The sequence below is a fragment of the Streptomyces sp. NPDC086077 genome, assembly GCF_040686175.1.
Lineage (GTDB): Bacteria > Actinomycetota > Actinomycetes > Streptomycetales > Streptomycetaceae > Streptomyces.
In genome coordinates this window covers 1-49,205 of record NZ_JBFBJT010000046.1, presented here as the reverse complement: position 1 = coordinate 49,205, position 49,205 = coordinate 1, and the positions used below count along the sequence as shown (strand labels likewise).

The 49,205-nt window shown below is 73.3% G+C and carries 50 protein-coding genes and 3 pseudogenes; 26 read left to right on the top strand and 27 right to left on the bottom strand.

What is annotated here, in order from left to right:
- Positions 1-97: 97 nt before the first annotated feature.
- The 3 genes and pseudogenes from AB0O67_RS16090 to AB0O67_RS16080 all read left to right on the top strand — a co-directional run.
- Positions 98-226: pseudogene (locus AB0O67_RS16090) on the top strand (asparaginase); the annotation flags it as partial.
- A 275-nt stretch (positions 227-501) separates the two neighbouring features.
- Positions 502-1,896, top strand: a complete 1,395-nt coding sequence (mptB, locus tag AB0O67_RS16085; protein WP_365450362.1) for a polyprenol phosphomannose-dependent alpha 1,6 mannosyltransferase MptB — start codon at positions 502-504, stop codon at positions 1,894-1,896.
- Positions 1,893-3,248, top strand: a complete 1,356-nt coding sequence (locus AB0O67_RS16080) for a glycosyltransferase 87 family protein (RefSeq protein ID WP_365450360.1) — start codon at positions 1,893-1,895, stop codon at positions 3,246-3,248. The genes mptB and AB0O67_RS16080 overlap by 4 nt, the downstream gene beginning before the upstream one ends.
- A 35-nt stretch (positions 3,249-3,283) precedes the next feature.
- Here the strand turns inward: AB0O67_RS16080 and AB0O67_RS16075 are convergent.
- Positions 3,284-4,162, bottom strand: a pseudogene (locus AB0O67_RS16075) (serine hydrolase); the annotation flags it as partial.
- Positions 4,163-4,288: 126 nt separating this feature from the next.
- Positions 4,289-5,434 (bottom strand): transcription termination factor Rho, encoded by a 1,146-nt coding sequence (gene rho, locus AB0O67_RS16070; protein WP_365450358.1) that lies wholly within the window; start codon positions 5,432-5,434, stop codon positions 4,289-4,291.
- 379 nt (positions 5,435-5,813) lie between these two features.
- On the opposite strand from rho, the gene AB0O67_RS16065 reads away from it, so the two are divergent.
- Positions 5,814-6,605: a class I SAM-dependent methyltransferase gene (locus tag AB0O67_RS16065; protein WP_365450356.1), complete on the top strand. Its 792-nt coding sequence runs from the start codon at positions 5,814-5,816 to the stop codon at positions 6,603-6,605.
- Here AB0O67_RS16065 and AB0O67_RS16060 read toward each other — a convergent pair.
- The 8 genes from AB0O67_RS16060 to AB0O67_RS16025 all read right to left on the bottom strand — a co-directional run bounded on the left by AB0O67_RS16060 (position 6,583) and on the right by AB0O67_RS16025 (position 12,899).
- Entirely contained in the window at positions 6,583-7,329 is a 747-nt protein-coding gene (locus AB0O67_RS16060; RefSeq protein ID WP_365450355.1) for a GntR family transcriptional regulator, read from the bottom strand. The genes AB0O67_RS16065 and AB0O67_RS16060 overlap by 23 nt on opposite strands.
- A 152-nt stretch (positions 7,330-7,481) precedes the next feature.
- A complete protein-coding gene (locus tag AB0O67_RS16055; RefSeq protein ID WP_365450353.1) occupies positions 7,482-8,648 on the bottom strand; it encodes a serine hydrolase domain-containing protein in 1,167 nt (388 codons plus the stop codon).
- A gap of 115 nt (positions 8,649-8,763) precedes the next feature.
- Entirely contained in the window at positions 8,764-9,168 is a 405-nt protein-coding gene (locus AB0O67_RS16050; RefSeq protein WP_365450351.1) for a nuclear transport factor 2 family protein, read from the bottom strand.
- Positions 9,169-9,187: 19 nt separating this feature from the next.
- Positions 9,188-10,156 carry an acetylxylan esterase gene (locus tag AB0O67_RS16045; protein WP_365450349.1) on the bottom strand — a complete coding sequence of 323 codons (969 nt, stop codon included), beginning with the start codon at positions 10,154-10,156 and terminating at the stop codon, positions 9,188-9,190.
- Between the two features lie 175 nt (positions 10,157-10,331).
- The gene (locus AB0O67_RS16040) at positions 10,332-10,916 is read right to left on the bottom strand and encodes a hypothetical protein (RefSeq protein WP_365450367.1); all 585 of its coding nucleotides are present in this window, start codon (positions 10,914-10,916) and stop codon (positions 10,332-10,334) included.
- 141 nt (positions 10,917-11,057) lie between these two features.
- Positions 11,058-11,813 carry a ferredoxin reductase gene (locus AB0O67_RS16035; RefSeq protein ID WP_365450347.1) on the bottom strand — a complete coding sequence of 252 codons (756 nt, stop codon included), beginning with the start codon at positions 11,811-11,813 and terminating at the stop codon, positions 11,058-11,060.
- A complete protein-coding gene (locus AB0O67_RS16030; RefSeq protein WP_365450344.1) occupies positions 11,806-12,411 on the bottom strand; it encodes a sulfite oxidase-like oxidoreductase in 606 nt (201 codons plus the stop codon). Before AB0O67_RS16030 ends, AB0O67_RS16035 begins: the two co-directional genes overlap by 8 nt.
- 98 nt (positions 12,412-12,509) lie before the next feature.
- On the bottom strand, positions 12,510-12,899 hold the full coding sequence (locus AB0O67_RS16025; RefSeq protein WP_365450365.1) for a MarR family winged helix-turn-helix transcriptional regulator: 390 nt from the start codon (positions 12,897-12,899) through the stop codon (positions 12,510-12,512).
- A gap of 291 nt (positions 12,900-13,190) precedes the next feature.
- On the opposite strand from AB0O67_RS16025, the gene AB0O67_RS16020 reads away from it, so the two are divergent.
- Positions 13,191-13,973, top strand: a complete 783-nt coding sequence (locus tag AB0O67_RS16020; protein ID WP_365450342.1) for a putative protein N(5)-glutamine methyltransferase — start codon at positions 13,191-13,193, stop codon at positions 13,971-13,973.
- 516 nt (positions 13,974-14,489) lie between these two features.
- Here AB0O67_RS16020 and AB0O67_RS16015 read toward each other — a convergent pair.
- Positions 14,490-16,568, bottom strand: a complete 2,079-nt coding sequence (locus tag AB0O67_RS16015; protein WP_365450340.1) for a SpoIIE family protein phosphatase — start codon at positions 16,566-16,568, stop codon at positions 14,490-14,492.
- 296 nt (positions 16,569-16,864) lie between these two features.
- Between AB0O67_RS16015 and AB0O67_RS16010 the strand changes: the two genes are divergently transcribed.
- The 3 genes from AB0O67_RS16010 to AB0O67_RS16000 all read left to right on the top strand — a co-directional run bounded on the left by AB0O67_RS16010 (position 16,865) and on the right by AB0O67_RS16000 (position 19,936).
- Positions 16,865-17,239: a hypothetical protein gene (locus AB0O67_RS16010; RefSeq protein WP_365450338.1), complete on the top strand. Its 375-nt coding sequence runs from the start codon at positions 16,865-16,867 to the stop codon at positions 17,237-17,239.
- Between the two features lie 100 nt (positions 17,240-17,339).
- Entirely contained in the window at positions 17,340-19,355 is a 2,016-nt protein-coding gene (locus AB0O67_RS16005; protein ID WP_365450336.1) for an NADPH-dependent 2,4-dienoyl-CoA reductase, read from the top strand.
- Between the two features lie 29 nt (positions 19,356-19,384).
- The gene (locus AB0O67_RS16000) at positions 19,385-19,936 is read left to right on the top strand and encodes a PadR family transcriptional regulator (RefSeq protein ID WP_365450334.1); all 552 of its coding nucleotides are present in this window, start codon (positions 19,385-19,387) and stop codon (positions 19,934-19,936) included.
- A gap of 7 nt (positions 19,937-19,943) precedes the next feature.
- Here the strand turns inward: AB0O67_RS16000 and AB0O67_RS15995 are convergent, their stop codons facing one another.
- Both AB0O67_RS15995 and AB0O67_RS15990 read right to left on the bottom strand, forming a co-directional pair.
- Entirely contained in the window at positions 19,944-20,489 is a 546-nt protein-coding gene (locus AB0O67_RS15995) for a hypothetical protein (RefSeq protein ID WP_365450332.1), read from the bottom strand.
- A 168-nt stretch (positions 20,490-20,657) separates the two neighbouring features.
- Positions 20,658-21,638 (bottom strand): fibronectin type III domain-containing protein, encoded by a 981-nt coding sequence (locus AB0O67_RS15990; protein WP_365450329.1) that lies wholly within the window; start codon positions 21,636-21,638, stop codon positions 20,658-20,660.
- Positions 21,639-22,004: 366 nt separating this feature from the next.
- Here AB0O67_RS15990 and AB0O67_RS15985 point away from each other — a divergent pair, with 366 nt between their 5' ends.
- Positions 22,005-22,718 carry a glycoside hydrolase family 75 protein gene (locus AB0O67_RS15985; protein ID WP_365450326.1) on the top strand — a complete coding sequence of 238 codons (714 nt, stop codon included), beginning with the start codon at positions 22,005-22,007 and terminating at the stop codon, positions 22,716-22,718.
- 67 nt (positions 22,719-22,785) lie between these two features.
- On the opposite strand, the gene AB0O67_RS15980 is transcribed toward AB0O67_RS15985, so the two are convergent.
- The 11 genes from AB0O67_RS15980 to AB0O67_RS15930 form a co-directional block, all read right to left on the bottom strand.
- Positions 22,786-23,196: a PTS fructose transporter subunit IIA gene (locus AB0O67_RS15980; protein ID WP_365450324.1), complete on the bottom strand. Its 411-nt coding sequence runs from the start codon at positions 23,194-23,196 to the stop codon at positions 22,786-22,788.
- On the bottom strand, positions 23,189-23,788 hold the full coding sequence (dhaL, locus tag AB0O67_RS15975) for a dihydroxyacetone kinase subunit DhaL (RefSeq protein ID WP_365450321.1): 600 nt from the start codon (positions 23,786-23,788) through the stop codon (positions 23,189-23,191). Before dhaL ends, AB0O67_RS15980 begins: the two co-directional genes overlap by 8 nt.
- 39 nt (positions 23,789-23,827) lie before the next feature.
- Positions 23,828-24,820 (bottom strand): dihydroxyacetone kinase subunit DhaK, encoded by a 993-nt coding sequence (gene dhaK, locus AB0O67_RS15970; RefSeq protein WP_365450319.1) that lies wholly within the window; start codon positions 24,818-24,820, stop codon positions 23,828-23,830.
- Between the two features lie 68 nt (positions 24,821-24,888).
- Positions 24,889-25,539 carry a hypothetical protein gene (locus AB0O67_RS15965; RefSeq protein ID WP_365450316.1) on the bottom strand — a complete coding sequence of 217 codons (651 nt, stop codon included), beginning with the start codon at positions 25,537-25,539 and terminating at the stop codon, positions 24,889-24,891.
- A gap of 100 nt (positions 25,540-25,639) precedes the next feature.
- Positions 25,640-27,238: a polyamine aminopropyltransferase gene (locus tag AB0O67_RS15960; RefSeq protein ID WP_365450314.1), complete on the bottom strand. Its 1,599-nt coding sequence runs from the start codon at positions 27,236-27,238 to the stop codon at positions 25,640-25,642.
- Between the two features lie 10 nt (positions 27,239-27,248).
- Complete coding sequence (locus AB0O67_RS15955) at positions 27,249-27,686, bottom strand: DUF350 domain-containing protein (RefSeq protein WP_365450312.1); 438 nt, start codon at positions 27,684-27,686, stop codon at positions 27,249-27,251.
- Between the two features lie 79 nt (positions 27,687-27,765).
- Positions 27,766-28,167: a DUF4247 domain-containing protein gene (locus tag AB0O67_RS15950; RefSeq protein WP_365450311.1), complete on the bottom strand. Its 402-nt coding sequence runs from the start codon at positions 28,165-28,167 to the stop codon at positions 27,766-27,768.
- The gene (locus tag AB0O67_RS15945; protein WP_365450309.1) at positions 28,164-28,658 is read right to left on the bottom strand and encodes a DUF2617 family protein; all 495 of its coding nucleotides are present in this window, start codon (positions 28,656-28,658) and stop codon (positions 28,164-28,166) included. Before AB0O67_RS15945 ends, AB0O67_RS15950 begins: the two co-directional genes overlap by 4 nt.
- 824 nt (positions 28,659-29,482) lie before the next feature.
- Complete coding sequence (locus AB0O67_RS15940; RefSeq protein ID WP_365450307.1) at positions 29,483-30,088, bottom strand: hypothetical protein; 606 nt, start codon at positions 30,086-30,088, stop codon at positions 29,483-29,485.
- Between the two features lie 139 nt (positions 30,089-30,227).
- The gene (locus AB0O67_RS15935) at positions 30,228-30,692 is read right to left on the bottom strand and encodes an SRPBCC family protein (RefSeq protein WP_365450305.1); all 465 of its coding nucleotides are present in this window, start codon (positions 30,690-30,692) and stop codon (positions 30,228-30,230) included.
- Positions 30,693-30,825: 133 nt separating this feature from the next.
- A complete protein-coding gene (locus AB0O67_RS15930) occupies positions 30,826-31,068 on the bottom strand; it encodes a DUF6411 family protein (RefSeq protein ID WP_365450303.1) in 243 nt (80 codons plus the stop codon).
- 224 nt (positions 31,069-31,292) lie between these two features.
- Between AB0O67_RS15930 and AB0O67_RS15925 the strand changes: the two genes are divergently transcribed.
- Positions 31,293-31,583: a zinc-ribbon domain-containing protein gene (locus AB0O67_RS15925; RefSeq protein WP_365450301.1), complete on the top strand. Its 291-nt coding sequence runs from the start codon at positions 31,293-31,295 to the stop codon at positions 31,581-31,583.
- 14 nt (positions 31,584-31,597) lie between these two features.
- Here the strand turns inward: AB0O67_RS15925 and AB0O67_RS15920 are convergent, their stop codons facing one another.
- Entirely contained in the window at positions 31,598-31,990 is a 393-nt protein-coding gene (locus AB0O67_RS15920) for a nuclear transport factor 2 family protein (protein ID WP_365450299.1), read from the bottom strand.
- A 145-nt stretch (positions 31,991-32,135) separates the two neighbouring features.
- Between AB0O67_RS15920 and AB0O67_RS15915 the strand changes: the two genes are divergently transcribed.
- The 6 genes and pseudogenes from AB0O67_RS15915 (at position 32,136) to AB0O67_RS15890 (ending at position 37,640) form a co-directional block, all read left to right on the top strand.
- Positions 32,136-32,699, top strand: a complete 564-nt coding sequence (locus AB0O67_RS15915; protein ID WP_365450296.1) for a PadR family transcriptional regulator — start codon at positions 32,136-32,138, stop codon at positions 32,697-32,699.
- Between the two features lie 374 nt (positions 32,700-33,073).
- Positions 33,074-33,529 (top strand): hypothetical protein, encoded by a 456-nt coding sequence (locus AB0O67_RS15910; RefSeq protein WP_365450293.1) that lies wholly within the window; start codon positions 33,074-33,076, stop codon positions 33,527-33,529.
- 18 nt (positions 33,530-33,547) lie between these two features.
- Positions 33,548-33,814, top strand: a complete 267-nt coding sequence (locus AB0O67_RS15905; protein ID WP_365450291.1) for a hypothetical protein — start codon at positions 33,548-33,550, stop codon at positions 33,812-33,814.
- A 127-nt stretch (positions 33,815-33,941) separates the two neighbouring features.
- Positions 33,942-36,612: pseudogene (locus AB0O67_RS15900) on the top strand (LuxR C-terminal-related transcriptional regulator).
- A gap of 192 nt (positions 36,613-36,804) precedes the next feature.
- Positions 36,805-37,326, top strand: coding sequence for a hypothetical protein (locus AB0O67_RS15895; RefSeq protein WP_365450289.1), 522 nt, complete (start codon positions 36,805-36,807; stop codon positions 37,324-37,326).
- A 116-nt stretch (positions 37,327-37,442) separates the two neighbouring features.
- Complete coding sequence (locus AB0O67_RS15890; RefSeq protein WP_365450287.1) at positions 37,443-37,640, top strand: hypothetical protein; 198 nt, start codon at positions 37,443-37,445, stop codon at positions 37,638-37,640.
- A 3-nt stretch (positions 37,641-37,643) separates the two neighbouring features.
- Here AB0O67_RS15890 and AB0O67_RS15885 read toward each other — a convergent pair whose 3' ends face one another.
- Together AB0O67_RS15885 and AB0O67_RS15880 are read right to left on the bottom strand one after the other, a co-directional pair.
- A complete protein-coding gene (locus tag AB0O67_RS15885; RefSeq protein WP_365450285.1) occupies positions 37,644-39,053 on the bottom strand; it encodes a DUF2252 domain-containing protein in 1,410 nt (469 codons plus the stop codon).
- Positions 39,050-39,598, bottom strand: a complete 549-nt coding sequence (locus tag AB0O67_RS15880) for a potassium channel family protein (protein ID WP_365450283.1) — start codon at positions 39,596-39,598, stop codon at positions 39,050-39,052. Before AB0O67_RS15880 ends, AB0O67_RS15885 begins: the two co-directional genes overlap by 4 nt.
- Before the next feature lie 202 nt (positions 39,599-39,800).
- Between AB0O67_RS15880 and AB0O67_RS15875 the strand changes: the two genes are divergently transcribed.
- The 10 genes from AB0O67_RS15875 (at position 39,801) to AB0O67_RS15830 (ending at position 49,169) form a co-directional block, all read left to right on the top strand.
- On the top strand, positions 39,801-40,460 hold the full coding sequence (locus AB0O67_RS15875; RefSeq protein ID WP_365450281.1) for a DUF308 domain-containing protein: 660 nt from the start codon (positions 39,801-39,803) through the stop codon (positions 40,458-40,460).
- A 12-nt stretch (positions 40,461-40,472) separates the two neighbouring features.
- Entirely contained in the window at positions 40,473-41,807 is a 1,335-nt protein-coding gene (locus AB0O67_RS15870; RefSeq protein ID WP_365450279.1) for a hypothetical protein, read from the top strand.
- A 109-nt stretch (positions 41,808-41,916) separates the two neighbouring features.
- Complete coding sequence (locus AB0O67_RS15865) at positions 41,917-42,381, top strand: SHOCT domain-containing protein (RefSeq protein WP_365450276.1); 465 nt, start codon at positions 41,917-41,919, stop codon at positions 42,379-42,381.
- A 46-nt stretch (positions 42,382-42,427) separates the two neighbouring features.
- Positions 42,428-42,892, top strand: coding sequence for a hypothetical protein (locus tag AB0O67_RS15860; RefSeq protein ID WP_365450274.1), 465 nt, complete (start codon positions 42,428-42,430; stop codon positions 42,890-42,892).
- 322 nt (positions 42,893-43,214) lie between these two features.
- Positions 43,215-44,183, top strand: coding sequence for an alpha-L-glutamate ligase (locus tag AB0O67_RS15855; protein WP_365450272.1), 969 nt, complete (start codon positions 43,215-43,217; stop codon positions 44,181-44,183).
- Between the two features lie 70 nt (positions 44,184-44,253).
- The gene (locus AB0O67_RS15850) at positions 44,254-44,658 is read left to right on the top strand and encodes a luciferase family protein (protein ID WP_365450270.1); all 405 of its coding nucleotides are present in this window, start codon (positions 44,254-44,256) and stop codon (positions 44,656-44,658) included.
- A gap of 146 nt (positions 44,659-44,804) precedes the next feature.
- The gene (locus AB0O67_RS15845) at positions 44,805-47,174 is read left to right on the top strand and encodes a glycosyl hydrolase family 65 protein (RefSeq protein WP_365450268.1); all 2,370 of its coding nucleotides are present in this window, start codon (positions 44,805-44,807) and stop codon (positions 47,172-47,174) included.
- 141 nt (positions 47,175-47,315) lie between these two features.
- Positions 47,316-48,206 (top strand): NAD(P)-dependent oxidoreductase, encoded by an 891-nt coding sequence (locus AB0O67_RS15840; RefSeq protein WP_365450265.1) that lies wholly within the window; start codon positions 47,316-47,318, stop codon positions 48,204-48,206.
- Between the two features lie 73 nt (positions 48,207-48,279).
- On the top strand, positions 48,280-48,687 hold the full coding sequence (locus AB0O67_RS15835; protein ID WP_365450263.1) for a PPOX class F420-dependent oxidoreductase: 408 nt from the start codon (positions 48,280-48,282) through the stop codon (positions 48,685-48,687).
- Between the two features lie 26 nt (positions 48,688-48,713).
- Entirely contained in the window at positions 48,714-49,169 is a 456-nt protein-coding gene (locus tag AB0O67_RS15830) for an RpiB/LacA/LacB family sugar-phosphate isomerase (protein ID WP_365450261.1), read from the top strand.
- Positions 49,170-49,205: the final 36 nt, after the last annotated feature.

The following is a 49,205-nucleotide window of genomic DNA, read 5'->3' as shown; positions in this document are numbered from 1 at the left end:
CGGTAGATGACCTCGACCTCGACGCCGTCGATCACGGGAAGTTCGGGCGGCAGGAGGCTGCGCTGGAGGGACTGGCTGATGGCCGTGCGCTCGGACTCGCGCCGGGGTGGACCCGGGCCTGCTCACCGAGTTCGCGGGCGAGCCGTTGCTGGGCGGCGGGAAGCCGGTGGGGGCGGTGCGTGCGGTGCCGGCGCTGGACCCACTGGTGCTTTCGGCTTCCGCCTGACAGTCGGCAGCCCGGGGCCGCCCCCGGCCGCCTGCCGTTGGTGCAGACCTGGTTGACGACCTCGGGGATCGCCGGGTCGACCTTGCCCGGCATGATGCTGGAGAAGGGCCGTGGTGCCGGGCCGCTGCACGTTGTGCGTGTGGAGCCCGGGGCTCACGACGCTCACCTAACTGTCGGTCTTCTGATCACACGGAGGTCACGCGCAGGTTGACCCCCCGAGGGCGGCGCGTCGTTTTCCGGCCACCCGGCGTTGACACGCTGACCGAGTGTTGGCCATGGCTTCCTCCGTCGATCTCCGCCGCTGCCAGATGCTCGGTCTGGCCGGTGCCGCCTTCCTCGCGCTGGGCGGTGAGACGGCCGGAGCCCTCCCGGTCCGCGAACTGCTGTCGCCCTCCTCGGCCGGCGCCGCCCTCGGCCTGGTCGGCGTCTACTTCGGCGTCGTCCTGCTGATAGCGGCCTGGGCCCTGCTCGGCAGGCTGCTGCGCGGCCCCGAACCACCCACGCCCCGCTCCCTGCTGCTCGTCCTCGCCCTCTGGGCGGCCCCGCTGCTGCTGGCGCCACCGCTGTTCAGCCGGGACGTCTACAGCTACCTCGCCCAGGGCGCCATGGTCGACGCGCAGATCGACGTGTACACGCACGGCCCCTCCCAGCTCGGCGGCCCGCTGGCCGACGAGGTGTCCCCGGTGTGGCAGCACACCGCCGCCCCCTACGGCCCGGTGTTCCTCGCCGCCGCCTCCGCGCTGTCCGGCCTGACCCGCGGTGAGATCCCCGCCGGCCTCATGGGCATGCGGCTGCTGGCGCTGCTGGGCGTGGCCCTGATGGCCGCCGCGCTGCCCCGCCTCGCCCGGCACAGCGGCGCCGACCCGGCCGCCGCGCTGTGGCTCGGCGCCCTCAACCCGCTGGTCCTGCTGCACCTGGTGGCCGGCGCGCACAACGACGCCATGATGCTCGGCCTGCTCGGCATGGGCCTGGTCGCGGCGCAGGGCCGCCGGCCGGTCCTGGGCGCCGTCCTCATCACCCTCGCCGCGCTCGTCAAGGCGCCCGCCGCGCTCGGGCTCGCCGCGATCGTCGTCCTCCAGATGCGCGCGGGCCGCAGCGCCGGGCGGGCCGTGGTGACGACCGCCGCCGCGTCGGCCGCGACGACGGTCGCCGCGACCGCCGTCGCCGGTACGGGATACGGGTGGATCGCCGCTCTGAACACCCCCGTGTCACCGCACAACTGGGCCCTGACCAGCCTGCTCGGCCGCGCGACCGGCGCCCTGCTGGAGCGGCTCGGCAGCGACCTCGCACCGCTCGCCGTGCCCGTCTGGCACACGATCGGCCTGCTGGTCACGGCGGCCGTGCTGCTCGTCATATGGGTGCGGCTGCGCCCGCGTCCGGTGTACGCCCTCGGCCTCAGCCTGGCGGCGGTGGCCGCCTTCGGCCCGGCGATCCGGCCCTGGTACGCGCTGTGGGGGTTGTTCCTCATCGCCGCCGCGGCGCCCAACGCCTCGGTACGGCACCGGGTCGCGGCGGTCACCTGTGTGCTCGCGCTGTTCGTCCTCCCCAGCGGCGGCCCGGCCGACCTGGGGCAGCTGATGCTCGCCGTCTCCGGCGGCGTACTCGCCGTGGTCGTGCTGTGGCAGGCCCACCAGGCCGTGCAGGCCCCGGTCGTGGGGCGTACCGCATGAGAACTCCCCGCACCGACCGCGGACGGCTGCTGCTCGTACTGGTCCTCGCCGCCGCCCTGACCGTCTTCACCGCGACCGTGCCGCTCCTGCGCGACTGGTTCGACCTACGCGTCTACCACGGCGCCATCCACCACTGGATCCACGACGGCGGCCGGCTCTACGACTACCGGGTGCCGGACACGGTGTACGGCTTCACCTACCCGCCGTTCGCCGCCGTCGCGATGCTGCCGATGGCCCTGGTCGGACTGCGGACCGCGATCGTCATCGCGCTGTTGCTCAACCTGGCGGCGCTGGCCGTGTCCATGCGGGTGCTGACCGGCCGCGCCTGGCGCCGCCACGGCTGGTACGGCTGCGCCCTGGCCGCCTGCGCCCTCGCGCTGTACGAACCGCTGCGCGACACGTTCAGCTTCGGGCAGGTCAACGTCCTGCTGCTGGCCCTGGTCCTGGTCGACGCCTGGCTGCTCTCCACCGGTCGGGGCCGCTGGGCCGGTATCGGCATCGGCCTCGCGGCGGCCATCAAGCTCACGCCCGCCCTCTTCATCGGCCTGCTGCTGCTCGCCGGACGCCGGCGCGCCGCCGCCGGCGCCACGGGCGTGGCCGCCGGCGCGACGGGGCTCGCGGCCCTGGTGACACCCGAGGGGTCGCGCTTCTACTGGACGGACGCCATGTGGGACACCACCCGGGTGGGCCGGCTGGACTACGTCTCCAACCAGTCCCTGCAGGGCATCCTGGCCCGGCTGGACGTCGAGAGCCGCGCGGTCTGGGCGGTCACGGTGCTGCTGGTGCTCGGCGTGTGGGTGTGGCGCTCCCGTAGGGCGGTTGCGGCGGGCGACTGGTACGCAGCCTTCGCTCTCACCGGCCTGACGGCGTGTCTGGTCAGCCCGATCACCTGGGTGCACCACCTCGTGTGGCTGCTGCCGGCGTTCGTGCTGCTGGTCCGCGCCGGGCAGCCACGGGTGGCGGCCGTGTTGTACGCGGTGATGTGCACCAGCGTGGTGTGGCTGTGGTTCGACGACGCGTCCGGGATCGACGGGTTCCTCGGCAGCAACACCTACGCCTGGATCACCCTCGGGCTGCTGCTGGGGATGCCGGTCGGTCAGTCCTCGATCTGGAAGACCTTCAGCCGCAGGACCAGTGCGGCCGCCGCCGCGCCCAGACAGGCGGCTGCCGCGATGGCCGCCGTCTCGGGCCAGCCGGGGGCGGGATCCGGCGTGACCCCGGCGGCCACCGGGGCGGGCGCGGCCTCGGGACCGGGTCGTGGCTTGCTGCGCAGGGCGTCCAGCGAGCCGACCGGGTCCACCCGGCCGGCGGCGCCGAAGCCCCAGTCGAGCAGCGACCGGGCTTCCTCGTAGACGTCGAAGGGGACGCCTGACTGAGGGTTCATCACCGTCACGACGAGGGTGCGTCCGCCGCGCCGGGCCGCGGCCACGAGGGTGTTCCCGGCCCCGCTGGTGTAGCCGTTCTTGATGCCGATCAGGCCCGGGTAGCGGCGCACGCCGTCGTCGCCGGTCAGCAGCCGGTTGGTGTTGCGGATGTCGTACGGCCAGCCGTCCTCTCCGGGGAACTTGGCCTCGAGGGTGCCGCAGTACCGGGCGAACTCAGCGTTGCGCAGTCCCTCCCGGCCGAAGACGGCCAGGTCGTACGCCGAGGACACCTGACCGTCCGCGTCGTATCCGTCGGGCGACAGGACCCGGGTGTCGCGGGCGCCGAGGGCCCGGGCCTTGGCCTCCATCTGCCGTGAGGTGACGTCCCAGCCGCCGTTGAGTCCGGCCAGCACGTGCACGGCGTCGTTGCCCGAGCTGAGGAACACCCCGCGCCACAGGTCCGAGATGCGGTACGAGTGCCCCTCGCTGACGCCGACGAGGCTGCTGCCCTCGCCGACCTCCGCCAGCTCGCCGTAGGTGACCCGGTGCTGGATGCCGCCGGGCAGCACGGGCAGCACGGTGAGGGCGAACAGGGTCTTGAGGGTGCTGGCGGGCGGCAGCTTGCGGTGCGCGTTCCGCGCGGCGAGCACCTCGCCGGTGCGGGCGTCGGCCACCAGCCACGACAGGGCGGAGACGTCCGGGACCTCCGGCGCGCCGGAGCGTGGCCGCACCTGTGTGCCGGGGCGGTACAGCACGGCCGGAACCGGTGCCGTGCCGCGCGGCGCGCCCGGCGCTCCGGGGTCGGCCCCGGCCGGGGCGGCGGCGGCGACAGGCGCGAAGGTCAGGGCGCCGGCCAGGCAGAGACCGCAGGTCGACACGGCCACCCGAGAAGAGAATCCCATCGTCATATGATCAACCTAGGAACGGACCGGCCTCGATCGGTGCTGGCCGGGCCGAGCGGTGCCGGCGTGCACCCGGATGCCGCACGTGGGCCCGGCGTGGCGCGTCGCCCGGGAGGCGGCGGTCGCCTAGCCGGCCGGCAGCGTCGGCTGGATCCGGCGCAGGAAGGCCGCGTTGTCCGGGGTCTGTCGCATCCGCTCCAGCAGCGTCTCCGGACCGGCCTCGCCGTCACGGCTCCGCAGCGCCCTCCGCAGGCCGTGCGCGGCGGCCAACTCGGCCGGGGGCAGCAGCAGTTCCTCGCGGCGGGTGCCGGAGCCGGTGATGTCGACGGCGGGGAAGACGCGGCGCGAGGCGAGTTCGCGGCTCAGCCGGAGTTCCATGTTGCCGGTGCCCTTGAGCTCCTCGAAGAAGAAGTCGTCGGCCCGGGAGCCGGTCTCGACCAGGGCGGTGGCCAGGATGGTCAGGGAACCGCCCTCCTCGGCCAGCCGCGCGGCACCGAAGAGCCGCTTGGGCCCCTGCAGCGCGGCGGCGTCCACACCGCCGGAGAGGGTACGGCCGCCGGAGGCCGCCGCGTTGTTGTGCGCCCGGCACAGCCGGGTCAGCGAGTCGAGCAGGATCACGACGTCCTCACCGGCCTCGACGAGCCGCTTGGCCCGTTCGATCACCAGCTCGGCGAGCGCGATGTGCTGCTTGGGTGTCCGGTCGAAGGTCGAGGCGTACACCTCGCCGCGCACCGAGCGCCGCATGTCGGTGACCTCCTCGGGGCGCTCGTCGAGGAGCACGACCATCAGCCGGCACTCGGGGTGGTTGCCGGCGACGGCGGCGGCGACCTGCTGGAGCAGTACGGTCTTGCCGGTCTTGGGTGGGGCCACGATCAGCCCGCGCTGCCCCTTGCCGACGGGGGAGAGCAGGTCGGCGACGCGTCCGGTGAGGCCGGCCGCCGGGTGTTCGAGGCGGAGCCGCTCGCGGGGGTGCAGAGGTGTGAGGTCGTGGAAGTGGCGGCGGTCCCGGAGTTGTCCGGGTGCCTCGCCGCCCACGCGCTCGACCTCGGCCACGGCGCGCTGGGAGCCGCGTACGGCTTCGACGAAGTCGCCCTTGCGCAGCCCGTACCTGCGGATCAGGGCGGCGGGGAGCTGTGGATCGGCCGGCGTGGGCAGGCAGTCGTGCCCGCGCAGGTGCCCCTTGCCGCCCGCGTCGATGTCGAGAACGCCGGTGACGGCCTGGGCGGCCGGGGCCTGTCGCTGGCGGGGAGGGTGTTCGAGTGTGGTGGTCATGGGGGTCGGTCCTCTCACGGACTCGGAGGCCTGCGTCGCAGGCGGGCATGAGCGAAGGGAAGGAGGGGGCCGCGGACGAGGCGTGTGGAGAGGCCTCCGGGCGGCGGGAACAGCACCTCAGCCGCGGGCCTGGAGGTCCGCGAGGGTGGAGTGACGGAAAGCCGCTGCACCGGCCGGGAACGGCGGTGTTGCGCGGGCTGAGAGGAAGGAATGGCACCGGCGCCACAAGAGGGCGTACACAAGTGCTGCCCGCAGTCTACCATCCGGCAGGGTGCGGTGCTGTGACGCACGCCACAGTGGATCGGGGTGGCTCCGGCCCCGAGCGGTCTGTCCCGCCGATGCCCACCGTTGCCGGCCGGGCGGGGCTAAGCTGAGGCCGATGTTCAGCCCCCAAGGCCCCAGCCTGCGTGAACTCGCCGTCCAGGCGCTGTCGTCGGTCGAGCGCGGCTACGACCTGCTCGCGCCCAAGTTCGACCACACGCCCTTCCGGACGCCGGACTCGGTGCTGGACGCCGTCGCCGCGGCGCTGCGGCGGATCGGGCCGTTCGAAGACGGGCTCGACGTGTGCTGCGGGACCGGGGCGGGCGCCGACGCGCTGCGGGACGTGTGCGAGCGGAGTGTCACGGGGGTCGACTTCAGTGCGGGCATGCTGGCGGTCGCGCGGGAGCGGGTCCCGTCCGGCGTGCCCCGGGTGTCCTGGGTGCGGGCGGACGCCCGGGCGCTGCCGTTCCGCCCTCGCTTCGACCTCGCGGTGAGCTTCGGGGCGTTCGGGCACTTCCTGCCGCGGGACCTGCCGGGGCTGTTCGCGCAGGTCCATTCCGTACTGCGGCCGGGCGGGTGCTTCGCCTTCCCGGTCGTGGGCCCGCCCCGGACGGTCTCCCTCGTGAACGGCATGCTGCTGGGCTTCGACCTCGTGATGCGGGTTCGCAACGCCGTGTGGCGGCCCCCGTTCGTCATGTACTACCGGGCCGTGCGGTTCGGGCATCTGCTGCGGGAGCTGGAAGGCGCCGGGTTCCGGGTGGACCTGCACCCGCTGCCCGATTTCGGGCGGCGGCGGGACGGAGGTCCGCGGGTGCGGATGGTCGTGGCCCGGCGCCTTGGACAGCCGCTCGGGCCCGGCGGAGAGTCCCCTGGACGGCTGCCGGGGGTCAGACCGCTGCCGGCAGGGTGAACTCGTAGACCAGCGCGTCCCGTTGGGCGTCCACGACGAGCTCGGTGAACTCCAGAGGCCGCTCGTGCTGGTCGTGCACCAGGCGGGTCACCCGGACCGATGAGCTGTCGGGGAGACGGGTGATGGCGTCGCGGTGGTGCAGGGTCAGCCCCGCGGTCCGCATCCAGTCGTAGGCGCGGCGCAGCTGGGCCGCCGAGGTGCCGTCGGCGCGGTCGCGGTAGCGGCCCAGTTCCTCCACCTCGGCCAGGGCCACGTCCGAGAAGGAGGTGACGGCGCTGCGCAGGCCGCGGCCGTCGGCGGAGGCGGACTCGTAACGGTGCATCAGGGTCGCCCGGAGCGGGGCGAGCCGGAGCGCCGCCGCGTGCGCGGGTGGGGGTGTCTCCCAGGTGACGGTCGCCCGGTCGACGGCGCGTTCGTCGGCGCCGCGCCGGACGCCGATCGGGAAGGCCAGTGAGGTCGGGTGCTCGACCGGCGGGCCGGGCAGGGTGGCGTGGCTGCCGCGCCGGTCGGTGGCGACCAGGCCGTCCCGGCGCAGCACCTCCAGCGCCTGCCGTACGGTCTCTCTGCTGACCCCGAAGTGCTCGGCCAACTGCCGTTCGCCCGGCAGCCGTTCGCCGGGCGGGATCGTGCCGTCGCGTAGTTCGCCGAGCAGCTCCGTCGCGACCCGCCAGTACAGGGGCTGTTCGCCGGTGTGCGGGCGGTCGTGCGGGGTGGTGCGGGCCATGCCGCGCCCTCCTGTTGGTGACGTGCCGTAGCCGTGCGGGCTCATTGCGCCACCAGAATTAGCATTGGTCTAAACCACCAGGGAAGACCGACCCGGCGGTTCGGCCGAAACAGGCTGGGCGGGAAGTGGCCGCGGGAGGGTGCGCGGCCCGGTCAGAGGGCGCCGTACAGGGCGTTCACCAGCGCCATCTTGCGGGGGTCGTCGGCGACGTGCGGTCCCATGCGGTTCATCACATAACCGAGCGACACGCCCGCCTCGGGGTCCGCGAGCCCGGCGGAACCGCCGAATCCGTCGTGCCCGACGGCGCGCGGGTTGGGCCCGTACGAGCCGTTCGGTCCGCTGAGCCACAGGCCGAGGCCGATCTCGGTCTCCTTCTCGAACCCGGCGCCCAGCACCAGGTCGCGGCAGCTTCCCTGCCCCTCGCGCACCCGCTCGGCCGCCTCGGGGGACAGGACGCGGCGACCGTCGTGCGTGCCCCGGCCCGCGAATATCCCGTACAGGGCGGCCACCGCCCGCGCGGTGCCGTGGCCGCCCGCGGCCGGGATCTCGGCGGCCCGCCACGCGGGCGTGTTGGCCTCGGCGGCGCCGACCGCGGGGTTGGTCAGCGCGGCGAGCGCGGCGGGCGACAACTGGCTGAAGATCGCCGCCTGTTCGGTGCTCCGGGCGGCCCGGCGATGCGTCAGCTCCGCCGCCCTCCCGGCCTCCCGCTCCGGCAGTCCGATGCCGAAGTCGATGCCCAGCGGCCCGGTCACCTCCCGCGCCAGGAACGCGCCGGGCCGCAGCCCCGAGACCCGCCGGACGACCTCCCCGACCAGATGGCCGAACGTCAGCGCGTGGTACCCCGAGCGCGTCCCCGGCTCCCACCAGGGCTCCATCGCGGCGAGCCGGCGGGTGGTCAGCTCCCAGTCGCAGAGCTCGGCGAACGAGTGCGGTTCGCGTGGGCCGGACAGGCCGGCGCGGTGGGAGAGCAGATGACGTACGAGCACCTTCTCCTTGCCCGCCGCGGCGAACTCCGGCCAGTAGGTGGCCACCGGGGCGTCCAGGTCCAGCAGCCCCCGGTCGGCGAGGATGTGCGCGCACAGCGCCACCGGGCCCTTGGAGGTCGACCACACGTTGACCAGCGTGTCGCGCTCCCAGGGCCGCGTGCGGGCCGGGTCCGCCCAGCCGCCCCACAGATCGACCACGGTCACGCCGTCGGCGACGACGGTGACGGCCGCGCCCAGTTCCTCCCGCTCCCGGAAGTTTTCCTCGAACGCCGAACGCACCGCCGTGAAGCGGGCGTCGCAGTGGCCGTGGATCTGTGGCTCGCGCTCGGACATGCAGCCTCCGTCGTCCGTGGGAAGCCCGGTCCACGACCCTGCGGACCGGGGCTCCCCGAACGTACCGACTGGTCGGACGGCGCGGAAGGGAGGGCCGCCCGGCAAGGGGGCGAGGTCAGGTGAAGAACAGCGGGCCCGTCGGCTCCTGGAGGCCGTCGGCGGTGTGCCAGTAGTCCCGGGTCTCGACCGCCAGCCCGTCGGCGCGGAACCCGACGAAGACACAGCCGGCGAGAGTGGCGTGACGCCCGCCCTCCTCGCCGAGCACCCGGAACTCCGCCACCGCCACCCCGTCCTGGCCCACGACCGGCGGCGCGAACCGCACGTCGGTCACCCGCTCCTGAGCGAACGACCAGCGCATATACGCACCCAGCTCGGCGCGCCCGCGGTGTGGCTCACGGAACGGCATGGAGCGGTGGACGCACTCCTCGGCGTACAGCGCGAGCAGCGCGTCCACGTCGTGCTCGGCCCAGCCCCGCTCCCACACGCGGACGAACCGCTCCGCGGCCTCCTGCGTCCCCATCGTCCTCACCCCGGGCCTCTCAGGCGTACGACCGCAGCCAGCGCATCCTGGCGGCGGCCTGGAACGGGCCGCCGCCCTCGTGGTCGTTGAAGTCGTACACCTCGATCGCCTTGTCCTCGTGCGCCCAGGCGTTGAACGCCGCGAACACCGTGGACGGCGGGCACGTCTGGTCCTCCAGCGCCGCGGAGAACAGCGCGGGAGCCCGGCCGCGCGCGGCGAAGTGCACCCCGTCGAAGTAGGACAGCGTGCGCAGGGCGTCCTCGGCGCGGCCGCGGTGGGTCTTGAGGTAGAGGCCGATCTCGCGGTAGGGGTGACGGTCCGTCAAGGTCGTGGCGCGCGGGTAGTCGCACAGGAACGGCACGTCCGGCGCGACCGCCACCAGGTCCGGGACCAGACCGCCGACGGCGATGCTGATGCCGCCGCCCTGGCTGGCACCGAGCGCGACGGTCCTGGCCGGGTCGGTGAGCGGATGCGAGCGGGCCGCCTCGACGGCGCGCACCGCGTCCGTGAACACCCGGCGGTAGTAGTAGTTCTCGGGCGCGTCGATGCCTCGGGTCATGAAACCTGGGTACGCCGGAGCGCCGCCGACCGGGTCCGGGGTGCCGCCACCGCCGCCCCAGGCGCTGCCCTGGCCGCGGGTGTCCATCACGAAGTGCGCGCGGCCCGTGGACGCCCACAGCAGGTGCTCGTGCGGCAGGCCGCGCCCGCCCCCGTACCCGACGAACTCGACCACCAGCGGCAGCGGCCGCGTCGCGGCGGCGGGCAGCAGCAGCCAGCCCTTCACCGGGTGGCCGCCGAACCCGGCGAAGGTCACGTCGAACACCTGCACGGTGGCCAGGCCCGACTCGACGGGCTCGAACCGGGCGTCCAGGTCGTGCTCGCGCGCCTCGTGGAGGGTCTTGGACCAGAAGGCGTCGAAGTCCTCGGGTTCGGCGGCGGAACCGCGGTACTCACGGAGCTCGTCGAGGGGGAGGTCGAACAGTGCCATGCAGGACCACCTTGGGTGCGGACGGCGTGATGATCACACCGTACGCGCGCTGTTCCTGGGGAGGTGACGTTTCGGCGTCCGCGCGCGTGGACCGTTCACACGCTGGAACCGCCGCCGACGACCCCACAGGGGCATTACCGACACGTTCCGACGGGTTGCCGCCAGGGGCCGCGCATCAGGCCCGCCGGCGGGTCCACTCCGGTTCCGTGCGCGCCCAGGCACGCTCCCATTCGGCCATCCGGTGCCGGTTCGCCGCCCGTCGTACGGCCGCGTTGCCGAGCAGCACCACCCCGGCCGAGCCGGCCGTGGCGCAGACGCCCAGGGTCAGGGCGTGCTGCCAGACCGTCGTGCCGCTCGTGGGCGGTGGCACGCTGCGGCCCGCCCCGTCGAACCACACGTCGACCGTCTCCCCGGGCCGCGTCCCCGCCGGGACCCTGGCCGCGCCCGTCCGGGAACCTTCACCGGGCTCGGTCCAACGCACGGTCGCGCGGTACGTGTACTCCCGGCCGGCCTGCACCGCGGGCAGCGTGTCGGGCGTTCTGCCGACGACCTCCGCCCGGACGTGCCGCCGGTCCTCCGACTGGGCCACCGCGGTGCGCCGTGCCTCGCCGTGCGCCCACCAGCCCGTCAGCGCTCCGGCCAGCGGCGCGCCCAGGAACAGCAGGACGGCGAGGACCACCACCGTCCACGCCTCGACCACGTCCGACCTGCGCCGCAGCGAATTGCGCCGCCAGCGCCAGCCGCGCACCCGGGTTCGCATCTCCGCCTCCTCGCCCTCACCGGAGCCGGGGAGCGCGGCCGCCGCCCTCGGGCCCGTGTATGCGTGCGAGTCCCACATGAATGTCGTACCCCGTCACACGGACTTCCTGCACGGGAACGGGGCTGCGAGAAGGCGGAATCCTCAGCCGAAGCGTTCGATCCGGATCCGGTCCACCGGCTGGCCGGCCGCGACGAGCAGGCGTGACGCGTGCTCGGCGAAGGCGTTGGACCCGCACACATAGGCCTCCCACCCGCCGGGAGGCGCGGCGTCCAGGAGCGGCGCCACGTGTGCCGCGGCGATCCGGCCCACCGGTACGCCCGGCGGGGCCGAACGGGTGAAGACGGGCGTCGTCTCGGCCCCGTACTCCCGCGCGTAGATCAGGTCCCCGGGCCCGCGCGCGGACACCAGCAGCCGCAGCGCCACGGACAGGCCGCGCGCCCGGTGGTGCCGCACCATCGACATCAGCGGTACGACCCCGGACCCGGCGCCGATCAGCAGCGCGGCGCGGTCGCCCGGCCAGGCGAAGAAGCCGCTCAGCGGGCCGCGCACCTCGATGCGGTCACCGGGCCGGGCCTCGTTGTGGAACCAGCCGGAGACCTCCCCGCCCTCGACGTGGTCCAGGGTCAGCTCGATGTGTCCGGAGTCGTCCGGCGCCGACGCGATCGAGTAGTGGCGCTGCGCGACGTAACCGTCCGCGGCGGTCAGCCGGAGCATCAGGTGCTGGCCGGGCAGATGCCCCGCCCAGGCGGGCACCGCGAACCGGAAGGTGGCGGCGCGCGGTGTCTCACGGCGGATCCCGGTCAGCGTGGCGGTCTGCCACCGGCCGGCCGTGCCCTCGCCCACGGCGATCCGGCCGGGCACGGCGAACCGCGTCGCGGGAGTGAAGGTGTCAGTCACCGGAGTACCGCTGCTCCTCCCACGGGTTGCCCCGCGCGTGGTAGCCGTTCTGCTCCCAGAAGCCGGGCTCGTCGTGGCCGAGCAGACGGATGCCGGCGATCCACTTGGCGCTTTTCCAGAAGTACAGATGCGGCACGAGCAAACGCGCCGGGCCACCGTGCTCGGGCGCGAGCGGCCGGCCGTCGTACTCCCACGCGATCCAGGCCCGGCCGCCGGTGAGGTCGGCGAGCGGGAGGTTCGCGGTGTACCCGGTGTGCGTGTAGGCGACGGCGTGGGTGGCGGCCGGCAGCGGGCGCACCCGCTCCAGGAAGGCGTCCAGCGAGACGCCCGCGAAACCGACCCCGAACTTCGACCAGCCCGTCACGCAGTGGATGTCGCCCTCGTACGCCGAGGCGGGCAGCGCGTGCGCCTGTGCCCAGTCCCAGGTGCGGGGCTCCGCCACCAGGCCGTCGATGCGGAAGGTCCAGTCGGCGGGCGCGAGGTCGGGGGTGACCTCGGCGGACAGGACGGGCCAGTCGTCGCCCGCGTCGTACTGCCCGGGCGGCAGCCCCGGATTGTCGACGCGCGGGCGCCCGGTGAAGCCTCGGGTGACGTTCATGCGGGTGGTGCCTCCAGACCGCCGGCGCGGCGGCCCCGCGGATAGAGCCTGCTCAGTGCGTACGCGTACCACCGTACGGGGTACGCGGTCCCGCCCCCTCAGCAGCCGGCGGCCCGGGCGTTGTACCGCTCCAGATAACCGGCGAACCGCCGCAGGTCCTCCTCCGACCAGTCCGCAAGCCGCTCCTGGACGGCCGCCCGGCGGCTCACCGTCACCTGGGCGAGGATGCGCCGGCCCGCGTCGGTCAGGTCCAGCACCTGCACGCGGTGGTCCTCCGGGTCCTGGCGGCGCTCGATCGGCCCGGCCCGCTCCAGAGCGGCCACCTGCCGGCTGACGGCCGACTTGTCCAGGGTATGGTGCGCCGCGAGATCGGAGGCCCGGCAGCCGCCACGCTCCTCCAGGTGCCCCAGCAGCGTGTACGACACCAGCGACAGCTGGGGGTGCATCCGCCCGGCGGACGCCCGCGCGCGACGGGCGAAGGCCGTCATCTCCCGCTGGATGGTCTCCACGGCGGTCTCCGCTGCCGCAGCACCCCTTCCCGATTCTGGTTGCGCGATACAACTATAGGTCGGGGAGGGAGTCCGGAGGCGGGACGGTGCCTGTCCGGCCGGTGGGGTAGGGTGGCCCTCCGGCTGAGGGCGGTCCCAGCCGTGCGTGACCGAGGAGGTGAGCCCCATCACCGCTGTGTCAGATCGGGCGCTCTCCTCTCATGTCGGCGCGGAACACCGGCAGTAGAAGACCGCGAGAGCGTCCTTCGGCTCCCGAAAGGCCTCGCCCGCATGCCTCTGCCGCTTTCCCTTTCCCCTGCCTCCGTGGTGGCCGCACTGCGCGCCGCCGGCTGCGTCTTCGCCGAGGACGAGGCGGAGTTGATCCTCGGCGCCGCCCGCACCCCGGACGAACTCGCCGCCATGGTGGCTCGCCGAACCGATGGACTGCCGCTCGAACTCGTCGTCGGCTGGGCCGAGTTCAGCGGACTGCGGATCGGCGTCGAACCCGGTGTCTTCGTGCCCCGCCGCCGCACCGAGTTCCTCGTCGAACAGGCCCTCGCCGCCGCCCCGGACGCCTCGGTCGTCGTCGACCTGTGCTGCGGTTCGGGCGCGGTGGGCGCCGCCCTGGTCACGGCCCTGGGCCGGGTCGAACTGCACGCCGCCGACATAGACCCGGCCGCGGTGGACTGTGCCCGGCGCAACCTCGCCGCGCACGGCGGCCGGGTCCACCAGGGCGACCTGTACGAGGCGCTTCCCGGCCCGCTGCGGGGCCGCGTGGACATCCTCGCCGCGAACGTTCCCTATGTCCCCACCGCCGAGGTCGGTCTCCTGCCCGCCGAGGCACGCGACCACGAACCGGCGGTCGCCCTCGACGGCGGCGCCGACGGACTGGACGTGCTGCGCCGGGTCGCCGCCGGGGCGCGCGACTGGCTCGCGCCGGACGGGTGCCTCCTCACGGAGACGAGCGAACGCCAGGCCCCCGAGGCGGTGGCCGTCTTCACCCGCGCGGGCCTGACGACCCGGCTGACGGCGTCGGAGGAACTGCACGCCCATGTGGTGATCGGCACCAACTGATCCCCGGCGTCACAGAGGTTCGGCTGCCGCCGGGTCGAGCCAGGCGTCGCGTCGCCGGGCTCCACGAACCACACGACCCGCTTCGCGGCCGTGGGCCGGCCGTGGTGAGGGGTGTGCGGCGAGGCAGTGCGGTGCACCGGGGCGGCGGCGCAGCGCGAGCTTCGGGCTTCGGGCTTCGCGGACGAGGGAACACGGCAGCCGCCTTCTTCCTCCGGCGGGCGCCCGGCCGGCCGCCCGGGTTTCGCCTCCGGCGGGCGCCCCGGCTCCGACTCCGGCAGCCGCCCGGCTGGCCGTGCCGGTTCGGCCTCTGGCAGCGCCGGGCGGCCGTACCTGCTTTGCCTTCGGCGGTCGCCTCCGCTCTGCCTCCGGCATGCGTCCGGCCGCGCAAACTTTCTTCCGGCGGGTGTTGGGGTGGCGTGGGGGGTCTTCTCGGATGCCGGAGCGGCATCAACTTCGGCTTTGCCGGAGAGGGGGCCGCGGGTCGCCGCCGGTCCCGGGGCCGTGTCCCTGTCTGCGTCAACCCCTCGGCTGGGCGCGTGCGATGAGGACCGCCACGTCGTCGTGGTTGTCGGGGTGGTGCAAGGTGCGGACGAGGAGGTCGCAGACCTCCTCCAGGGGGCGGGCCGGGTCGTCGAGGAGGCCCAGCAGGGTGTCCAGGCGTTCGTCGAGGGAGTGGGTGCGGGTCTCGACCAGACCGTCGGTGTACAGAACGAGTTCGTCGCCGGGATCGAGCGTGAAGACCGTGGTGGTGAACTTGACGCCGCCCACGCCCAGGGGCGCGCCGGTCGGCAGGTCGAGCAGTTCCCGCGCCCCGTCGCGGCGGACGTGGACGGGCGGCAGATGGCCCGCGTTGGCGATCAGGCAGCGCCCGTCACGCGGCTCGTGGACGGCGTACACGCAGGTCGCGATGGAGTGGTCGAGGTCCGAGGTGATCCGGTCGAGGTGTTCGAGGAGCACCGCGGGATCGAGGTCGAGCGCCGCAAGGGTGTTGGTGGCGGTGCGCAGCCGGCCCATGGTCGCCGCGGCGGTGATGCCGCTGCCCATCACGTCGCCCACGACCAGCGCGGTCTTGCCGCCGTCCAGGGGAATGACGTCGAACCAGTCGCCGCCGACCTCGGTGGCGGCGCCCGCCGGCTGATAACGGGAGGCGACTTCGAGGCCGCCGGTCACGGACGGATGGGTGGGCAGCAGGCTGCGCTGGAGGGTGATGGCGGTGTCGCGGGCGTTCTGGTACCAGCGGGCGTTGTCGATCTGCACCGCCGCCCGGGCGGCCAGTTCTCGGGCGAGCAGCAGGTCGTCCTCGCTGAACGGCAGCGGATTGTTGATGCGTTTGAGGTCGAGGGCGCCGAGCACCTCCCCGCGCGCGATGAGCGGGACGGCCAGATAGGAGTGGACGCCGGCGCGCGCCAGCAGGGCGGCGGCCTCCGGGGAGCGGGCGATGCGCGGCAGATCCACGTCCTTGACCTGCGGGATCATCACCGGTCGCGCCGAGCGCACACACTCGGTGACCAGGCGGTCGGGACCGTAGCGGGCCACCTGTCCCGGGGTGTCGGCCGCCTGCATGGCCTCCGGCGCGTTGTCCGCCCGCACGGCCAGCGCCCGGATCACGGCCGGCTCGCACGGGTCGGTGCTGCTGCGACGGCCGCCGATCACCGAGTCCAGCAGATCCACGGCGGCCACGTCCGCCAGCTCCGGCACCGCGACGTCGGCCAGCTCGTTGGCGGTGCGGTCCAGCTCCAGCGTGGTGCCGATCCTGGCCGAGGCGTCCGCGATGAGCGCCAGCCGACGCCGCGCGGACTCCGCCTCGATGCCCGCCCGGCGCTCCGCCGTGACGTCCCTGACCGACTTGGCCACGCCCAGCACCGTGCCGAGGGCGTCCTCCAGCCGGTAGAGCGAGACCGACCAGGCGCGGTCCTCGTACGGGTCGGCCGGGGTGCGGCCGGAGACGGGATGGTCGACCAGCGGCCGCCCGGTCTCCAGGACGTGCCGCAACGCGGCGTCCAGGGAACCCACGTCCAGCATCGGCAGCACCTCGCCGACCTGCCGGCCGATGTGCTCCTCGACCGGGACGCCGTTGATCCGCTCCAGCGCAGCGTTGACGGACACGTAGCGCAGCCCGGTGTCCAGGACGGCCAGCCCGATCGGTGACTGCGCGATCATCCGCGTGGACAGCGCGACGTCCTGCTCCAGCCGGCGCACGGTCGACTGGTCGGCGGCGAGACCGAGGGCGTAGACGTCGCCCTGGTCGTCCAGCAGCCGCATGTTGCGGAACTCCACCAGGCGCGTGCTGCCGTCCTTGCGCCGCACCGGGAAGGCGCCGGCCCAGCCCCTGCCGGTGGCGATGACGTCGGCGAACAGCTTCTTGACCAGCTCGAGGTGCTCCTCGTGCACCATCACCCGGGCGGCGTACGCGCCGAGCGCCTCCTGTGCCGGGTAGCCGAACAGTTCCTCGGCCTGGGGACTCCACAGGACGATGCGGCCGTGGGCGTCGAGCACCACCGAGGCCACGCCCAGCACGTCGAGCAGCCCGCTGGGCCGCCCCGGCGCACTGCCCGGCTCGGCCCCGTCGGACACCGGTGGCCCGGTCGGTCCCATCGCACGCACCGCCTTCGCCTTCCGCCACGGCACGCCGTCCCGTGCCGACTCCCCTTGCCGCCCGCCCTCACATTTCTCTTACGCCACCACCGCCCTACTCCACCATCCCTCAACATGACTGGGGGTGTCTGGCGATGGGGTGGGATCGGCGTGGCCCGTCCGAGGCGGCCCGGTCGCCCTCCGTTCTCATCGGGGCTGTACATCCCGGAATGTGGTGGTTTTCTGGGAGTGCGGCACGGCGCCGCGTGGGAACTCGCCTGCCGTACCGCAGCGCGGCCACGAGAGGAGTCACCACGATGGACAGTGAGCGACTGCACCCGGAATCGGTCTCCCTGGAGATCAGTGGATGCAGCAAGGAGGACGCCCGGATCGTCTTCGACAGCCTGTGCGCGTACTTCGACTCGGACCGGTGCTCCGAGGACATACCGCAGGACTGGCACGAGGTCCGGCCGACGGTGTGGCTCGGCACCTTCGAGGTCGCCACGCCGCACGAGGGCGCGCACCCCACCACCCCCCGGCTCTCCGCCTCCGTCGAGGCCGACGCGCACGGCGGGTACTGGGCGATCGACCGCTTCCGCACCACCTTGAACGACCTGTTCAGGGTCCACGACCTCAGCACGGCCTCGGGCGACCAGGAGCGGGAGCTGCACGTACGGCTGGAGAACCGCTGACCGATGTGGCGCGACGGACAGCCCCTCCGTTGTGCAACTAGTTGCATAAACCGTGCGCGGTCCTCTACAACAGAGGGACGTCACCGCGCACGGAGGGGCCATGAGCCGTTACCCGCATCTGCTGAGCCCGCTCGACCTGGGCTTCACCACCCTGCCCAACCGCGTCCTGATGGGCTCCATGCACGTCGGCCTGGAGGAGGCCGAGCGCGGCTTCGAGCGCATGGCGGAGTTCTACGCCGCCCGGGCCCGCGGGGGAGTGGGCCTGATCGTCACCGGCGGCATCGCGCCCAACGACGAGGGCCGGCCGTACGAGGGCGGCGCCAAGCTCACCACCGAGCAGGAGGCCGCCGAGCACCGGCGGATCACCGACGCGGTGCACCGCGAGGGCGGCCGGATCGCGATGCAGCTGCTGCACTTCGGCCGCTACGCGTACCACAAGGACCTGGTCGCCCCGAGCCCTCTCCAGGCCCCGATCAGCCTCTTCCCGCCCCGTGAGCTGTCCGACGCGGAGGTCGAGCGGACCATCGACGACTACTCCCGCGCCGCCCGCCTCGCCCGGCAGGCCGGCTACGACGGCGTGGAGATCATGGGGTCCGAGGGCTACCTGATCAACGAGTTCATCGCCGCGCAGACCAACCACCGCACGGACCGCTGGGGCGGCGCGTACGAGAACCGCATGCGCTTCCCGGTCGAGATCGTCCGGCGGGTGCGCGAGGCGGTCGGTGAGGACTTCATCGTCATCTACCGGCTGTCGATGCTGGACCTCGTCCCCGGCGGCTCCACCCTCGACGAGGTGGTCACCCTCGCCAAGGCCGTCGAGGCCGCCGGGGCCACGATCATCAACACCGGCATCGGCTGGCACGAGGCCCGCATCCCGACCATCGCCACCTCCGTGCCGCGCGGCGCCTACACCTGGGTCACCCGGCGGCTCATGGGCGAGGTGTCGGTCCCGCTGGTCACCACCAACCGCATCAACACCCCGGAGCTGGCGGAGGAGTTGCTGGCCGACGGCTGCGCCGACATGGTGTCCATGGCCCGCCCGATGCTGGCCGACCCGGATTTCGTCGCCAAGGCCGCGGCCGGCCGTCCCGAGGCCATCAACACCTGCATCGGCTGCAACCAGGCCTGCCTCGACCACACCTTCAGCGGGCAGATCACCTCCTGCCTGGTCAACCCGCGCGCCTGCCACGAGACCGAGCTGGTCCTGTCCCCGACCCGGCTGCGCAAGCGCGTCGCCGTCGTCGGCGCGGGCCCGGCGGGCCTCGCGTGTGCCGTGAGCGCCGCCGAACGCGGCCACGAGGTCACGCTGTTCGACGCCGCGGGCGAGATCGGCGGGCAGCTCAACGTCGCCCGCAAGGTCCCCGGCAAGCAGGAGTTCGGCGAGACGCTGCGCTACTACCGTCACCAGCTCGACGCGCACGGGGTGGACGTACGCCTGAACACCCGCGTGGCGACCGCCGACGTGGCCGGCTACGACGAGGTCGTGGTCGCCACCGGCGTCACCCCGCGCACCCCGGACATCCCCGGCGTCGACCACCCGAAGGTCGTCGGCTACCTCGACGTCCTGCGCGACGAGGTGCCCGTCGGCGACAGCGTCGCCGTCCTGGGCGCCGGCGGCATCGGCTTCGACGTCGCCGAGTACCTCACCGACGGCGGCGACAAGGCGCACGAGGACCCGGCGACGTACTTCCGTCAGTGGGGCGTCGACATGGGCTACGAGGGCCCCGGCGGCCTCGCCGCCCCCGAGCGGCCCGACCCGCCCCGCACCGTCCATCTGCTCCAGCGCAAGGCCACCAAGGTCGGCGCGGGCCTCGGCAAGACCACCGGCTGGATCCACCGCACCGAGCTGAAGCACCGCGGCGTCACCATGGTCCCCGGCGTGCGCTACGACCGGATCGACGACGCGGGACTGCACGTCACCGTCGGCGACACCAGTACGGTCCTGGAGGTCGACACCATCGTCCTGTGCACCGGGCAGGAGCCGCGCCGGGACCTGTACGAGGAGCTGGTCGCCGCCGGGCGCAGCGCGCACCTCATCGGCGGCGCCGACGTGGCGGCCGAGCTGGACGCCAAGCGCGCCATCAAGCAGGGCACCGAACTGGCGGCCGTGCTGTAGGCGCCGGGGGCGTCCCTAGGATGGCCCCCATGTCACTCCCGCACGCGATCCTCACCGCCCTGCTGGAAAGGCCGTCCTCGGGGCTGGAGCTGACCCGCCGCTTCGACAAGTCGATCGGCTACTTCTGGTCGGCGACGCATCAGCAGATCTATCGCGAGCTGGGAAAACTGGAGGCCGACGGGCTGATCCGGGCCCTGCCCGCCGAGCAGCCGGCGCGCGGGCAGAAGAAGAGCTACGAGGTGCTGCCCGCGGGCCGCGCCGAACTGGCCCGCTGGACCGCCGCCACCCAGGATCCGAGGCCGCTGCGCGACACGCTGCTGCTGCGGCTGCGCGCGGCGGCCGTGGTCGGCACGGCCGGCCTGGAGGCCGATCTGCGCCGCCATCTCGACCTGCACCGGGTCCAGTTGGCGGAGTACGAGGAGATCGAGCGGCGGGACTTCCCGCCCGGCAAGGACAGCCCCCAGGACCGGCTCCAGCACCTGGTGCTGCGGGCCGGCATCGATCTGGAGACCTTTTGGGCGCGTTGGCTGGAGCACGCCCTGGCGGAGTTCGCCGAGCTGCCCCCGGAGCAGGACGGCTAGGCGGCGGCTAGAGGCGGTACGGCTTCGAGCGGCGGCGCAGGAACCAGACCGTGGCGATCACCGCCGTACCCACCAGCGCCCCGCCGCCCACCAGCGTCAGCGCGCCGTAGTCCCGCGTGGCGCCGCCGACACCACCGACCACACCGCGGGTGGGCGAGGCCGTGACCGTGGCCCTGGCCGTCGCCGACAGCGTCGGCGTGGACCCGCCGGAGACGACGACGGACTGGGTTCCGGCGGTGTTGCCGTTGGAGCACATGACGATGACCGTGTAAGTGCCCGGGGTGACGTTCGTCCAGGCCGCGCCCTGCTGGGCGGTCGAACCGGAGAGCACCACCTGGCGGCCCTGGGCGAAGTTCGCCTGGTTGCTGTTGAGGATGGACGCGGTGCCCCATCTGCCGTTCAGCTGGGTGCACGCGCTGGTCGTCACCGAGACCGTGGAGCCGTTGGTGCTCACGGAGATCCCGGTGTTCGCTGCGGCCGGCCCGGCGACCAGGGCCAGCGGCAGCGCGGCGGCTGCCACGGCCGCCCCGAGGAGAGGCTGAGAAGTACGCATGGGACTGCCCTCCGGCGGCACGGTTGGCGGTACATCCCTTGCGCCGCCTAGGTCGGGGAACGCCCGTGCTGCCTCACAGACGCAGCCAACGTGTCCCCGGCCCGGCCCGCATGGGGACCGCACCCGCTCAGGTGACAGATACCGGCGTCCGGGGGACGTGTGGGGCCCTCAGCGTCCCTCGCCGGTCGTCACCGTCCGTTCCGCCGAAAAGCCGCCCCAGGTGCCGTCCGGCAGCCGGGGACGGATCCTCACCCGATGGCTCTCCCCGGCCTCCTGCCCGATGTAGAAGCTGTACGTCGCCCGGCCCCGGGGCGGGGTCCCGCCGAAGACCAGGGAGGTGGCCGGACGGCCGTCGAGCTGGACCTGGTACTCGGTGACCACCCCGTCCACCTCGGGCGGCACCCACGACAGGTCGATGTGGTAGGCCCCGTCGGCGCGCCGGATCGTGGCGCGGAAGTCGGCCGGCGCGGTGTCCCGCCCGTCGTCCGTGCCCGGCGCGGTGGTGAGCCGGACGGCGACGCTCGAGGGGGAGACGTTGTCCGCGGCGTCCCGCGCCCGGACGGTGAAGGTGTAGCGGGTCCCCGGCCGCAGCCCGGTCACCACGGTCGCGGTCTGTCCCCCGCCGACGCTGTGGATCTTCGCGGCGCCCTGGTAGACGTCGTACGACGCCACGCCCCGGTCGTCCTGTGACGCGGTCCAGGACAGCTGCGCGGCCCGGCTTCCGGCGGCTCGCCCACGCGGGCCGCCCGGCCGGGAGGGGGCCGAGGCGTCGGCCGCGACGGCGGCGGGGGTCCGCGCCCGCACCTCGTGGCTGCGCGGCCCGAGCCGCCCCTCGGCGTCCCGTGCCCGCACGGTAAAGACGTACGTCGTCGACGGATCCAGCCGGGTGACGTCGACCATGTGCTCGGAGCCCGGGACCTCCTGGACCATGGTGGCGCCCCGGTACACCTCGTAGCCGCTGACGTCCCGCGACGACACCGCGTTCCACATCACGTGGACACTGGTCGCGCTGCCCGCCGCCGCGGTGACCCCCGTCGGCGCGGCGGGCAGCCGCCCCTCGTCGCCGTCGCCCGTGCCGCCCCAGCCGCAGGACGGGACGAACAGCAGCGCGCCGACGGCCAGGGCAACGGGCACGGGAACGCGTCGCACGACTCGGCCTCCAGGGACGGCGCGGCGGCAATGGTCCGGACCAATATGACGCCACTGGCGCGGCCACATCAAGAGGGCGGTCCGTACCGAGCACTCCGCACCGTTCCGTATGCTGAAGCAAGCACGGCCGAACTCAACCTGAGAGAAGGGGAGTTCGTGCTCCCGGTGCGGATTCGCTGTCGTCGCCGATGCCGCACCGGCCGGGGCGGCCGGGAGGCCGGAGCCGACACGGGCTCGGGCCCCCGGCTCCCGGGTGGGACGGGCGTGGCGTGCACCGTCCGGACCCCTCGGGTGGCCCCATGATCGGAAACAGCATCCGATGGTGCTGAGCGATCGTCAGTGTCCCCCAGCAGAGAGTCCCTTATCGTGCGTGTCCAGTCCCTCGCGCTGGCCGCGGCAAGTGCCGCCCTGCTCGCCCCGGCGACTTCCTCGACCGCCCACCCGCCCAAGGAACCCCGCACACGGCACGAGAGATCCGCGGAGAGTCCCGTCCGCGCGGACGAGCTGCTGGCCGCGGTGCGCGACTGCACTCCCCTGTCCGGGGGCCGCTACCGCACCGACGCCGGCAGCCCGGCGACCGTCCCCGTCTGCGGCACCCGCGACGCCGTCTTCTGGACGGCCGACATGGACATCGACTGCGACGGGCGCCCCGGCCGCCACTGCAACCGCCGCACCGACCCGTACTTCTCCGCCGGTACGGCCTTCCAGGCCTCCGACGGCCGCCATCTGAACGCCGAAAGCCTGCCCTTCGTCGTCGTGCCCGTCCCGAGCCGGATCTGGGACTACCGCGAGCACGGCGTGCGCGACGGATCCGTGGTGGCCCTCGTCCATGGCGACCGGGTCCAGTACGCGGTCGTCGGTGACACCGGGCCGCGCGAGGTCATCGGCGAGGCGTCGTACGCCGCCGCCAAGGCCCTCGGCATCTCGCCCGACCCGCGCGGCGGGGGAACGGACTCCGGCGTCACGTACGTCGTCTTCAAGGGCTCGCGGATCTCGCCCATCGAGAACCAGGCCGCCGCTGCGGCGGAAGGACAGCGGCTGGCCCGGCGGTTCGTCGACGGCGGCCAGCCGAGGGGGTAGGGCGGCCGGGCACGGCCGGGGCGACCTGCCCGTGTCCCCGTCGCCGCTCGACAGGCGTCCCGAGGACTCAGACCTTCCGGTAGCTGTACGCCTCGGAGGCCGCCGCCGCCACCGCGTCCAGGTCCGCTCCCGTGCTAGCCGTGACGACCGCCGCGACGGCGCCCTCGACGAACGGGCAGTCCACCAGACGCGTCCCGGGGGGGAGTTCGTCGCCTTCGGCCAGCAGCGCCTTCACGGTCAGGACGGCGCTGCCGAGGTCGGTGAGGAGGGCCACCCCGGCCCCACGGTCCCCGGCCGCGGCCGCGGCCGCGATCAGCTCCGCGCTCGTGCCGAGCCCGCCGCCCTCGGTTCCGCCCGCCGGGGCGACGGGCACCGCCGTCCCGCCGCCCGCTAGCCCCTTCGCCAGCTCGGCCACGGACGCGGCCACCTCAGCGCTGTGCGAGACCAGTACGATCCCGACCAGCTTCTCGTCACTCACCGGCGGCCTCCGCGAGTCCAGCGATCAGCAGCGCCGACGAGGTGGCGCCCGGGTCCTGGTGCCCGATGCTCCGCTCGCCCAGATAGCTGGCCCGGCCCTTGCGGGCCTGCAACGGGGTCGTCGCCAGCGCGCCCTGCTCGGCGGCGCTCCGCGCGGCGCCGAAGGAGTCGGCGAGCGCGTCCACGCCCGGCACGAGCGCGTCGATCATCGTCTTGTCGCCGGGCGCCGCCCCGCCGAGCGTCATCACGGCGTCCACGCCCTCGCGCAGGGCCTTGGCGAGCTGCGCCGGGTCGACCTCGGAGGCGTCGCCGAGCGCCTTGCCCGTGCGGCGCAGCAGCGTGCCGTACAGCGGCCCGGAGGCCCCGCCGACCGTGGAGATCAGCTGCCGTCCCGCCAGGATCAGGACGGCGCCCGGCGTGACCGGGGCCTCCTTCTCCAGTACCGCCACCACGGCGGTGAACCCGCGCTGCAGATTGCTGCCGTGGTCGGCGTCCCCGATGGGGGAGTCGAGGGCCGTGAGCCGTTCCGCCTCGCGGTCCACGGACGCGGCGGTCGCCGTCATCCAACGGCGGAAGAAGTCGGCGTCGAGCACTGGGTCTCCTTGCGTGGTAGGTACCTTGATCGTCCCGGCTCACATGCCCCAGCGCAGCCCCGGCGTGCTCACCGGCGCGTCCCACAGGCGCAGCAGCTCCTCGTCGACCTGGCACAGGGTGACGGAGGCGCCCGCCATGTCGAGGGAGGTCACGTAGTTGCCGACGAGGGTGCGGGCGACGGCGACACCGCGGCCGGCGAGCACCCGCTGCACCTCGGCGCTGAAGCCGTACAGCTCCAGCAGGGGCGTCGCCCCCATGCCGTTGACCAGGACCAGCACCGGATCGCGGGGGTCGAGGTCCTCCAGTACGGCGTGCACCGCGAAGTCGGCGATCTCGCGCGAGGTCATCATCGCCCGCCGCTCCCGGCCGGGCTCGCCGTGGATGCCGATGCCCAACTCCAGCTCCCCCGGCGGCAGATCGAAGGTGGGCGAGCCCTTGGCGGGCGTGGTGACGGCGCTCAGCGCCACGCCGAAGCTGCGCGAGCCGTCGTTGACCTGCCGCGCGATCGACTCGACCCGCTCCAGCGGCTGCCCCTCGTCGGCGGCGGCGCCGGCGATCTTCTCGACGAACAGTGTGGCGCCGGTGCCCCGCCGCCCGGCGGTGTAGAGGCTGTCGGTGACGGCCACGTCGTCGTTGACCAGCACCTTGGCGATCTGGATGCCCTCGTCGTCGGCGAGTTCGGCGGCCATGTCGAAGTTGAGCACGTCACCGGTGTAGTTCTTCACGACGAACAGCACCCCGGCCCCGCTGTCGACGGCCGCTGCCGCCCGCAGCATCTGGTCGGGCACGGGTGACGTGAAGACCTCGCCGGGGCAGGCGGCCGAGAGCATGCCCGGGCCCACGAATCCGCCGTGCAGCGGCTCGTGCCCGGAGCCGCCGCCGGAGACGAGCCCGACCTTCCCCTGGACGGGCGCGTCCCGCCGCACGATCACCCGGTTCTCGACATCGACGGTCAATTCCGGATGGGCCGCCGCCATACCCCGCAGCGCGTCCGCGACGACGGTCTCGGGGACGTTGATGAGCATCTTCATGGCCGTGCCTCCTGCTGAAACGGTCGGGAGCACCTCTGTCGGCAGTATCGGCCCTGTGACAGCGAAGGTCACGTGCGCATGGCCACTGTCGTGGTGACGCGTACGACGCACGGCCTTCTGGGGGTCGAGCCGAACCCGAAACGTACGGGGGGTGCCACCCGGGCGAGCGAGCCGAGGTCATCGCCCTCGTAGGTGGCGGCGGCGGTGGTGATCCTGCGCAGGTCCTGGGCGCCGTACCACTCACGTCGGCCGTCGCGGGCGCTGCCACGTGTGCGCAGGCCCAGCAGCCGGGCGGGCGGTGCCATGGCCGCGGCCCAGGCCGGACGGGCCGCGAGGGAGGCGGGCACGGCGCCGAGCAGGTGTCCCAGGGGACCTCGCCGCCCGGTGGTGAAACGCAGGTGCAGCGCCGCCGCCGTCACGCTCCACTCGGCCCCGGCGACCTGCACACGGACCGGGACGACCTGGACGTCGTCGAAGGTGTAGGTGGCGGCGACGAACCGCGCGATCTCCGGGGAGGGCGCCAGCAGGATTCGGGGCCCGTCCGGACGTTCGAGCATCACGTCGCTGAACGGCCCGAACGGGGACCCGGGCCAGTGCCCGAGCACCACCCGGGTGCCGGACGAGGTCCCGAGCCCCGCGATCCAGCCGTCGAAGCGCAGCCGTACCCGCCGTGTGGGCCCGGCCCTCGGGCGCGCCGGAGCCTGACCGCCGCCGTCCATGCGCCACCTCCCGGCACGCCGAGTACCCGCGCCCACGCGGACCGCTCGGCGGCAGCCGTCCGACCCCGAGTTCCGGCACTGGGGGCGGTCGTCGGGCCGATCAGTAGTTCTGCCACTCGTGCCGTGTGTACTCCAGCACCGCGGGATCCATCAGGGTGCTCGCCCGGACGTCCTGGGGGCGGCGGTCGACCGGGAAGACGGAGGCGGCCTGCAGCACGGCGTCGTCCAGGAACCGCAGCCGTGGCGTGTCCCTGGCGAGTTCCAGCGCCGGTGCCGGCCCGTCGGGGCCGGGGGTGGCGAGGACGTAACCCCAGTTGCCGAAGCTGGGCACGTCGACCTGGTACTCGGTGGTGCGGTACCCGGCCTTCTCGACGGTGGTGGCGATGGACCAGTACGACTTGGGGGCGAAGAACGGGGACCCGCCCTGCACCACCACCCGGCTGTCGGGCTTCAGCGCGTGCCGTAGCAGGTGGTAGAACTCTACGCTGTAGAGCTTGGCCAGCGCCGCGGTGTCCGGGTCCGGGAAGTCGATGACCACCGCGTCATGGCGCCGGCCGGCGTCGCGCAGCCAGTTGAAGGCGTCGGCGTGGACGACGGTGACACGGTGGTCGGCGAACGCGCCGCCGTTGAGGTCGGACAGCGGCCCGAAGGTGCGGGCGAGCCGGGTCATCGCCGGGTCGAGGTCGACCAGAGTGACCTCCTCGACGTCCTTGTAGCGCAGCACCTCGCGCAGGGCGAGACCGTCGCCGCCGCCGAGGATCAGGACCGAGGAGCGCCTCCCCGACAGCGCCGGATGGACGAGCGCCTCGTGGTAGCGGTACTCGTCGACGGACGAGAACTGCAGGTCCCCGTTGAGGAACAGCCGTGTGTCGGCACGGCCCGTGAACGCGGTGGACCGGGTGATGACGATGTCCTGGTACGGCGTCGTCTCGGCGTGGATGATCGGGTCCCGGTACAGCTGCTGACGTGCCGTCACCTCGATGTCGTCGGCCAGCACGTAGACCGTGCCGAGCACGGCGAGCACGGCGCCGGCCCCGGCCAGGAGCGCCAGGCGCACGGCGCGCCGGGTCTCCCGGCGGAAGATCCACAGCACCACCACGACCCCGGCCACGGCGTTCACCGCGCCCACCACCAGGGCTCCCCTGAGCTGCCCGAAGGTGGGCAGGAGCAGCAGCGGGAAGCACAGTCCGCCGACGAGCGCCCCCACGTAGTCGGCGGCGAACATGTCGGCGACCGCGCTGCCCGCCTCCTGCCGTCTGATCCGCTGGAGCAGTGTCATCAGCAGCGGGATCTCCGCCCCGATGAGCAGGCCGACGACGAACGACACGGTCACCATCGCCGGCATGTAGATCCGCAGCCAGGCGAATGTTACGTACAGGACGAGCACGGACAGGCCGCCGACGAGCGCCAGCGCGCCCTCCAGCAGGGCGAAGGCCCCGACCGCGCGCCGCTGCAGGGGCTTGGCGGCCAGGGAGCCGATCCCCATGGCGAAGACCATGACGGAGATGACCACGGAGGTCTGCGTCACGGAGTTGCCGATGAGGTAACTGCCCAGCGCGGTCAGCGCCAGTTCGTAGACCAGACCGCAGGCGGCACAGACGAACACCGCGAGCAGGAGCAGGAAACGCGCCGCCCGCGAGTGCCCCGAGGGCGCGGGCGCGACAGCCGGATCGGCGCGATCCAGGGCGGTGGTACTCACGGTGCCGGATTCAGGAGACCGCTGCGCCGACCATGAAGGCCGTACCGATGTACATGGCCGTCTGGACCCAGGCGGCGGGATGCGGGCGCCCGTCCTGGTCGTCCAGGACGGTGTGGCCGAGGCGCCCCGGCGTCAGCAGCCCGACCACGCACGCGATCAGGGTCATCACGACGACGCCTGCCAGGCCGTACAGCAGGGTGCTGAAGAGGCCGTACCCGAGGCCCTGTTCGGACTCGCTGGCCCGGATGGACTGGTCGATGACGAGGCCGATCGCCACCGTCTGGCCGGCGAGGAGGACCGCCGCTCCCCGGTTGCGCTCCGTCCACACCACATGGACCAGCTTGCCGGGGGTGACGAGGTCGAGGGCGATGAACCCGACCGCCATCACCACGAAGCCGACCAGACCGTAGAGCAGGGCAGTGCCTGCGGACTCGAAGATCTCTGCCACGGGGTGCCTTTCGAGGACTGCGGATAGGTGTACTGCGGTGGCTTGTGGTGCGTGCGGTGGTGGCGGTCGGTGCGGCGGCTCACTTGCCGGAGCCGGGGCCTCCGCCACGGAACGAGTCGCTGTCGGGATCCGGCCACACCGAGCTCAGGTGCGGCCGCCAGCGGTGGTAGCCGCTGCGGTAGTCGTCCATCTCGATCCGGCTGCCGCCCCGGTAGGGGCTGACGGCGACGATGTCGTCCCGGTAGCGCAGGAAGACCATGGAGCCGCTGGTGGTGCGGTCCTGGGCCGAGGTGTGCTTGTCTATCTCGCCCGCGACGGTGGTCACCGGGTCGGTCCTGTCGACGTACCCCCCGCCGCCTGCCCGGTACTCGTTGCGGATCCAGCTCGACGGCACGGCGTTGCCGCCGGAGCCGCCGTCGGAACAGGCGGCGAGCGCCGCGGTGGCGAGGATCAGGACGCCGAGGCGTCGGGCGGTCTTCAACGGACCTCCAGCCGGGTGTGCGTCGCCACGATCGTGCGGCTCTGCGGATACGTGTGCCAGGTGCGCCAGGTCGGTCCAGTGCCGTGCCACTCGACGGTCAGCGCGGTGACCGCTTCCGGGGTGCCGGGGAAGATCCCGCACAGCGCGTGCGGATGTGCCTCCGTCCGGTCGCGGATGCTCGCCACCCGCGAGCCGAACGCGCCCGCGGGAAAGCGCGTAACGCGGGCGCCGAAGTGGTAGTTCCAGCCGTCGGCCTCGTGCTCCGCCGTGTCCGGCAGGCCCCCCTCGACGCCGGGCAGACAGGCCACGGTCTCCGCGACCGGCCCCGCGAAGACCTGGTGCGAGGCCCCCAGCAGCCTGAGCTGCACATCGAGTCCCCCGACCGTCAGGTCCCGCACCGCGAGCGCGGGGTACGGGGGATGGCCGAGCGCGAACGACAACTGGTCGGCGTCGGTGTCGAGATACGGCGCGGCCAGGGCTATGCCGCTCATCCGGCACAGCCCCGGCACTTGACCCACGCCCCCGCGACGGAGCGCGCACACCGCAACCTCAACGAACTTCCCCCGAGTTGGACCATGCAGAATGCCGCCGAGTATGACACACGCGTAGTCGGCCGCGAGGTGGGGTCGGGGGAGCGGCGACGGGGCCGTGGCCGCGCTCCGTCGGGTGGTCAGGCCGGCAGGGGGTTCCTGCCCGCCGCCCGCCGGCCGACGCCGGCCGTCCCCGTGCTCTGAAGGACCGCGCTGGTGTGCAAGAGGACGTCGGGCCCGCCGCGGTGACCGGTGAAACAGGCGCGGTCACCGAAGAAGGCGAGGCTCGTGCGGTGGAAGGTCCATTTGTCGCGGAGGGCGGGACCACTCTCTCCTCGACGAAGGTGATGCCAGGACGGCCGGCCGCGTCGACGGTGTCGCCGCTGACGGTGACGCCGGGAAGGGTGGCGGCCCCGCGGTGCGGGGCGGCCGCGGTGGGCGGCGGGACGACCGTCTCGCGGAGCAGGTCGCCGATCGCGTCGAAGAGGCGTGGTCGACGCTCTCGTCGTCCGCCGGGGTCACCTGGTCCCTCGGCAGCGTCACCAGCGCGTCAGGGTCCGTCAGGAGGCCGGCGAGCCAGGCGTACGTGGGCCGGTCCACACCCGGGCCCTGGGCGCCACCTCCGACCTCGATCGGGAGGTACTGGCCCGGCATGATCGCGCCTGGCCCGGTCTCCCGGAGCGTGCCCAGACGGCACGCGCACGGCACTGGCGAAGCTCGCCCGGGTCATGGAGTCGGGCGAGCTTCATCCGGGCTGAGGGACCTGTGGCGGCGAGCCGCCGGTCTCAGCGTGTCCCGGTCCAGTTGTGCGCCACGTCCACCACGACGCGGTCGCTCAGCACCAGCACCCGGAAGGGCAGCCGCGCCCGCAGTCCGAGGCCGATCTGGGTGTCACCCTCGAAGCTGCCGGCGAACCGGGCGTCCCGGAAGGTGCGGTAACCGGTGAGGTCCACGCCCGGCAGGGGGCGGCCCGCGCGGGCCGGGTACGTCGGCGCGCCGGTCTCGGGGTCGTAGGCGGGTGCGGTGACCCGTACCTCGAGGATCGCTCCGCCGGCCACCGGTATGACGGTGCCCGATCCGTCCTGGTGGAGCCGGTCGACGTAGCCGACCCAGTAGCCGAGCCCGCTGGTGCCCGCGCCGGGGACGTCGACGACCATCCGGTCGTAGCAGGCCTGACGGCCGGTCCTGACGTTCGTCACCGACTCCGTCGTGCCGGCCGCTCGGGACTCGACCGTGCTGCCCCAGCCGGTCGGGCACGCCGTCGCCGCCGCGCGGGCCGCCGGGGCGGCCTGGGCCGGGGTGACCGCCACCGCCGACGTCGCGCCGACCAGTGCGAGCGTCACCCACACCGTCCCCTTCGTGGTCCTCTTCACAGTCCCTTTTCGCGCCATTGCATCCCCCAAGGTGTGGATGTTTCCGATATCTCCTATGACACCCGGGACCGCAGGAAGGTTGCACAGGCGAAGACCCCCGAGGGTGCCCGCGCACGACAGGGGCCGGGCTCGCTCTCGGGGGTCGGGCCGGGTGGGGTCAGGAGGGACCGGGCTTGACGCGCCCGCGCCAGGCTCCGCTCTCACCACCGCGGTGCTCCATGTAGTCCTTGAAGCGTCGCATGTCGCCCTTCACGCGCCGGTCGATGACCCCGGCCATGTCCGCGGCCTTCTCCACGGCGCCCGTGGGCTCGATGTCCATCACCAGTTCCACGCGGGTGTGCGAGTCGTCCACGCGCTGGAACCGGACGGTGCCCTTCTGGTGGGTGTCACCCGACGTGGTGCGCCACGTGATCCGCTCGTCGGCGAGCTGGTCGACGATCTCGGTGTCGAACTCCCGGCGTACTCCGCCGATCTTGGTGACCCAGTGGTTGTGGGTGTCGTCGAGCTGCCTGATCTCCTCGACGCCCTCCATGAAGTTGGGGAACTCCTCGAACTGCGTCCACTGGTTGTAGGCGGTGTGCAGGGGGACCTCGACCTCGACTGCTTCCTTGACCGTGCTCATGTCCGACCTCCTTGGCGATCGTGTGCGACAGGCCACCGGCCTGCCGTGCGGATCTCGGCACGTGCGGCGAGTACCCGATCTGGCCGGGTTGACAGCACCGGCCGGGACATCGCCGTGTTCGGCTGCCTTCGGGTCAGAACGGCATACGGCCACGCGCCCGGCGGCCCGCCGAACCGCTCCGGCCGAGTGCCCGGGAACTGGACCGGAAAGGCTTGCTGAAGAGCCGGCCCAGCACGCCGGGCGCCTTCGACCCGGCACGCGACCCGAAACCGAGGGTGCGTTGTGCGCCGTTCTGCGGATGCCTGGACAGACGGGGAAGGAGGAAGGCGAGGACGACGAGCACCAAGCAGGCGATTATCACGCCGACGATCATCATGAGACTCCCTGGTCACGGTTGCGGATACCGGAACCGCATTCCCCGGTCCACCATGAACACGCACCGTGTCCCGAGGGTCAGGACCGTGCCGCCGGACTCGCGACCGCCGTCCGCACCGCCATTTGGCCCAGTGCGCCGGTGTGTACGAGGCTGGGTCCCATGAGCGCTCCGCGCCGCTCGCCGGCTCGCCGCCGGCAGTCGCCGCCCCGGGAAGGAACGACCGAATGATCATCTTCGGCACCAAGGGATACCTGTACCAAATCGCGATATTGACGCTGCTGTGCGGACAGTGCGGCAATCCCGCCGCGCACACCCTGAGGAAGCGCGTCACGAAGTTCACGTTGTTCTTCGTGCCGCTGTTCCCGTTCTCGACCAAGTACGCGACCCAGTGCACGTTCTGCGGTGCGGAACAGCGCGTGACCAAGGAGCAGGCGGAGCAGTTGCAGGCGCAGGCGGCGGGCGGGCAGGGCGGTCAGCCGTACGGGCAGCCGCAGCAGCAGCCGTACCAGCCCTGAGGCCGGACTCCGCGTCAGGTCCCGGCCGCCTCCCGGGCGATGGCGTCGAAGCGGGCGCCCATGGCCTCGGCCAGGGCGTTGGCGGCCGACAGCGGGCGGACCATGACCATGAGTTCCTCGATCCTCCCGGCCTCGTCCACGCGCAGGAAGTCACAGCCCTGGAGCTGCTTCCCGCCGACCGTCGCGGTGAAGACGAGAGCGTGGTCGCGGGCGCCGGGGGCGCCGATCTCCCGCTCGTAGGCGAAGTCCTCGAAGACCTCGGCGACGGCGCGCAGGATAGCCGCGGTGATGGCCTTGCCAATGTACGGCTTGAAGGCGACAGGGCTGGTGAAGACGACGTCGTCGGCCAGCAGGGTCGCCACGGCGTCCATGTCCTTGCGTTCGACCGCCTGACGGAAGGGGTGCATAGGGCTCACCTCGGGCACTCGGGTAGCCGACGGAATAGTCAACGAATTGAATAGGTGGCTGCGAGGCTACGGGTGCGCCGACCGGCTTGTCCAGGGTCCGTGTGGTCAACTCTTTGACTAGTCAACGCGGTGCTAGCTTGGCGAGATGGCATTGCGCAACGCGGTGATGGCCGCGCTTCTGGAGGGCGAGGCGTCCGGGTACGACCTCGCGAAGGGGTTCGACGCGTCCGTCGCCAACTTCTGGATGGCCACGCCTCAGCAGCTCTACCGGGAGCTGGAACGCATGGAGAGCGAGGGTCTCGTCGCCGCCCGGGTGGTGGAGCAGGAGCGGCGCCCCAACAAGCGGCTCTTCTCCCTCACCGAGGCCGGCCTCGCCGCCGTCCGGGCGTACGTCGCCGAGCCCCCCGCGCGCCCGACCGCGATCCGGGACGAGCTGCTGGTCAAGGTGCAGTGCGCGGACGTCGGCGACCTGGACGCCGTGCGCGTGGCGATCACCGAGCGCCGGGAGTGGGCCGCCGCCAAGCTCGCCCGCTACGAACGGACCCGGGAGCGGCTCCTGGACGGGCGCACGGAGGACGAGTACTTCGCGCGGGCCGAGCGGATCGGGCCGTATCTCACACTGCTGCGCGGCATGTCCTTCGAGCGGGAGAACCTGCGCTGGAGCGAGCTGGCGCTGCGGCGGCTGGAGCAGCGCGCCGCGGCGCGTTGAGCCGAGGGGTTCGGCATCGCCGCGAGGGGAACCCGGCCCGGCACATGGTGTCGAGGGCTCCGGCCGGACGGCGAGGGAACGCGATGGGGCGGCGGCTGGACCGGATCGCCGCGTCCCAGGGCGCCCGAACCCCGTACGGGCGCGACGGTGACCGCCCGGAGCGGGTGGACACGCGCCCGGCCGAAGGCGTCGGGCACCGCCCGCGCCCGGCGCCGGTGCCGCACTTCCACCGGGACGCGCCGGCAATACCGTCCGGGACGGGCGGATCGCCGGCGTGCGGGGGGCCGAATGCCCCCACGCCTGCCACCCCTGCCCCTTCACGCGGCGGCGGTGGCCGGCGAGGACGCACAACGGGAAGGGACGGAAGACCGCTGATGAGGATCGGCCTGGCACTGCGCGAACTGCACGACGCCGAGGTGGAGCTGGTGCGCACCCTGCTGCGGACGGCGGAGCACCACAGGTCCGCCCAGGACGTCCACCACCTCGCCCTCGACCTGGCCGCCTGGTCCCGCCGCCATCTGCGCGAACTGGCCGCCGTCGGCGGACGCTACGGCGTCGACCTCGTCCAGGACCAGGAGCCCGCGCACGGGCGGCACGCCCAGGACGGCAAGCCGGACGCGGGCCTGCTCCTGCTGCGCGACCTGCGTGAGGTCCACGTCCGGGCGTCGGAGGTCTCCCTCGACTGGGAGCTGGTCGCCCAGGCGGCCCAGGCGAGCGCCGACGGCCGGCTGCTGGACCTCGTACGGCAGTGTCACCCCGACACCCTGCGCCAGCTGCGCTGGGCGAACGCCCACCTCAAGGACAACGCGCCGCAGGTGCTGGGCGGTTGAGACGCCCGCCCACCGCTGGTGCACCCGGTCCACCGGGATGTCGACGACCAGGGGAGTGCGCGGTGCGAAGCTCAGCGGCACGCCGTCCTCCGGGGTGACGACGCGGCGGTTCATACCGGCCGGCGTCTCCCGGATGCCCGGGACGTCCACGGGTGGCACGTCCGGCGGCGGCACCACAGGCGGCACCGGCACGACGACCACCTGGAGGAGAACGTCGCCGCGGCCGAGCTCGACCTGCCGCCGGCCCACCTCGCCCGGCTGGACGCCATGAGCGCACCGGGCTGAACGGCACGAGCGGCCCGGCCTGGCGCAGGCGCGCGGGTCACCGGCCCGGCTGGGCATGCGGGTGCGTGCGAACGCTGGGATCATGAAGGGGCTAGCGCTGCCCCCGACCACCTGACGAACGACGGTGGTGAGCGCCGTGACGGTGAGGAACGACAACGACGAGGAGCCGGCGTCCTGGCGCGTCGATCCGGCGGGAGTGCCGTATCTGCGCACCCGGCTGGCCCCGCCCGCGAGGCCCGCCACGTTCTTGCGCCGGGGGCGCCTGACGAGGAGCCTCGACCAGGCCTTGTCGGCGCCGCTGACCATGGTCAACGGGGCGGCGGGCGGAGGGAAGACCCTCCTGGTGGCCGACTGGGCCGCCGGCCTCGGACACCCCGTTGCCTGGCTGACCTGCGACGCCGCCGACCGGGCTCCCGGCGTCTTCTGGGCGTACGTACTGGAGGCGCTGCACGGCGCCGGCATGCCGGTGACCTCAGAGGTCGGCAGCCCGGCGGAGGCCAGGAGCGTGGACGGCGGGCTGCTGGCCCGCCTCGCCGCCGGACTCGCCGACCGGGACGGCCCGGTGGTGCTCGTCCTCGACGAGTACGACCGCGTGACCACCCGCGAGGTCGCGGAGCAGTTGCGCTTCGTCCTCGACCACGCCGGCCGCGGGCTCCGGCTGGTCCTCGTCACCCGCGCCGAGCCACTGCTGCCGCTGCACCGTTATCGCGCGTCGGGCCGGATGGCGGAGATCCGGAACGCGGATCTCGCCTTCACCCCCGAGGAGGCCGCAGAACTGCTGACGCTGCACGGGCTGTCCCTGCCCCCGAGCGCGGTGCGGGCGCTGGTGGGGCGCACCCAGGGCTGGGCCGCGGGTCTGCGGCTGTGCGCGCTGGCCGCCGGGCAGAGCCCGGATCCGGAGACGTATCTCAAGGAGTTCGAGGCCGGTCGCAGCACGGTGGCGGACTTCTTGCTGGCCGAGGTGCTGGAACAGCAGCCCGCCGAGACACAGGACCTGCTGCTGCGGTCCGCGGTCCTCGACCGGTTCTGCCCCGACCTGGTGAACGCGTTGACGCTGCGGACCGACGCGGAACCCCAGCTGGCGGCGCTGCACCGCGAGAACGCGTTCCTCCAGCAACTGGGCCGGTCCTGGTACTGCCTGCACCCTCTGTTCGCGGAGATCCTCAGGGCTCATCTGCGGGAACGGGCGCCGGGGCTGGAGCCGGAACTGCGCCGCCGCGCGGCGCGCTGGCTCCGGGGGGGCGGGGGCCCTGCCGGAAGCGCTCGCCCAGGGCGCCGCCGCGGACGACTGGGAGTTCACCACCCGGGCCCTGGTGGACGACCTGGCGATCGGGCAGCTCTTCACCGGCCTGCGCTCGCAGAATCTCACCGACCTGTTCGGGCGGATGAGCCCGGAGGCGGCTGGTCCGGCGGCGGACCTCGTCCGCGCGGCCCGCGAGCTGGCCCACGGCGATCTCCGGCACGGTCTGCTCCACCTGGACCAGGCGGGACAGGCCCTGGACCGGGACGACCTGGACGCGGGCGCGGCCCGGCTGAGCTGCGCCCTGCTGGAGGTCCTGGCCGCGCGGCTGACCGGCTCACCGCCCAGAGCGGAACGGGCGGTGCGGGCGGCCGAAGCGGCCGGACAGGACGTTCCCGCGCGGCTTCTGGACGCGCATCCCGAGTTCACCGCGCTGCTGCTGACGCACCTCGGCTCCGCCAGGCTGTGGGCCGGCCGGTTCGACGCCGCGCGCGCCGCCCTGAACGCCGTCGCCGGGTGCCCGGGCGGAGCGTTGACGGCGCCGGCCCGCCTGGAAGCGTCGAACCATCTCGCGCTGATCGACTACCTCACGGGCCGGCACGGCCGGGCGGAGCGCAAGGCACAGGCCGCGGCGGCCGAGGCGGAACGCCACGGCCTGCCCAAGGAGGCCGGCTCCGGCATCGGCCGGCTGGTCCTGGCCGCCGTGGCCGTCGACCGCGACGAACTGGGCAGAGCCGAGGCGCTCCTCAAGGAGGCCGGCGACTCCGACCGCGGATCTCGCGATCCGGTGACGGAGGCGGGCCACGCCGTCATCCGGGGTCGTCTGCTGCTGGCCAGGGGAGACGCGCGGGCCGCACGGGAGACGGCGCAGGCCGCCGTCCCCGCCGCCGTGGCCTCGCCCTGGGCCGAGGAGCAGGTCGCCCTGATCGCCTCCGCCGCCCACCTGGCCGAGGGACGCCCCGAGTCGGCTCTGCGGGATCTGGAACGCGCCTCGGGGCGCCGGACGGTCTGCGTCGTCGAGAGGGCACGCGCACATCTCGCGGCGGGCCGACCCGACGAGGCCCGGTCGCTTCTGGACAACCTGCCGGGCGACGACCGGCCCGGTCCGGCGGTGACCGTGCGGGCGACCCTGGTGCGGGCCCAGACCGCCCACCAGGCGGGGGACACCGGCACCGCCCGGCGCCTGGTCGCCCGTGCACTCCTCGACGCCCGGCGCGAGCAGCTGCGGAGGCCGTTCCTGGAGGCCGGCCCCTGGATCCGCCCCCTGCTCAGCGCGGACCCGCTGCGCGAGCTGACCTGTGGCTGGCTGACCCCGGGCCCCCGCTCCGGGCCCTCCACGCGAAAGGTGCCCGCGGCGCTCGTCGTCGAGGAGCTGAGCGCTCGCGAGCGCGACGTGCTGCGACGACTGGCCCGGATGATGTCGACGGAGGAGATCGCCGCGGACCTCCGGGTCTCGGTGAACACGGTGAAGACCCACCTCAAGAGCGCCTACCGCAAGCTCGGGGTCAACCGGCGCGGCGACGCGGTGCGCCGGGCCCGCGAACTGCGGCTGCTGTGAACTCGAGGACCGGCCGAGCGCCCTCCCCCGCTCCACCTCGCCCGTGGAGGGTGAGGCGCCCGTCCTCACCGACTGCTGCGATGAACCCGTGAAGCACTGGCGTGCGCTGATCGTCCTCGGTACGGCACAGTTCCTGATGGTGCTGGACACCTCCGCCCGGACCGGGGGGCCGGAGCCGGAACGGAGCCCTTGATGTCCGGGACCCATCACAGCCCCGACCGGGCCGGGAATGCGGCCGAGCGGCGGGCGCACGCCGACTACACGGGCGGTGTCTACGGATCGATGCTCGCCGCCTCCGTGGTGGTCGGCGCCGGCACCCTCGGCTCGTTCCCCAGGGTGGAGCTCGTGGTGCTTCTGCTGCTCACGGGCGTGGTGTTCTGGATCGCCCACGTGTACGCCCAGTTGTTCGGGGCGCGTCTGGCGCAGCAGCGCCTTGACCGCCGGGTGATCCGGCACGTCTGCCGTGACGAGTGGCCGATCGTCAAGGCCGCCGTCCCACCCGCCGCGGCGGTGGCGGTCAGCCCGCTGCTGGGCCTGGACGAGCAGGGCGCCGTGTGGCTGTCGCTCGGTGTCGCCGTGGCCGGGCAGGTGGGCTGGTCGGTGGCGGCGGCGCTCCGGACCGGTGCGAGCACGCGCCTGGTGGCCGGGGCCGCGCTGGTGAACCTGGTGATCGGCATGCTGATCGTCACGTTCAAGCTCGTGGTGACTCACTGATCCCGGTGGTTCGCCGGGTCACCTGTACGGGGTGAGGCCGCACGGGACCCAGGGGGTGGACGATCACAGGGTGGCCGCAACCGGCCCGGTGGAAGTCGCCCGCGGGAGAGCAGCCCATGCGCTATGAGTTCCGCGTCGACGGCGAGGTGTCGCAGACGCTGACAGAAGCCTTCCCCGAACTGGAGCACGTGGTGATGTCCGGCCAGACGGTCCTCTACGGGCCGATCCTGGACGAGGCGCACCTGTACGGGCTGCTGACCCGCTTCCAGTCGCTGGGGCTGACCGTGCTGGAGATGCGCCGGCTGGCGGAATGAGGCTCAGGCGTCCTCGGCCGTGACACGGCCGGACCGGGCGGCGGCCCGCAGCTCCTCGAAGTCCCGTTCGTTGCGGTCGGCGTAGGACCGGGCGAACTCGGCGAGCGCGCGGTCGAAGCGGTCACTGCCGCCCAGGTAGGCGGCGATGGCGACGGGATCCCCCGAACGCGCGTGGGCACGTGCGAGCGCGCCCCCGCACAGCCCCCCGAAGACCGCCAGCAGGGCCGGGTCCATGGTGTCCGGACGCGCGATCCCCTTCCAGTCACGCAGCTGGCGCACGTAGAAGTCCCGGCCCTGTCCGTCGAGGCTGATCGTGTGCGTCCACCCGAGGAAGATGTCGCTGGACGTCTGGATGAGGCGCTGCCCGGCCACGACCCGTCGGCCCTGGTTGTCGTACGGCCGGCCGCCCGTGTACGGGGCGAGCACCGACTCGGAGGCCTCCTTCGCCTGGAGCACCAGGGGGTCGTCGTCGTCCCGGCCGAGCAGGAGCGCGATCCAGCACCGGGTGCCGACACTGCCGACCCCCACCACCTTGCGGGCCAGGTCCACCAGCCGGTAGTGGCGCAGCAGGTGCCGGCGCTCGGAGGACAGACTGCGGGCGTACGCGTCCAGCAGCGCGCTCAGCTCATGGGCCTGGGCCGCCTCGCCCGTGCCGGGCGCCAGGTCGCGCAGGGGCGTGATGAGCGGCGGGTCCGGTGTGATGCGCCGGCCCTGTGCCGTGGCCCGGGTGAGCTGCTCGAAGGCCTGGAGGTGGGTGCGCGTACGCGCCTTGGCCGTGACCCGGGCGGTGCGCCGCCGGGCCTCCCTGCCCAGCGGCGCGTCCAGCAGCGCGCGCAGATGCTCGACGTCGTCCTGCGCATACCAGACGTCCAGCGTCCCCATGCCGGCGAACGCACGCATCCGCTTGCGGTACGCCCGGACGCAGGCGGCCACCGCGCGATTCTGTTCACGGTCGGAGAACCCGTTGGCCCGCGCGGCGATCACGAGGCTCGCCGCCAGGCGTTTCACATCCCATTCGAACGGCCCGGCCAGGGTCTCGTCGAAGTCGTTGATGTCGAAGACCAGATGCCGCTCGGGCGAGGCGAGCAGCCGGAAGTTCAGCAGGTGGGCGTCTCCGCACAGCTGCACGATCAGCCCGGTGTTCGGCAGCGGCCCGAGGTCCATGGCCATGATCGCCGCCGCGCCGCGGTAGAAGCGGAACGGGGATTCGAGCATGCGGCCGTACCGGACCGGCACCAGTTCCGGGACCCGGGTGGCGGACTGCTGCTCCAGGACACCGACCGGATCGGGGCGTTGCCGATCCGCCTCGAACCAGCCGTGGCACGAACGCGAGGCGCGGGTGCGTGCCCTTCTGCCGGCCGCGGCCCGCTCGGCCACGGTCGGGGGAGCGGACGACGAGGTCGGTACGGTCACGGTCGTTCTCCTCCCGCGTTGTCCGGCGCGCGGTCGCGCCGCTGCTGGAGCCCGGCCTGCACCGCGCCCGCCAGCACCCGCGCGGCGACGCCCACCAGCAGCAGCCCGCCCGCCATCTGCAGCATCGTCAGCACGCGGCCGGCCTGGGAGCGGGCGGTGATGTCGCCGTAGCCCACGGTGGCGAACGTGGTCAGGGCGAAGTACAGGGCGTCCGTCTTGGTCAGCGGCTCGCTGAAGGCGGCCGGATAGGTGCGGCCCAGCAGGTAGTAGGCGCTGGCGAAGAGCAGCAGGAACAGCGGCACGGTGGCGGACAGCGCCTCCACGGCCTTCAGGCGTGGATGCGGCGAGCGCATGATCGTGCCGACCTCCCAGGAGAAGACCACCACGACCGCCAGCAGGCCGCCCACGAGCCACGCCACGCTCCCCCCGCCGACGCCGTCCATGGGCAGCAGGAAGTAGGCGGTCACCAGACCGGCCGCGATGACGGTCCCCCGCACGAACGCCAGGACCGTCACCCGCCGATCGGGACGCGACGGCTTGCTCATCCTCGCTCCGTTCCGCCGCGAACCGGTGCAGCGTTCCGCAACCACTCCACCGCCACGGCGCCGCCCTCGGATCACCCGTCGTGGGTGATCCGAGTGACGGCGGCGGGCGTGACGCTGGCCCGGTGGGCACGACAGATGGGCATCGCACCCCGTTCCGTCGGCGGTTCGGAAGCGCCCCGGCCGGACCGCGCGAGGAGGAGCCATGGCCGATCCGCGTGGTCCGGTGCCACAGGCACCGGGACCATCGACCGACAGGACGGATACCGCCCCGCCGGGAAGCGGCCCCGCGGAACTGCTGGAGCAACTGGGCGGCTCCTGGACGTGGCTGCTGGGCTCGGCGCTGGCGACGCTGGTGCCGGGGATCATCGTCCTGGTCTGGCCGGACGGGACGCTGCACGTCCTGGCCGTCGTCATCGGACTGTATCTGCTGGTGATCGGGGCTTTCCGGTTCGTCGCCGTGTTCGCCCAGGAGCGCGGCGAGCGGCTGCCCGGGCTGCTGCTCGCGGTGCTGTACGTGCTGGCCGGGGTGCTGTGCCTGTGGAACCCGCTGCAGACGACCGCCGCGCTGTCGCTGATAGTCGGGATCGTCTGGCTCGTGACCGGCATGCTGACCGCCTACCTGGCCCTCGCCACCAAGGCCCTGCCGCATCGTGGCGTCGTCCTCGCCGCCGGGGCGCTCGGTGTCGTCGCGGGCGTCGTCGTGCTGGCCCTGCCGACCGAGTCCGCCGTCGCCCTGACCCGGCTGCTCGGGCTCTGGCTGGTGCTGCTCGGACTGGTCGAGCTGGCCGTGGCCTTCGCCTGGCGGGCCGCGCTGCGCAGGGCGGGCGCGGACCACCGCGCGGACCCGCCGACGGCGGCGTGAGGAGGAGGTCCCATGGTCCAGCCCCCCGCACCCTCACCTTCCGGCGGCGACGCGGAGAACCGGGTCACGCTGACCGCCGAGGAGCAGGCCGAGTACCGCCGGCTCCGGCGTGCCGCCGGCGTGCGCCACCGCAGGACGCGCTACGCCGGTGCGTCGGTCCTGCTCCTGTTCGCCCTGCTGCTGGCCCCGCTGGCCGTGGTCGCGGCATGGGTGGACAGCGAGGTCTCCGACACCGACCGGTATGTGCAGACCGTGGCGCCGCTCGGCTCGGATCCGGCCGTGCAGTCGGCCGTCACCGACCGGCTGACCGACCGTGTGGTGGCCGAGGTGAACGTCGAAGCCGTGACGCAGTGGCTGGGCAAGGCGCTCTCGGACGCCGGGGCACCGCCCGCCGTCACGGACCGCACCGGGGCGCTGACCGGACCACTGCGCGCCGCCGTCACCGACGCCGTGCACCGGGTCGTGAACCGCGTGATCACCAGCGACGTCTTCGAGCAGGCGTGGGTCGCCGCCAACCGGCGCGCCCACACGGCGGTGGAGAACGTCCTCACCGGCAGTCAGGCCGGGGCCGTGCGCGCCGAGCAGGACAAGGTCGTCCTGGACCTCGGGACCGTGACCGACGAAATCAAGAAGCGGCTCGTCGACGCGGGCTTCGAGAGGGCCTCGGCCATCCCCGCCCCGGACCGGCAGATCACCCTGTTCGAGGCCGACAAACTGCCCCAGGCGCAGGCCGGCCTGCGGCTGCTGGACATTGTCGGACTGTGGCTGCCCGTGCTCACCGTCGTGCTCGCCGCCCTGGCCGTGTGGACGGCCCCGGCACACCGGGTGATGCTGCTGGTCACGGCCGTCGGCGTGGCCGTGATGATGGTGGTCCTGCTGGTCGCGCTGGCCGTCGTGCGCCGCGTCTACCTCGACGCCGTGCCCGCCTCCACGCTGCCGGCCGACGCCGCCCAGGCGATTTACGACACCATCGTCCGCTTCCTGCGCGACAGCACGCGCACCCTGCTCGTCGTCGCCGTGATCACGGCGCTCGCCGCCTACCTGTACGGGCCGGGGCGCGCGGCCCGTGGGGTGCGCCACCTGGTGGCGCGCGGCACCACCGCGACCGGCCACGCGCTGCGGCACCGGGGACTGCGCACCGGCGCGGCCGGGCAGTGGCTGGAAACCCACCGTTCCTGGACCACCGGCATCGTCGTCGCGGGCGGTGTCCTCGCCCTCGTCCTCTGGAACCACCCCACGGTCGGCGCCGTGGCGCTGGTCCTCGGCCTGGTCCTCCTGGTCCTGGTCGTCCTCGCGGTGCTCGCCGCGGCCGGCGGCCCGGGCAGGAGCGCGCCCCGGGCGCCCTGAGCCCCGCGCGCCGACTCACCCCCGCCGGGTGAGGCCGCCCCGCGCCGCCGCGCGCACTCTGGATCAGCGGGCGACGCCCGTCGTGCCCGGCTCCGAACGGAGATGAGGGATGAGCACTCAGATCTACCTCGCCTACGACTATCCGCTGCTGAGCATGTTCTGGACCCTGCTCTGGTTCTTCCTGTGGATCATGTGGTTCATCCTGCTCTTCCGCATCATCGGCGACATCTTCCGCGACGACGGCCTCAGCGGCTGGGGCAAGACCGGCTGGCTGGTGCTCGTCATCGTGCTGCCGTTCGTCGGCGTGTTCATCTACCTCATCGCCCGCGGCAAGGGCATGGGGGGCAGGGAGATCAAGCACGCCCGGGCGCAGCAGCAGGCCTTCGACTCCTACATCCGTGAGACGGCGGGCGGCGGCGGTCGTGGCACGAGCGCCGACGAACTCGCCAAGCTGTCCGAGATCCGCGCCCGCGGTGACATCACGGACGAGGAGTTCCGCCGCGCCAAGGAGCTCGTCCTGGCCGACTACGGGCCGCCCGCCGGAACCGGCACCGGCACTGAGCCCCGGCAGTGAGCAGCACACGACAACACGACGGCACGACAGGAAGACGAGGCAGAACATGACCGCTGCCACACACACGCCAGGCGCACATACGCCAGGCACGCACCCGGCGCGGCACGAGTGGGCCGCGGGCCTGATGGTCTTCGGCGCCATCCTGCTGATGCTCGCCGGAATACTGGCCGTCTTCCGCGGCGTCATGGCGATCGCCCAGGACGACGTCTTCGTCACCACGCCGAGCTACGTCTTCCGGTTCGACCTCACCGGTTGGGGCTGGATCCACCTCGTCCTCGGCGCGGTCGCCGTGGTCATCAGCGTCGGCCTGTTCCAGGCGGCCACGTGGGCGCGGGTCGGCGGCGTGGTGATCGCCGGGCTCATCGTCATCGCCAACTTCCTCTCGCTGCCGTACTCCCCGGTGTGGTCGGTCCTGATGATCGCGTTCTCCGGGTTCGTCATCTGGGCGCTGTGCGTCGCCCGGAAGGAAGACTTCGGCGACCCGCTCGACCGCGCGCCGCGTGACGTGTGAGGCCGGAGGGAACCCCCACCGGCGCGAACCCCCGACTCGGTGCCCGGCAGCGGCGGTTGGCGCGGCCGCAGGGCGCACGCGCAGGGGCGGACGGCGCAGACAGCGGAGCAGGCGGCGGGCATGTGTGCGCCCTGTTGTGCGGTTCCGCCCTGCGCCTACAGTGTGGCGCCCCGGTCCGCGCCGGGTGTTCGGCACGCGCGGCCCCCGCAGCGAGGGCCGCCGACGACCGCCCGCGCGACCGGGACCACCCCGTGAGTTCGCTCGGACCGCGCGACCGAGTGTGCGCGGCACCCGTGCGCGTCGAGAACCACTGGAGGCCGCCGTGTCCCGCCCGTGCATCGCCCTGATCACCGACCCCACCTCGCCCGAGGGCTGCGCCGAGTACCTCAGCCGCGCGGTGGAACTCCTCACCGGTGCCGCCCCGGTCCCCATCGACTCCCGGCACTTCGCGACCGGCGGCACCGGGCGCGGCCTCCCGGCCGGGGACGGCTTACGGCTGCACGTCCCCGACGAGCAGCTCGACCTCGTGCCCGACATCATCGTGCTCTACGAGATCCCCCCGCACCGCCGCCACGAACTCGTGGCCTTCCAGCGCCTCCTGGAACACCACGACGTGGTGACCCTCGGCACCGGCGTCGCCGCCTGGCGGACCGCCACCGAGAAGGACCTCACCGTGGAGCGCTTCCGGCGTGACGGCATCGCCCACATGGAGACCGTCGTGCTGTCCCGGCCCGGCGTGCCCGAGGCGCTCGCCGCCTTCGACAAGCTGGGACGGGACACCTGGGCCAGGCCCGTCGTGGGCACCGGCGGCGGCGACACCTTCCACCTCACCACCGAGGACGGGGTGGAGCGGGCCACCGCCTTCTACGCCGACCGCGGCACCGACTGGCTGCTGTCGCGGGACGCGGGCAACATCACCGCCGACGGCTCACGCCACCAGTTCCGGGTCTTCGTCCTGGGCGGCCGGGTCATCCACGCCCGCGAGCACCTCCAGCCCGAGCCCGACACCCCCTGCAACACCTGCCAGGGCGCCACCGCCCTGCCCATCGCCCCGCCCGACCTCCCGCCGCGCCTCGCCGAGCTGGCCGTCGCGGCCACCGCGTCGGTCGGGCTGCCCTTCGCCGGGGTCGACCTCGCCATCGAGAACGGCGGGGTCGTCTTCGAGGTGAACGTCCAGCCCGCCTTCATCGACGGCGAGGTCGAGACGGCGGCCGTGCCGTACGTCCAGGCCCACCTGAACGCCCTGGCGGCGGCCCGCAGGGCGCGTCCGGCTCGGCGGCTGCCCGCGTGAGATCCTCACGCCTGGGTTACGAAGTGTCCAACCACTGGTATCCGTGCGGTGATGCGGTGACGATGGAGACATGACTCTGGCCCAGCGCGCCCTGGAGCAACTGGAATCCTGGCCCGACCTCACGGTGGGACCGGCCAGTTGTGGCACGGGGCGGGCAGTTCGCTCCACCCGCAGCGAGATCGCCCACTTCCACACGGCCCACGACGTGGACCTCAACCTCACGAGCCGGGCCGTCGGGCGGTTCGCCCAGGACCTCACCGTCTCCACCGCGATCCGGCTGGTGCCCGGCTCCCGGTGGGTGACCGTCCACCTCGACTGCGACACGGACGTCGACCTGCTGCTGAGCCTGGTGAGCGTCGCCCTGCACGCCCAGGACCAGCCCCCGGGCGAGCCCGCCCCGTCCGCCGGCTGCAACTTCCACCGGGTCACGGTGCTGCGCCGCGACCCGGCCGGCGTGGCACAACCGGCCTCCTAGGCACCGGGGCCCCTTCGGCGCGGTTCCCGCTCGTCACCGGCGTGGGCCGCGCACCAGGGCAGTGCCTCGGGGAGACACTGCTTCCGCACGGTGCCGAGACAGCCGTACCCCGTCTCGGCGCCGCCCGCTGCGGGAGGAGCACCGAGGTGACGGGCTGGACGTGGGAGTACGAGGGCTACGAGCCGGCCGACGAGCGGCTGCGTGAGTCGCTGTGCACACTCGGCAACGGCTACTTCGCCACCCGCGGAGCACTCCCGGAGTGTTCCGCCGACGATGTGCACTACCCAGGGACCTATGTGGCCGGCTGCTACAACCGGCTCAGCTCCGACGTGGCCGGCCGCAGGGTCGAGAACGAGGACATGGTCAACCTGCCCAACTGGCTGCAACTGCGCTTCCGGCTGCGCGGCCGGCCCTGGCTCACCCCGGACACCGCCCCCGTCCTCGAACACCGCATGGTGCTGCACCTGTCCTCGGGGGTGCTGGAGCGGCTGACCCGCTTCGGCCTCGGCAACGGACGGGCCCTGACGGTGCGCCAGCAGCGGCTGGTGCACATGGGCGACCCGCATCTGGCGGCACTGCGCACCGAGTTCACCGCCGACGGCTTCTCCGGCGAGCTGCACGTCGAGGCCGGCCTCGACGGTGGCGTACGCAACGCCGGAGTCGCCCGCTACCGGGACCTGGACGGCCGGCACCTCACCCACGAGCACGCGGGCATCGCCGAGCACGACACGGTGTGGCTGCGCTGCCGCACCCGCACCTCCGACATCCGCGTCGGCATGGCGTCCCGCCTCACCGCGGACGCGCCCGTCACCGTCCGGCACGCCCGTCCGCGCACCACCCAGCGGATCCGGCTGCACCTGGTGCCCGGCCGCACCGCCACCGTCGACAAGACCGTCGCCCTGCACACCTCGCGCGACCCGGCGATCAGCGACCCGCTGTACGCCGCCGTGGCCCGGGTCGGCCGTGCCCCCGGCTTCGACGACCTGCTGCGCGGCCACCGCACCGCCTGGTCCCAGTTGTGGCGCCGCGCCGACCTCGACGTCGGCGGCGAGGCCGGCGGCGTCCTGCGGCTGCACCTGTTCCACGTGCTCCAGACGCTCTCCCCGCACACCGCCGACCTCGACGTCGGCGTCCCCGCGCGCGGACTGCACGGCGAGGCCTACCGCGGCCATGTCTTCTGGGACGAGCTGTTCGTCCTGCCCTTCCTCAACCTGCACTTCCCCGAGGTCTCCCGGGCCCTGCTGCGCTACCGCCACCGCCGCCTCGAACAGGCCTGCACCGCCGCTCTGAACGCCGGCCGCCGGGGCGCGATGTACCCCTGGCAGAGCGGCAGCGACGGCCGTGAGGAGACCCAGCAGCTGCACCTCAACCCGCGCTCGGGCCGCTGGCTGCCGGACCACTCCCGGCTCCAGCACCATGTCGGCTCGGCGATCGCGTACAACGTGTGGCAGTACTGCGAGACCAGCGGCGACATCGAGTTCCGGCACACCAAGGCCGCCGAGATGCTGCTCCAGATCGCCCGCTTCTGGGCCGACGCGGCACGCTACGACAGGGCTCTCGGCCGGTACCGCATCCTGGGTGTGGTCGGCCCCGACGAGTACCACGACGCCTACCCCGGCGCCGAGAAGCCCGGCCTGGACGACAACGCCTACACCAACGTCACCGCCTCCTGGGTGCTCACCCGCACGCTCGAGCTGCTGAGCGGCCTGCCCGAGCCACGACGCCGCGAACTCGCCGAGCGCACCGGTCTGGACGACGCCGAACTCGACCAGTGGGAGGAGGTCTCCCGCGCCCTGCACGTGCCCTTCCACGAGGGCGTCATCAGCCAGTTCGAAGGCTTCGGCGCCCTCGCCGAGCTCGACTGGCACCGGTACCGCGAGGAGTACGGCGACATCCGCCGGCTGGACCGGATCCTGGAGGCCGAGGGCGACACGGTCAACCGCTACCAGGCGTCCAAGCAGGCCGACGTGCTGATGCTCGGCTACCTGTTCTCACCGGCCGAACTGCAGGCGGTGTTCGCACGGTTGGGGCTGCGACTGGACGAGGAGACCTGGCGGCGCACCGTCGACTACTACCTCCACCGCACCAGTCACGGCTCCACCCTCAGCGGCTTGGTGCACGGCTGGATCCTCACCCGGGCCCGGCGCGCCGAGGCCTGGCAGTTCGTGCAGGAGGCCCTGCGCGGCGACATCGCCGACGTGCAGGGCGGCACCACCGGCGAGGGCATCCACCTCGGCGCCATGGCCGGCACCCTCGACCTCGTCCAGCGCGGCCTGACCGGCCTGGAGACCCGCGAGGGCGCCTTGTGGCTGAACCCGGTTCCGCTGCCGGAGCTGTCGTCCTACGGCTTCTCCCTGCGGTACCACGGCAACTGGGGCGTCCGCGTCCGCCTGCGCCACGGCCGTCTGGAGATCACCGTGCCGTCGTCCGACGCCACCGCTGTCGACGTACGCCTGCCGGACCGGGCGGTGCGCCTGGAGCCGGGGGAGACGGGGCGGCTGGTGCTGCCCGAGTGACCGCAGTGAGACAGCCACAGCCATGTGGCACCCCGGCCCCGCGGGGTACCCGGCCACATGCGACGTGACCGCGGGGTGGCACCTTCGGGTACCCCGGCCCCAGCAGGGCACCGATCACCGCACCGACAGGGAAGTTGACGCATGACCGACACACTCACCGTGAGCGTCCTGGGCACCGGCATCATGGGCGCCGCGATGGCCCGGAACATCGCCGGGGCAGGACACACCGTCCGCGCCTGGAACCGCAGTCGCGCCAAGGCCGAACCGCTCGCCGCCGTCGGCGCGCACGTCGCCGGCACCCCCGCGGAAGCCGTCGAGGGCGCCGACGTCGTCCTCACCATCCTGTACGACGGGGCCACCGCCCTCGACGTGATGCGCCAGGCCGCCCCCGCCCTGCGCGCCGGCACCGCCTGGGCACAGTCGACGACCGCGGGCCTGGAGTCCGTCACCGAACTGGCAGCCTTCGCGCGGGAGCACGGTCTGGTCTTCTACGACGCCCCCGTCCTCGGCACCCGTCAGCCCGCCGAGGACGGCGCGCTGCTGGTGCTCGCCGCCGGTCCCGGCCAGGGCCGGGAAGCGGTGACGCCGGTCTTCGACGCGGTCGGCGCCCGCACGGTGTGGACGGGGGAGGACGGCGCCGCCGGCACCGCGACCCGGCTGAAGCTGGTCGCCAACAGCTGGGTTCTCGCCGCCACCAACGCGGCCGGCGAGACGCTCGCCCTGGCCCGGGCGCTCGGGGTGGACCCCCAGCACTTCTTCGACGCCATCGCCGGCGGCCCGCTCGACATGGGCTACCTGCGCGTCAAGAGCGCGATGATCCTCGACGGGAGGCTGTCCCCGCCCCAGTTCGCGGTGACCACGGCCGCCAAGGACGCCCGCCTGATCGTCGAGGCGGGGGAGCGCAACGGCGTGCGGCTCGATGTGGCCGCCGCCGGAGCGCGGCGGCTGGCCCGCGCCGCCGAGCAGGGCCACGGCGACGAGGACATGGCCGCCGCGTACTTCGCCAGCTTCGACGAGACGCCCCCCGCCTGACCGCCCCCGCGCCACCTCCAGCCCGACTCCGTCACCTGCGATCGAGGAGAGAGAGCCGTATGTCCAAGCCCCGTTGCCGCCCGAGGCCCACGCCCTGCTGGCCCGCGCCAACCCCTGCGTGATGGCCACCCTGCGTTCCGACGGCACGCCCGTCTCCACGCCCACCTGGTACCTGTGGGAGGACGGGCGGGTGCTGATCAATCTCGACGAGGGCCGGGTCCGGCTGAAGCACCTGCGGCGCGACCCGCGTGTCACGCTCACGGTCCTGGACTCGGACGACTGGTACACCCATGTCACCCTCGTCGGGCGCGTCAGCGAGACGTACGAGGACGAGGCGCTGGCCGACATCGACCGGCTCTCCCGGCGCTACAGCGGCAAGGCCTACCCGGACCGGGTGCGGGGCCGGGTCAGCGCCTGGATCGAGGTCGAGCGCTGGCACGGCTGGGGGGCGCTGAAGGACAGCGACCAGGCCTCCACCTGAGCCGGCCCTGACGTAGGCTCCGAGACATGCGGATCTCCGTTTCCTCGGACATGGACGAGCCCGTCGCCCGGCTGCTCGTCACGGAACTGCGTGACCGTGGGCACGAGGTGCTTACCCACGGTGCGCTGCGCCCCGGCGACGACCCGCAGTGGGCGGCGTGCTCGTCGGCGGCCGCCCGCGACGTGGCCGACGGGACGTCGGCGATGGCCGTGGTGTGCTGCTGGACCGGGACCGGCGCGTCCATCGCGGCGAACAAGGTGCCGGGCGTGCGGGCGGCGCTGTGCGGGGACGCCTACTCGGCCGAGGGCGCCCGCCGGTGGAACGACGCCAACGTCCTGGCGCTGAGCCTGCGGCTGATCTCCGGGCCGGTGCTGAAGGAGATCCTGGACGCCTGGTTCGCCGGAGAACTCAGCGAGGACGCCGAGGACCGGGGGAACGTGGCCCGCGTCGAGCAGCTGGACGACATTCGGGCCCTGCCCTGACGCGTCTCGGCGGTCGCGAGGCCAGTGCCTCGCGAC

What these genes read in the sequence shown, in the direction of transcription:
- mptB (WP_365450362.1), top strand. Translation starts at nt 502, where the DNA reads ATGGCTTCCTCCGTCGATCTCCGCCGCTGCCAGATGCTCGGTCTGGCC.
- AB0O67_RS16080 (WP_365450360.1), top strand. Translation starts at nt 1,893, where the DNA reads ATGAGAACTCCCCGCACCGACCGCGGACGGCTGCTGCTCGTACTGGTC.
- rho (WP_365450358.1), bottom strand. Translation starts at nt 5,434, where the DNA reads ATGACCACCACACTCGAACACCCTCCCCGCCAGCGACAGGCCCCGGCC.
- AB0O67_RS16065 (WP_365450356.1), top strand. Translation starts at nt 5,814, where the DNA reads ATGTTCAGCCCCCAAGGCCCCAGCCTGCGTGAACTCGCCGTCCAGGCG.
- AB0O67_RS16060 (WP_365450355.1), bottom strand. Translation starts at nt 7,329, where the DNA reads ATGGCCCGCACCACCCCGCACGACCGCCCGCACACCGGCGAACAGCCC.
- AB0O67_RS16055 (WP_365450353.1), bottom strand. Translation starts at nt 8,648, where the DNA reads ATGTCCGAGCGCGAGCCACAGATCCACGGCCACTGCGACGCCCGCTTC.
- AB0O67_RS16050 (WP_365450351.1), bottom strand. Translation starts at nt 9,168, where the DNA reads ATGGGGACGCAGGAGGCCGCGGAGCGGTTCGTCCGCGTGTGGGAGCGG.
- AB0O67_RS16045 (WP_365450349.1), bottom strand. Translation starts at nt 10,156, where the DNA reads ATGGCACTGTTCGACCTCCCCCTCGACGAGCTCCGTGAGTACCGCGGT.
- AB0O67_RS16040 (WP_365450367.1), bottom strand. Translation starts at nt 10,916, where the DNA reads ATGCGAACCCGGGTGCGCGGCTGGCGCTGGCGGCGCAATTCGCTGCGG.
- AB0O67_RS16030 (WP_365450344.1), bottom strand. Translation starts at nt 12,411, where the DNA reads ATGAACGTCACCCGAGGCTTCACCGGGCGCCCGCGCGTCGACAATCCG.
- AB0O67_RS16025 (WP_365450365.1), bottom strand. Translation starts at nt 12,899, where the DNA reads ATGACGGCCTTCGCCCGTCGCGCGCGGGCGTCCGCCGGGCGGATGCAC.
- AB0O67_RS16020 (WP_365450342.1), top strand. Translation starts at nt 13,191, where the DNA reads ATGCCTCTGCCGCTTTCCCTTTCCCCTGCCTCCGTGGTGGCCGCACTG.
- AB0O67_RS16015 (WP_365450340.1), bottom strand. Translation starts at nt 16,568, where the DNA reads ATGGGACCGACCGGGCCACCGGTGTCCGACGGGGCCGAGCCGGGCAGT.
- AB0O67_RS16010 (WP_365450338.1), top strand. Translation starts at nt 16,865, where the DNA reads ATGGACAGTGAGCGACTGCACCCGGAATCGGTCTCCCTGGAGATCAGT.
- AB0O67_RS16005 (WP_365450336.1), top strand. Translation starts at nt 17,340, where the DNA reads ATGAGCCGTTACCCGCATCTGCTGAGCCCGCTCGACCTGGGCTTCACC.
- AB0O67_RS16000 (WP_365450334.1), top strand. Translation starts at nt 19,385, where the DNA reads ATGTCACTCCCGCACGCGATCCTCACCGCCCTGCTGGAAAGGCCGTCC.
- AB0O67_RS15995 (WP_365450332.1), bottom strand. Translation starts at nt 20,489, where the DNA reads ATGCGTACTTCTCAGCCTCTCCTCGGGGCGGCCGTGGCAGCCGCCGCG.
- dhaK (WP_365450319.1), bottom strand. Translation starts at nt 24,820, where the DNA reads ATGAAGATGCTCATCAACGTCCCCGAGACCGTCGTCGCGGACGCGCTG.
- AB0O67_RS15965 (WP_365450316.1), bottom strand. Translation starts at nt 25,539, where the DNA reads ATGGACGGCGGCGGTCAGGCTCCGGCGCGCCCGAGGGCCGGGCCCACA.
- AB0O67_RS15945 (WP_365450309.1), bottom strand. Translation starts at nt 28,658, where the DNA reads ATGAGCGGCATAGCCCTGGCCGCGCCGTATCTCGACACCGACGCCGAC.
- AB0O67_RS15940 (WP_365450307.1), bottom strand. Translation starts at nt 30,088, where the DNA reads ATGGCGCGAAAAGGGACTGTGAAGAGGACCACGAAGGGGACGGTGTGG.
- AB0O67_RS15935 (WP_365450305.1), bottom strand. Translation starts at nt 30,692, where the DNA reads ATGAGCACGGTCAAGGAAGCAGTCGAGGTCGAGGTCCCCCTGCACACC.
- AB0O67_RS15930 (WP_365450303.1), bottom strand. Translation starts at nt 31,068, where the DNA reads ATGATGATCGTCGGCGTGATAATCGCCTGCTTGGTGCTCGTCGTCCTC.
- AB0O67_RS15925 (WP_365450301.1), top strand. Translation starts at nt 31,293, where the DNA reads ATGATCATCTTCGGCACCAAGGGATACCTGTACCAAATCGCGATATTG.
- AB0O67_RS15920 (WP_365450299.1), bottom strand. Translation starts at nt 31,990, where the DNA reads ATGCACCCCTTCCGTCAGGCGGTCGAACGCAAGGACATGGACGCCGTG.
- AB0O67_RS15915 (WP_365450296.1), top strand. Translation starts at nt 32,136, where the DNA reads ATGGCATTGCGCAACGCGGTGATGGCCGCGCTTCTGGAGGGCGAGGCG.
- AB0O67_RS15910 (WP_365450293.1), top strand. Translation starts at nt 33,074, where the DNA reads ATGAGGATCGGCCTGGCACTGCGCGAACTGCACGACGCCGAGGTGGAG.
- AB0O67_RS15895 (WP_365450289.1), top strand. Translation starts at nt 36,805, where the DNA reads ATGTCCGGGACCCATCACAGCCCCGACCGGGCCGGGAATGCGGCCGAG.
- AB0O67_RS15890 (WP_365450287.1), top strand. Translation starts at nt 37,443, where the DNA reads ATGCGCTATGAGTTCCGCGTCGACGGCGAGGTGTCGCAGACGCTGACA.
- AB0O67_RS15880 (WP_365450283.1), bottom strand. Translation starts at nt 39,598, where the DNA reads ATGAGCAAGCCGTCGCGTCCCGATCGGCGGGTGACGGTCCTGGCGTTC.
- AB0O67_RS15875 (WP_365450281.1), top strand. Translation starts at nt 39,801, where the DNA reads ATGGCCGATCCGCGTGGTCCGGTGCCACAGGCACCGGGACCATCGACC.
- AB0O67_RS15870 (WP_365450279.1), top strand. Translation starts at nt 40,473, where the DNA reads ATGGTCCAGCCCCCCGCACCCTCACCTTCCGGCGGCGACGCGGAGAAC.
- AB0O67_RS15865 (WP_365450276.1), top strand. Translation starts at nt 41,917, where the DNA reads ATGAGCACTCAGATCTACCTCGCCTACGACTATCCGCTGCTGAGCATG.
- AB0O67_RS15860 (WP_365450274.1), top strand. Translation starts at nt 42,428, where the DNA reads ATGACCGCTGCCACACACACGCCAGGCGCACATACGCCAGGCACGCAC.
- AB0O67_RS15850 (WP_365450270.1), top strand. Translation starts at nt 44,254, where the DNA reads ATGACTCTGGCCCAGCGCGCCCTGGAGCAACTGGAATCCTGGCCCGAC.
- AB0O67_RS15840 (WP_365450265.1), top strand. Translation starts at nt 47,316, where the DNA reads ATGACCGACACACTCACCGTGAGCGTCCTGGGCACCGGCATCATGGGC.
- AB0O67_RS15830 (WP_365450261.1), top strand. Translation starts at nt 48,714, where the DNA reads ATGCGGATCTCCGTTTCCTCGGACATGGACGAGCCCGTCGCCCGGCTG.